The organism is Aldersonia kunmingensis, assembly GCF_001646865.1.
GTDB lineage: Bacteria > Actinomycetota > Actinomycetes > Mycobacteriales > Mycobacteriaceae > Aldersonia > Aldersonia kunmingensis.
The window spans coordinates 1-57,432 of the sequence record NZ_LRRB01000230.1 but is presented as its reverse complement, the minus strand read 5'-3'; the positions used below and the strand labels follow the sequence as shown (position 1 = coordinate 57,432).

Below are 57,432 nucleotides of genomic sequence, written 5' to 3'. Positions count from 1 at the left end.
CCTGCGCGGCAAGGCTGCCAAGATCAAGGAAAAGCGCTGATTTTGCGCTCGGGGTCGTACCACTGACCCTGGTCCGGCTGGCAAATTCGCCCGCATCGGACAACTGAAGACACAGTGAAGCCCGGCGCCTCGGCGCCGGGCTAACCTGTCTCTGTGGCAGACGAGGCACCGCCGGTGAATACATCGACAGGCAGCGAAACAACTCCCGAAACCAATCCCAAGAAGAAGCAACGGCCCTTCTGGCGAGAGCTCCCGATTCTCATCGTGGTGGCCCTGCTGTTGAGCTTCCTCTTGCAGACCTTCATCGCACGCGTCTATCTGATTCCGTCCGAATCGATGGAGCCGACTCTGCACGGCTGCGCCGGGTGCACCGGGGACCGCATCATCGTCGAGAAGCTCAGCTACGCTTTCGGTGAGCCGAAGCCCGGCGATGTTGTGGTGTTCCTCGGACCCGACTCCTGGAGCGCCGACTACAAGTCCATTCGCTCGGACAATGCCGTCATCCGCACGATGCAGAACGTCGGTTCCGTATTCGGCGTCGTGCCGCCCGACGAAAACGATCTGGTGAAGCGAGTGATTGCCACCGGCGGACAGACCGTCGAGTGCTGTGATGAGCAGGGCCGAGTGATGGTGAACGGGAAACCGCTCGACGAGCCGTACGTGAAGAGCGACTTCCCGTTCGTCCCGGGTCAACTGACCTGCACCACCGAACGCAAGTCCCCGCGCTGCTTCGGCCCCGTGACCGTGCCGGACGGCAACCTGTGGGTGATGGGCGACAACCGCAACAACTCGGCGGACTCGCGCTACCACGTCGGCGATGAATTTCAGGGCACTGTGCCGGTGGACAACGTCCGGGGCAAGGCCGTGTTCATCATCCTCCCGCCGGGCCGGATGGGCGTGATTCACTCGCCGGATATCCAGTCGAACTAGGACCGCTGCATGGGTTCGTGGCCGCCTCGTACCGTGATTCGCAAATCGGCGGGTCTGCGGACGCTCGAGTCCGCCCTGGTGCGGGGTGGGCTCGGCCCGGTCGCGGGAGTCGACGAGGCGGGTCGTGGCGCGTGTGCGGGACCGCTGGTGGTCGCGGCGTGCGTATTGTCGCCGAACCCGATGTCGTCGCTGGCGGGCCTGGACGATTCCAAGAAGCTCACCGAGAAGGCCCGTGAGGCGCTGTTCCCGGTGATCAAGCGTCGGGCTTTGGCGTGGCATGTGGTGTGCATCCCGGCGTGGGAGATCGACGAGATCGGCATCCACGTCGCCAATATCGAGGGCATGCGCCGCGCGGTTGCGGGTCTGGGCGTCGTGCCCGGCTACGTGCTGACGGACGGATTCCGGGTTCCGGGCATCCCTGTGCCGTCGCTCCCGGTGATCGGTGGTGACGCGAACGCGGCATGCATCGCGGCCGCGAGCATCCTGGCGAAGGTCACTCGGGACCGGATGATGGTTGAGCTGGACCGGCGGCTCCCTGGCTATGAATTCGCCGCGCACAAGGGCTACAACACCCCCGTACACACCGCGGCGCTGCACAGGCTCGGGCCCACCAGCGAGCACCGCCGGTCATGGCGCAATGTGCCGCAGATCCCCGCGGGTACCGACGACACGGTGATCGACCAGGGAGCGCTCGTTGACGGCTCGGTCGTCGGCGGCCGAGTTCTCAACAGCGCTGCGGAATCGGGCCTGCTGGGCGACCGGATGGCGGCGATGCCGCAGAGTGCGACATGATTGATCGATCCGCACGACGAGGAGGACACCGCATCCGATGAGCGCAGAGGATCTCGAAAAGTACGAGACCGAGATGGAGCTCTCCCTGTACCGCGAGTACAAGGACATCGTCGGGCAGTTTTCCTACGTCGTGGAGACGGAGCGGCGGTTCTACCTGGCCAACTCGGTGGAGCTGCTGCCGCGCAACGCGGACGGCGAGATCTACTTCGAGGTGCGGATGGCCGACGCCTGGGTGTGGGACATGTACCGCCCGGCGCGGTTCGTCAAGCACGTCCGGGTCATCACGTTCAAGGATGTGAACATCGAGGAACTCGACAAGCCGGAACTCCGCCTGCCGGACTGAGTCTCGGTCAGCGCTGCTCGAAAACGCCTGCGGCAAGCGTTGACTCGGGCAGTTCAGCGACGATGTCGACTTTCGCGGCGTCGAAGCTGAGGAACCCCTTGATCTGCGTCGATTCCGGCATCGGGTCCGGGTAGCTCCACGCGATATCCGGCACCACGACGTCGCCGATAACCGCGGACCAATAGGTCGCGTAGCCCTTGTAATTGCAGTAACTCGTGGTCTCCGTGCGCTGCAACAGATCCGTGCGTACCAACGCGGGATCGACATAGAGCCGCGGGACCAACGAGGTCTCGAACAGAATGATCGTGTCGGACGTGTCGACCAGCGTGGTTCCCGCAACCTCGACGCGCAGCCTGCGCTGCGTCGGGCGGCAGTCCACGCGGTGATAGGGGTTGGGCGGGTAGTGCACGAGCCGGCGGCCCTCTTCCGACCACGCATCCACCGCATCCCACGGCACCGCGACGTAACCGGGTGCGTTTGGCTCCGGTTCGCCTGGCAGGTCGCCGATTTCGTCGGACGGGAAGACATAGGAGAGCGGGCGGCCGAGGCGGTGGACCATCAGCGCGCGTTCGGTGTCGATGACGGTACGGCCGTCACGGAATGCCTGGACGCGGCGCGGATGTGGCTCGATGAACACCACGGTTTCGGGGACGGCCGGTGTGAACCATCCAGCCGGGTCGTTGCCGAACGGTCCGCGTCCCGCCACCAAACTCATCGTGGGTGCTCCTTGCTGGTTGCCGGGATCGCGGTACTCACACGCGGGCGCTGCGACGGCGCGAGCCGCCGCAGCGCCGCTGAGGGTCAGGCCGATACCTGCTGCTTGATCTTGAACAGGTCCATCATGTTGCCGCCCATGATCTTCGCCTGGTCCTCGACCGAGAGGTCGGAGATCTCGTCGACGAAGTTGCGCGGCTCCGCCATGCCCTCCGGATGCGGCCAGTCGGAGCCGAACACGACGCGGTCGGCGCCCATGGTCGCAACGACCTCGGCGAAGTTGTCCTCCCAGAACGGGGCGACGTAGACCGCACGCTTGAACGCAACGATCGGGTCCTCGAGGAACTCCTGCGGCATCTTGCGGTGTACGTCCGCGAACTGCTTGAGCAGGTGCGAAACCCACGATGCGCCGTTCTCGATGGACAGGATCCGCAGGTCCGGGTTGCGGCTCAGGGCGCCGTGCGCGACGAGGGCGGTCATGGCGTCCTCGATCGGGCGCTTGCCCATCGCGATCATCCGGAACGCGTTCGGCTTGAACGGCAGGTACTCGTCACCCGGTTCCCACACGTTGAGGAACTCGGCGTAGCCGGAGTCCGAGGCGTGCATCGACACGGGGATGCCGGCCTTGACGCACGCCTGCCAGAACGGGTCGAACTCGGGCAGGCCGAACGAGCGGCTGCCGCGGAACCCCGGTACCGGCGCGGGTCGGACCAGCACGGTCTTCGCGCCGCGCTCGAGACACCATTCGAGCTCTTCAAGCGCTCGGTCGACGATCGGCAGCGTAATCACCGGGGTGGCGAAGATGCGGTCCTGGTAGTTGAACGACCACGTCTCGTACATCCACTGGTTGAGCGCGTGCACGACATCGTGAATCGCCTCGGGATCGTCCTTGAGGCGCTCCTCGACCAGCGAGGCGAGCGTGGGGAACATCAGCGCGTAGTCGAGGCCGAGCTCGTCCATCACCTCGAGCCGCGGTCCGGGCTCACGGAATGCCGGAATCGACGGGATCGGCTTGCCCATGATTTCGCGGTAGGACTTACCGCCACTGCCGCTGCGGTAGTACTCCTCCTGCGCGCCCGGTCGGGCGACCACGTCGAAGGTCGGGTTGGGGATGTACTCGCTGATATGGCCGCGCACGACGATCTTCGTGCGACCGCGCACCTCGACGTAGTCGATAAGTCGCTTGCGGTTCTCCGGCAGGTACTTCGTCAGTGCTTCCCGGGTCTCGTACAAGTGATTGTCGGCATCGAAAACCGGGAACGGCAGCTCGCGGGGCATGACGAACCTCCACCATGGTGTGTTAGGGGAATTCTCCTAGAAAGAGCGTGACATTCTCATTCTGAGTTGTAAAGCTTCTAACCTGTCAAACATAGAAAGGATTGCGGACGATGACGGCGGATTCGCAGGACGTGGAGACGACCTATTGGTCGGCGACCAAACTGCTCGAGATGTTCGACGTGACACCGGACGGTCAGGACCGGTTCATCGGCGAGACCGGCATCGACGACGGCGAGGACCGATTGGTCGTTGAGGGCACGCAGGTGCTCGCACAGGCCGTGGTCGCAGTGGCGAAGCGATGCCCGGACAAGTCGATCCGTTCGGCACACGCGGTGTTCAGCCGGCCCATCGTCGTGGAGACGCCTGTAGCGCTGGTGCTCGACGTCATGCATGAGGGTCGCTCGACCGCCACGGTGCTGGTGTACGCGGAGCAGAATGGCAAACGGTGCGCGGTCATCACGGTGCTCGCCGATGTGCCTACCGGGGACGTCATCCGCCACCATGCGCCGCGGCCCGATGTGACGGCACCCGAAGGCGCGATCGACACGCCGATGGGCGTGACCGGCCGCGAGGTGCGTCTGGTCGATGTCCACGATGTGAACAGCCCCGATGAGGTGGGCCCGCCCGAGCTGTATGCGTGGCTGCATTACGACCCCATCCCGCAGCGCGACGATCTCGCCAAGGCGCTGCTGGCGCATTTCACCGGGCACCTGTCGATCTCGACGACCATGCGCGCTCATCCCGGAATCGGCACCAGCCAGGCGCATTACACGGTTTCCACCGCGCCCATGACCGTGACTGTGAGCTTCCACGAACCGGTGAAGTGGGACGGCTGGCTGCTGTACACCCACGACAGCACGCAGGTCGGTGCCGGCATGTCGTACGTGCGCGGGCAGGTGCACACACAGGCAGGGGAGCTGATCGCCTCGTTCGTGCAGGAGGGATTGATCCGCCCGATGCGCACAACAGATACCGCGATCGACGTGCGGGCGCGGTTGTAGCGGAAGCGTTTTCGCCATGAACCGGTCGTCGGCGCTGGACGGCCGGTTCTGTAATATCCGCGCGTGGTCTACATCAATACGCCGCGCGAGGCCGAGTTCAACGCGGTGGCCAGGATGCGCTCGCTGGGGTACCTCGACGCGCACGTGTGTGAGCCCGGGGCCGACGGCGGAGTCGATGCGATTTCTGAGCGGGCACTCGGTCAGGTGAAGCACAAAGGTTCCCAAGTGGGTCGGCCTGATATTCAGCGGCTGTATGGCGCGCGTGGCGACCGGACACATCTGGACCTGTTGTTCTTCAGCGCGAGCGGGTACTCGCGCCACGCGGTTGATTACGCCGACGAGGCGGGAATCATGCTCTTCACCTATGACCTGAGTGGTGAGCTCGAGCCGGCCAACGACGCTGCGTACGCGCTTGCAGAGAGCGGCTACGACGGTTTCGAGTACTCCGACGACGAATACGTCGAAAACGAAGCGCCCCGGCCACTCGACATCACCGATCGTGGGCCGGCGGGCCACAGCGGACGGCTGTACAACCAAATCGGCGTGTGTTCAGCGGTCTTGGGAACCGTTGGGCTGGTGGCTGCCGAACGATGGTCGACCGCGATTGGTCTACTGCTGTGGACTTTCGCGTTGTTCTGCTGGATTGTCGGGTGGTCCGTTGGGCGGAGTAGCAGGTAGCGCCTCGCTCGAGGCGGTTATCCACAGTCGCCAATTCGCTAACAAGGCAACCTATTTCGCCAGGTCACGCCTCCTGGGTGGGGTCGCCGTTGCGCAATGCTCGATCGCGTGGGAAACAACAAGGCACTGGGTGCTCGGGGTGAGGATCTCGCCGCCGAGTTTCTCGAGGAGTGCGGGTTGCGGATCGTGTGCCGCAACTGGCGGTGTCGCTACGGCGAGTTGGACCTGATCGCACGAGACGGTCCCGTGGTGGCGTTCGTCGAAGTGAAGACTCGCTCCGGAACTGGCTTCGGGTCGCCGGCCGAGGCGGTGACGTTCAGCAAACAGGCGCGGATCCGCCGCTTGGCGGGGCTGTGGCTGACCGAGCAATCCGGCTGGGTGGACGTCCGGTTCGACGTGGTGTCAGTGCTTTTGGGGAAGGGCGCTGACCCGGTTATCGAGCATCTGCGGGCGGTGTTCTGATGGCGCTCGGACGTGCGCACTCGGTGGCGGTATCCGGGGTGGACGGGCACATCGTCGAGATCGAGGCGGACATCGGGCGCGGCCTGCCCGGTGTGCACCTGGTAGGTCTGCCCGATACCGCGCTGCAGGAATCGCGCGACCGCGTACGCGCCGCGGTCATCAACTCCGGGGAGGAATGGCCGGAACGGCGCGTGATTCTCGCGCTGTCGCCGGCAACGCTGCCGAAAGTGGGGTCGGTCTACGACGTGGCACTTGCGGCGGCAGTACTCGACGCGGCGGACTCGTTGCCGCCCACGCCTTTGGACAAGACAGTGCTGCTCGGCGAACTCGCCCTCGACGGCCGGATCCGGCCCGTGCGCGGGGTGCTTTCGGCGGTGCTCGCGGCGCGACAGGCAGGGTGGTCGTGTGTAGTGGTGCCCTCGTCGGCGCTTGGCGAGGCCAGTCTGGTGGAGGGCGTCACCGTGCTCGGTGCGGATCACCTTCGCGGCGTGCTTGATTGGCTGCGCGGTAAGGGAGATCTGGCCGCGCCGACTGCACGCAGCGATGACGGCGCACCGGTCCGCGCCGACCTCAGCGAGATTGTCGGCCAGGAGGAAGGCCGCTGGGCGCTCGAGGTTGCTGCAGCGGGCGCGCATCACCTCATGCTCACCGGCCCGCCCGGGGTCGGGAAAACGATGCTCGCGCAACGGTTACCCGGTCTCCTGCCGCCGCTGACCGAACAGGAAGCGCTGGAGGTCACCGCGATTCATTCGCTCGCCGGGCTGCTACCCGGTGACAACCCGCTCATCATCATGCCGCCGTTCATCGCGCCGCACCACAGCACATCGGTGAGCGCGATGGTGGGCGGTGGCTCGGGCATGGCGCGGCCCGGCGCGGTGAGCCGCGCGCATCGGGGCGTGCTCTTCCTCGACGAATGTGCGGAGATCGGCACGAAGGTGCTCGAATCGCTGCGCACCCCACTTGAAGACGGCGAGGTCCGGATCGCCCGCCGTGATGGGGTGGCGCGCTATCCGGCGCGATTTCAATTGGTTCTCGCTGCGAATCCCTGCCCATGCGCGCCCGCTCGGGAAATCGACTGCGTGTGCCCGCCGACGGCGCGACGCCGGTACCTCGGCAAATTGTCCGGACCGCTGATGGACCGGGTCGATATCCGGGTGACGCTGGCGCCGCTTGCGACCGGGTCGTACTCCGGCGAGATAGCGGAAGGTAGCGCGGTGGTGCGTGAACGAGTCGCGCAGGCGCGCTCCGCCGCGGCACAGCGATGGCGGGAGCATGGCTGGCGGACGAATGCGGAAGTGCCGGGGCATGCACTGCGCCAGCGATATCGATTGCCGCGCAAGGCACTGTACGCAGTCGAGGACGCCCTGCGCCGCGGGAGTCTGACCGCGCGCGGTGCGGATCGGGCGATCCGAGTGGCGTGGTCGCTTGCGGATTTGCGCGGTGCGGTGATTCCGGAGGCCGGCGATGTCGCGGCGGCCTTGAACTTCAAGGAAAGGCGGGACCGATGAGCATGCTCGAGCGACGCCGCACTGCATGGGCGTACCTGTCCCGGGTGGCGGAAGGGCCGTGCGCGCCGCTGCTGCAGTTGATCGAATCGGTTGGTGTCCTGGAAGCGGCTCGGGCCGTGCGCGGTTGGGACTTGCCCGAGGTCCTGCGGCGCCGCACCGCCGCACGCAGGCACCTCGACACCGCAGAGCGCGACCTCGAACTCGTGGGCCGAATGGGTGGCCGGCTGGTGACACCGGAGGACAACGACTGGCCGGCGTGGCGGATGTTGGCTTTCGGAAGGGCCCGCGCCGAAGGGCGGCCGGAACGGGGAGACGGCAGCCCTCGAGACCGCGAGTTCGCTGCGCCACTGGCGTTGTGGACGCTCGGCTCAGCACCGCTGTCCGAACTCACCGAACGTGCGGTGGCCGTGGTTGGCACCCGCGCACCGAGTCCATATGGCGAGCACGCGGCCGGCGAGATTGTGGGGGGTCTCGCCGGCCGCGGCTGGACCATCGTGTCGGGGGCCGCGCTCGGGGTTGACGGCGCGGCGCATCGCGCAGCGCTCGCGTCCGGTGGCCGGACCATCGCGGTGCTCGCGTGTGGAATCGACCAGGCGTACCCGGCGCAGCACGCGCGGTTGTTGTCGGATATCGCGCGCGAGGGTCTCGTGGTGAGCGAGTACCCGCCGGGCGTCACACCAGCCCGCCATCGATTTCTCACTCGAAATCGTTTGGTGGCAGCGTTATCGGACGCGGTGGTTGTGGTCGAGGCCGGTCGTCGCAGCGGTGCCCGCAACACGGCCGGCTGGGCACGCCGGCTCTCGAGGCCCTCGCTGGCCGTGCCGGGGTCGATCGCATCGGTCACGTCGGTGGGGTGTCACAGGATGATTCGCGACGGGGAGGCGCGTTTGGTCACGTCCGCAGATGACGTCATCGCCGAGGCCGGGCCTTTGACACTGCCGGTAACCGCCGAACTGGCCATTGCCCGTCCCACCGATGAGCTGCGTGGCGACTCGCTGGCCGTCTATGACGCGTTGCCTGCGGTCGGATCACGAGGTCCGCGGGAGCTGTCCGAGGCATCCGGCGTGGCGCTCGTCGACGTGCGGTCTGTTCTGCCGCAATTGGAGACAGCGGGATTCGTGGGCCGGGACGAAGTGGGGTGGTTCCGCATGCTGTCGCACTGAGTCGCGATGCCCGTGCTGCGCACGGCGATCGGCCCGGTTCTCGGAGGCGTTTCGACTCGCAGGGCGACCAACCGTTTGACACCCCTGTTGCGGCGCAGAAAGGATCGCGTTCATGCGCACCCATGGCTGGGGCGGATCCACGCCGGCGAGTGACGAAGAGGCCATCGACCGAATCCTCGATGCGGCCGATGACGCGATCGTGGAGCGCGGCGGTGACCTGCGGGTTGCGGATGTGGCGCGGGCGCTCGGAATATCCCGGCAGACGGTCTACAACTACTTTCCCGGTCCCAACGCGCTGCTCGAAGCAGCGGCGACCCGATCGGGGTTGCGGTTCATCGAACGACTCATCGAGCACCTGGTCGGCATCACGGATCCGGTCGACGCGATGGTCGAAAGCCTTGTGTACACGGTGGAATGGATCCCGAGCGACAAGGCAGTGCAGTTGATGCTGGCGCACGAGTTCGGCAAGGCGTCTGCGGGCGTCACGTCGAGCCGGGCGAGGGAATTCGGCCGCGGCATCCTCGCCGGCATGGACGTGAATTGGGCGGCCCTCGGATTCGACGATCCCGCGATAGACGACCTCGTCGAGTACATGCTGCGCATGCTCCAGTCGTTCATCGTCGATCCCGATGAGCCCGGCCGTCGCGACGTACGCGACCTACTGCGGCGTTGGGTCGCGCCCGTCGTGAAGTCGGAAATCGACGCGCGGAGCCCATAGTCCGCCGCAAGTAGCAAAACCGGCGATAGCTGGGGCACTCAGCTGCGGCGCCGATTGTCGCGCGACTCCATGGCTTGACACTATTGACGATCCGTCAAGCCGGACTCTAGCCTGATCGGGACGTTGGCAACTCGTCGCCGAGTGATCCGAATGCGGGATCGGGAGAGTCGAGCGAACATGACCGCAGTGACGTTCCGTCGAATGCGCTTCGACGTCGATTCGGACGTGCCGTTCCAGTGGAATCCGGCGAATCCCGGTTCCGGGCTGATGGCCAATATGATTTCCTTCATCGCCGTCGGATTCGAGCGCTACCTCGTACTCGCAGTGAAGGACGCGCTGCGGACAATGACGGACGAAGACTTGCGTGCCGAGGCAGAAGTCTTCCTCGCCCAGGAGTCGCAGCATTCGGCTGCTCACCGTCGGCACGTGAATGGCCTGATCGCGCAATACCCCGGACTCGGTCCCGTACTCGACCGTGTCGTCAGTGGCTACGAGGAGCTCTTCGCGGCGCAGCCGCTGAAGTTCCACCTCGCCTACATCGCCAGCCTCGAGGCAACCTTTCCACCGCTGTTCACCTTCATGATCGAGAACCGCGACCGCCTGTACAACGGCGATACGCGAGTGGCATCGCTCTTCCTGTGGCACTACGTGGAGGAGATCGAGCACCGCAGTTCCGCGCAAATCGTCTTCGACGGAGTGGTCGCCAGTCGGTGGTACCAGATGCGCATGCTGCCGCGGTCGATGTCGCACATCCTCGCCGTCTCCCGAGAGCTTGCCGATGGGTTCCGCGAGGCGGTGCCCGAAGAGGACATGGGCGTCGACCCGCGGGTGGCGACCGGTGAGATCTGGCGCACCGAGACTCTCACCCGGCTGCCGGTGGTGAACCGGTTCTTCACGGCGCCGTATCGCACGACATTCGAGGGCATTCCGTCGAGGCAACTGCTTCGACTCGTAGCGGGCCTCGTGCGCTCGCAATCGCCGACGCATCATCCCGGCGATGTGGTCGCCCCGGACTGGTTCCACACCTGGATGGACAGTTACGCGGCCGGCGAGGATATGGCGCACTTCTACGGCGTCGGAAGCGCGCCCGCGGCGCGCGGCTGAGTCGTCCCGACTGATCGATGACTCGTGAACGGCGGGTCGATCTTCGCTGCCTTCGGCGCATTGGCCCGCTGCCTATTTCGCTGCTATGAACAGGATAAACACTTGTGTATCAGTCGGTTTCCCCAACCTTTGCGGGAAATTCGGATCAGGCCAATTGGTTTGGCAAGGGAATGTCCCGGGTAGGGGGTAGGGAGTCCGATTTGGACTGAGTCACATCCACCGAGTGAAGGGGGTAACACATGAAGGTGCGCAAGGTGATGAGTTCGATCGGTGCTGGCGCGCTCGCGGGCTCCGCACTGATGGCCGGCGCATCCACCGCATCGGCGAGCCCGGAGATTCCGCTGCCGATCTGCGGTTCACAACCGTCCGTGCCCGCGTTGCCGCAGGGCTGGGACCCAATCGATGGCACGGTGCCGGCGCAGTACGTTGCCGGACCCGACGGCGCGACCGGTGCGGGTTCATTGCAGCTGAAGGTAACCACGCCCGCCGAGAAGGCGGACTATTACCACGCGGCGAACGTCAAGCTCAGCGAGGTTGGGGCGCTTGGCTACCGGCAGCACACCGAAGGCGCCGTGCAGGCGAGCTATCAGCTGAAGATCCTGGACGCCAAGCGCGACGATGGCGACACGACCGGGTTCACCACGCTGGTCTACGAGCCGTACCTCAATGGCGAGCCGCTCGGCAGCACCAATGGCTTTGTGAACGAATCGAATATCCAGAACGGCAAGTGGTGGAGCACCCGCCCAATCGCCGGCGCGAGTGGTCAGTCGGACAGCGACACGTTGTCGGACATCATCGCGCAGAACCCGGACGCTCGCGTCACCGCTTATGGCGTCAACCTGGGCCGGAACAACGCGGTCTCGACGTCGCACGTCGATGACGTCCAGTTCGGCTGCACCACCTGGAACTTCGACCCCAACCCGAACATCGGCGGCAGCTTGCCGTGATCCGCTTCGCAGCACCGACCAGGGCGGTGTGAGTGAAGCAGGGTCGCCGGCCGAATATTTCGGCCGGCGACCCACTCGGTTCAGCCGCGCGGGGCGTACATGATGATCGCGACACCGACGAGGCATATCGCCGAGCCGATGATGTCCCACCGGTCGGGGCGGAAACCGTCGAAGGCCATGCCCCACAACAGTGATCCGACGACGAACACGCCGCCGTAAGCGGCCAGGATCCGCCCGAAATGCGCATCGGGCTGCATCGTCGCGATGAATCCGTATGCGCCCAGCGCAATCAGCCCCAGACCGATCCACCAGCCGCCGCGATGCTCGCGGACGCCCTGCCACACCAGCCAGGCGCCGCCGATCTCTGCGACCGCGGCAAGCGCGAACAGCAGAAGCGACTTCGCGACCGTCACTGCGCAGCGTTGTCCGTATCAGCGACGATGGAGGCGAGGGCCTCGGTAATGGCGGCCTCCACGGCGGCCGCGTCGAGATTCAGATCGGCGAAAACCACCGGCGCGCCCGGGTTCTCGGCCAGCAGGGCTAGCAGCATGTGCTCGGTGCCCACGTAGTTGTGTCCTAGTCGGACCGCCTCGCGCACGCTCAGTTCGATCACCTTCTTCGCCGCGCCCGAGTAGGGGATCAGCACCGGCGGTTCGGGCGCGTCCTCGGGCCCGGCCACCTGCGGCGCGAGGGCGGCACGCAGCGCCTCCGGGGTGACGCCCTGGGCTGCGAGCACGTGCAGCGCGAGGCTGTCCGGCACGTCGGCCAGCGCGACGGCGATATGCGCGGGCTCGATCTCGGAGCGGTTGTTCGAGCGCGTGAGCTCCATCGAGCGGACCAGCACTGTGCGCGCCTTGTCGGTGAACCGGGAGAACATCTCCTGGCTCGCCTTGGGCGTGAAACGTTGCTGCGCAGCCTGTTTCGTTACGCCCAGGCTCTCGCCGATCTCGGACCACGACGCGCCGCTGTGCCGCGCGCGGTCCACGAAGTGACCGATCAAGTGATCGGCGATGTCCTCGAAATGTTGCGCGGCCAGGACCGCGGAGGTCAGTTGGTCGAGCGGCCGATCCGGGTGGGCCGTCCGGATGCCGTCGATGAGGTCGTCGAGCCGCACTGTCGTCATGCGTCAAGGCTAGGTTGACGATTTCAATCCGTCAATACGAGATTGACGCGGTTGGGCGGTGGGCGTGGCCGCCCCCGGCGGGTAGATTCGCCGCGGCGAGCACACGTGCAACCACGGCGGAAGGACGCGCGGCAATGAGTTACCCGTATTCGAACGATCCGGGGGAGTACGAGAACCGCGGTGCCCGGGCATATTCGAATGAACCGGAGGAGTACCCGACTCGCGTCGGCCGGCCGGCACACGGGCCGCCGCAACAGCGTCCGCGCCCGCAACCGACCTTCGACAGCAAGCCGTTCTTCGCCGGCGTCGCGGCAACCGCGCTGACGACCTTCCTGGCCGGAACCATCGCGGCCGCGATTGTGCAGGCGATCTATCGGCGCATGGACACCCCCGTGGTGTGGATGTACGGCAATGACGCGCCGTGGGTAGCCGGTGTCTGCGGTGCGATCGCGGCGCTCCTTGCCGGTGGTGTCCTGCTGCTGCTGTTCCAGGGTGTCCCGTCGCCCGGCACGTTCTTCAGCTGGATCTCCGCGCTCGTCGTCATCGCGGTCATCGTGCTGCCGTTCCTGGCTGCGACCAGCCTGGCCTCCGCGCTCGGCGCCGCGATCGTGAACGGTCTCATGGGCATCGTCATTGCGACATTGCTGGCCACCACACGAGCGAGAACCTTCCGCGGCCGCGCGCACTAGCCGCCGCGACCACGGCCGCGCTCACACGAGCCCGCCACATCGGCCCTGCGCAGTCGTTCCGGCGGATCTCGACCCCCGCGGCGCGTCCGCTTGCATGGTGCAGTGACGGCGGCGACCGTGGTCGCATGACCGAGTTGCCCGACCGATTTGCCAGGGATGTCGAGGCGTTCGGCGAGCACCTGCGCCTTGAACGGGGGCGCTCGCCGCACACGGTGCGGGCATATCTCGCCGATGTGCGTTCGCTGCTCGGTCATGTGCTCGCGCAGAACCCGGGTGCCGGTCTGGGCGATATCGACCTGCACGAGCTGCGGTCCTGGTTGGCCGCACAGCAGGCCACCGGTGCAGCCCGGACAACGATGTCGCGGCGAACCTCGTCGGTGCGAACGTTCACCGCCTGGCTCGCGCACACCGGGCGGATACCGTCCGACCCCGGAATCAGACTCGCTGCCGCCAAGGCCCATCGCACCCTGCCGACCGTGTTGCGCAGCAATCAGGCCGCCGAGGTCATGCGCGCCACCGAAGCCGGCGCCGCGCAGCACGACCCGCTGGCACTTCGTGACGCGCTCATCGTGGAGCTGCTGTACGCCACGGGGATCCGTGTGGGGGAGCTGTGCGGACTCGATATCGGCGACATCGATCACGAGCGAATGCTGGTGCGCGTCATCGGTAAGGGCGATAAGCAGCGCAGCGCGCCCTTCGGAAAGCCGGCCGCAGTCGCGCTGCGTGCCTGGCTCGATGTCGGCCGGCCGGCGCTGGTCATCGAGGCATCCGGGTCGGCGCTGTTCCTCGGGCGCCGGGGGCGGCGCCTCGATCAGCGGCAGGCCCGTGCGGTGGTGCATGACGTGGTGTCCGCCGTACCGGGCGCTCCCGATATCGGGCCACACGGATTGCGGCACTCCGCTGCGACCCATCTCCTCGAAGGCGGAGCGGACCTGCGTGTCGTGCAGGAGTTGCTCGGTCACGCCAGCATGGCGACCACCCAGCTCTACACGCACGTGTCGGTGGAACGACTGCGCAAGGTGCACGACCAGGCGCATCCGCGAGCGTAGAAATCCTGGCCACACATCAACGAACCCGCAAAGGATTTCGCCGATGGAAGCAGGAGTCGAATTGCGCGACCGGATGCGTGCGGCCCTTCGCGCCGCGATGCGCGTACGGGACAAACCCGCGGCCAGGGCGCTGCGGTCCGCGCTCGCCGCAATCGACAATGCCGAGTCTGCTGGTATCACCGACGATCGTCCGGCCGGTACGATCGAGGATGCCGCCGGGCTCGGTGCGGCGGAGGTGTCGCGCCGCCATCTCGATACCGCCCAGATCGAAGCGATCGTCCGAACCGAGATCACCGAACGCCATACCACGGCACAGGAATACGAGCGGATCGGTCGGCCCGAGCGGGCCGCGGAACTGCGGCACGAGGCCGGTGTGCTCGCCGAGCAGCTCGACGGCCCGGTCACCGGGACCCCACCGGCTTGAGCCGGATCGGCGCGAGGTGCAACAGGCCCAGCGGGTCGAGGTACTCGCGGGCACGACGCACACCCCAATGCAGGCACGCAGGTCGGAGGCAGCCGGGATGGCCCGGCGCGAGTGTCCCGATTGGTGTTCCGCGCCCGACGCGGCGGCCGAGTGTCGTTGTTGCCTCGACCGGTTCGTAGGTTGTGCGCAAGCCGCCGGCGTGATCGACCGAGACCACAGGCTTTCCCGCGACCTCGCCCGCGAACGCGACGAAGCCATCGCCCGCCGCGAGCACGGCCTGACCGGGCGCGCCGGCCAGGTCGACACCGCGATGACCCGGCAGCCAGTCGTGCTCGGGTTTGTCGAACGTGCGCACAACGGCTGGTCGTGGCCGCAACGGCCAGTCGAACTCACCCGGGGGCGCACCTGCGGCTGGTGCCGCGCCAACGAAAAATGCGAGAAGGGTCAAGAGGAGCAAGTGGGCTGAGCGCATGCATCAATGGTGTGCCCCCGAGGGGCATGCGAACCGGCGAGAGTGCTTGTTGGGGATAACTTTTCGGCTATCCACAGATCGCCGAAATGTGGCCGATCGCGCCGATGGGCGGGCTATGCTGCCGCGACCATCGCGACCAATTCGGTGAGCCCAAGCAGCGCGACCGCGAGTGCCAGCACCGCATGCGTCCGCCCGCCGCGGGACCGGGCTCGCGCCCGCGGACCGGCGTCGTGGCGATAGCGACGTTCGCTTTCCACCAGCACCCAAATGCACAGGGGGACGGTCACCGCCAGTCCGAGCAAGGCGAACACGCCGAGCTGATCGAGCGTCAGTCGCGTGACGATCGCGGATCCGGCAAGCACGGACAGCGCCATCCGCTGCCACGCGAGCGCAGTGCGTTCGTTCTGCAGGCCAGGCGAGGTCACCGGGTCACACCAGTACCGCGAGCAGTGCGGCTGCGATGACGATCACCGCGGCGACGAGGACCGTGCCGAATCCGAATGCGGGCAACCGACCGCCCACCCGCATGGCGCGTTCGCTTCGAGCCCACCGCACCCAGGACGCGACCGCGCCGAGCAGGCCGAGCACGACGAGCGCGGCGGCGAGGATCACCTGCAACGTGTGCGGAATGTCCAACTCGACCGCATCGAGGGCGACTCCGCCGGCCAGCAACGCGAGCGAGGTTCGCAGCCAGGCCAGAAATGTCCGCTCGTTGGCGAAGCTGAAGCGGTAGTCCGGATCCTCGCCCTGTTCGTATACATATCCGGGCCAGCGCTGGTCGTCGGTCACCGCTCTCCCTTCGTCCCAGAGCGACGGTACCGTGGTGAGGTAAACCTAAGACGGAGGACGCGCGTGGCGAAGGCAAGGACGACCCTGACGGTCACCGGAAGCGAATGGCTCAACCCCCACATGGTGCGGTTGCGGTTTGGGGGCCCCGGTTTCGACGAATTCGTTCCCAGCGAGTTCACCGACGCCTACGTCAAGATCGTCTTCGATCAGGACGGCGCCGAGGTTGTGCGCAGCTACACCGTCCGCGCCGTCGATCCGGTGGCGAAGGAAATCGTCATCGACTTCGTCGTGCACGGCGACGAGGGCCTCGCCGGGCCGTGGGCCGCTGCTGCGGCCCCGGGCACCCAGATCGACATGCTCGGCCCCGGCGGTGCCTATGCGCCCAACCACACCGCGGACTGGCATCTGTTCGCCGGTGACGAGGCCGCGATTCCGGCCATTGCCGCGGCGCTCGAGGCGTTGCCTGCCGATGCGATTGGCGACGCCTTCATCGAAGTCGACGGCCACGAGTACGAGTTCGACCTGCGCAAGCCTGCGGGAGTGCAGGTCACCTGGTTGCATCGCGACGGCTCCGGGTCCCCGCTGCCCGCCGCGGTTCGTTCGATGCCGTGGCGTGCCGGGCAGGTGCATGTCTTCATCCACGGCGAGGCCGAGACAGTGATGCATGACCTGCGCCGATACGTCCGTCGCGACCGCGAGGTTCCGGCCGGTTGGGCCTCGATTTCCGGCTATTGGCGCCGCGGGATGGCGGACGAGAGCTTCCGCGCGTGGAAGAAGGAACTGGCCGCGGCCGAGCAGACCGGATAACCCTCTTCGGGACGGTTATGACCACGGGGTGTCCACCCCGTATGCTGTTTGAGCGGTCTGTGCTTGCACAGGCCGACTTCGCGCGCCCGAATCTCGGAGGTCATCTTCCGAGCAGGCCGTCTGCTGGTCCCGCTTGCGGGTTCGGACGGTCCGCGGGCGCCAGGGCAGGCGTCGCACGACGCGCTGCAGCAACCGGCAATGAAAGAGAGATACACAGCCATGGCTGTCGTAACCATGAAGCAGCTGCTTGACAGCGGCGCGCACTTCGGTCACCAGACCCGTCGTTGGAACCCGAAGATGAAGCGATTCATCTTCACCGACCGCAACGGCATCTACATCATCGACCTGCAGCAGACGCTGACCTACATCGACCGGGCTTACGAGTTCGTCAAGGAGACGGTCGCCCACGGCGGCACCGTGCTCTTCGTCGGCACCAAGAAGCAGGCTCAGGAATCGATCGCAGCCGAGGCCACCCGCGTCGGCATGCCGTACGTGAACCAGCGCTGGCTCGGCGGCATGCTCACCAACTTCTCGACCGTCCACAAGCGCCTGCAGCGCCTGAAGGAGCTCGAGGCCATGGAGCAGACCGGTGGCTTCGAGGGTCGCACCAAGAAGGAAATCCTCATGCTCACGCGTGAGATGACCAAGCTGGACCGCACCCTGGGCGGCATCCGCGACATGGCCAAGGTTCCCTCGGCCATCTGGGTTGTCGACACCAACAAGGAGCACATCGCCGTCGGCGAGGCTCGCAAGCTGAACATCCCGGTCATCGCGATCCTGGACACCAACTGCGACCCGGACCTCGTCGACTACCCGATCCCGGGCAACGACGACGCGATCCGCTCGGCCGCACTGCTGACCAAGGTCGTCGCGTCTGCCGTCGCCGAGGGCGTTCAGGCCCGTGCCGGCCAGAGCGCGTCGGATGACAAGCCCGAGGTTGCCGCCGGCGAGCCCCTCGCCGAGTGGGAGCTCGAGCAGCTCGCGCAGGCTTCCCCGGCTGCTGAGGCCGTCACCGAAGCCGCCGCCGAGGCGCCCGTTGAGGCCGCCACCGAGGCGCCGGCCGAGACGCCCGCCGCGGACGCCTGATTCTCCAGACAAATACTCGTTAAGGAGGCTCGCCAATAATGGCGAACTACACCGCTGCTGATGTGAAGCGGCTCCGCGAGCTCACCGGCTCCGGAATGATGGACTGCAAGAACGCGCTCGCCGAGACCGATGGCGACTTCGACAAGGCAGTCGAGATCCTGCGCATCAAGGGCGCCAAGGACGTGGGCAAGCGCGCCGAGCGCACCACGGCCGAGGGCCTGGTCGTCGCGAAGGGCGGCGTGCTGATCGAGCTCAACGCCGAGACGGACTTCGTCGCGAAGAACGCGGAGTTCCAGGGTCTCGCCGACAAGATCGTTGCGGTCGCCGCGGAAGGCCGTCCGGCCGACCTCGACGCCCTGAACGCGCTGGCGCTCGACGGTCAGACCGTCGACGCCGCCGTGCAGGCCCTGTCGGCGAAGATCGGCGAGAAGCTCGAACTGCGCCGGGTCGCCGTGCTCAACGAGCCGGTCGCGGCCTACCTGCACAAGCGTGCTTCGGACCTGCCGCCGAGCGTCGGCGTGCTCGTCGAGTACGAGGGCTCGGGCGACGCGGCTGCTGACGCAGCCCGTGCCGCTGCCATGCAGATCGCCGCGCTCAAGGCGCGCTACGTCACCCGTGACGAAGTGCCCGCCGAGATCGTCGACGCCGAGCGTCGCATCGCCGAGGAGACCGCGAAGGAGGAGGGCAAGCCGGAGGCCGCCCTGCCGAAGATCGTGGAAGGCCGTGTCAACGGCTTCTTCAAGGACGTCGTTCTGCTGGAACAGTCGTCTGTGACCGACTCGAAGAAGACCGTCAAGGCTCTTCTCGAAGAGGCCGGCGTCACCGTGAAGCGCTTCGTGCGTTTCGAGGTCGGCTCCAACTAAGCAACACCTGAACGGCCCCGCGTCCTGTCGGACGCGGGGCCGTTCGCATGCCTGCGTCCGCGCGGCGCTGCGCAATCGCGCACAACCGAACCAACCAACCCCGGCCTTTCCGACCGCCTCCATGAGGCAGGATGGAAGCCGCCTGCACCTGGGTACGACGAAGGAGACCGATGTCCGATCCGGCAACCGACCGACAGGGCTACAAGCGCGTGCTGCTGAAGCTCGGTGGCGAGATGTTCGGCGGTGGCAAGGTCGGCCTCGACCCAGACGTGGTTACCACGGTCGCGCAGCAGATCGCCGAGGTGGTGAGCTCGGGTGTCCAGGTGGCGGTGGTTATCGGCGGCGGCAACTTCTTCCGCGGTGCCGAATTGCAGCAGCGTGGCCTCGAGCGGGCCCGGTCGGACTACATGGGCATGCTCGGCACGGTGATGAACAGCCTTGCGCTGCAGGACTTCCTGGAGAAGCAGGGCGTCCAGACCCGGGTGCAGACCGCGATCACGATGGGTCAGGTCGCCGAGCCGTACCTGCCGCTGCGCGCGCGCCGGCATCTTGAGAAGGGTCGGGTCGTCATCTTCGGCGCCGGCATGGGCATGCCGTATTTCTCCACCGACACCACTGCTGCGCAGCGCGCACTGGAGATCGGTGCCGAGGTCGTGCTGATGGCGAAGGCCGTTGACGGCGTGTACACCGCCGATCCGCTTACCGACCCGACGGCAACCATGTTCAATGAGATCACCCATCGCGAGGTCATCGAACGGAACCTGAAGGTGGCCGACGCGACCGCGTTCAGCCTGTGCATGGACAACCAGATGCCCATGTTGGTGTTCAATCTCCTGACGAAGGGCAATATTGCCCGGGCGGTGTCTGGTGAGAAGATCGGAACATTGGTCAGGTCCTGACCGGCGCGCCCGCGGCGCCCGGAGGTGTTCCCGGGGCCTGGGCGAGCGAACCAAGACGATGTGCGCAAAGACGATGGAGGAACGGCCGTGATTGATGAAGCGCTCTTCGACGCCGAGGAGAAGATGGAGAAAGCCGTCTCGGTGACGAAGGACGATCTGGGCGGAATCCGGACCGGTCGCGCCAACCCGGGCATGTTTTCCAGGATCGTCGTCGAGTACTACGGCGCCATCACTCCGATCACGCAGATCTCGAGCATTCAGGTGCCCGAGGCGCGGCTGGTCGTGATCAAGCCCTACGAGCCGTCCCAGCTCGGTCCGATCGAGACCGCGATCCGCAACTCCGATCTCGGCGTCAATCCGACCAACGACGGCAACCTGATCCGGATCGCGATCCCGCAGCTCACCGAGGAGCGGCGACGCGAGATGGTCAAGCAGTGCAAGGCCAAGGGCGAGGACGGCAAGATCTCGGTCCGCAACGTGCGGCGTAAGGCCATGGAAGAGCTGAACCGGATCCAGAAGGACGGCGAGGCCGGTGAGGACGATGTCGTTCGCGCCGAGAAGGAGCTCGAGCAGACCACGGCCAAGTACGTCCACCAGATCGACGAGCTGGTCAAGCACAAGGAAGCAGAGCTGCTCGAGGTCTAAATCCCCGGTCGACGGGGATTGCAGGTGCGGTGGGGAACAGGACGGGCGAAGAGATCGTGATCGGGAGTGTGATTGTGCCGAGCAAGGAGGGGACGCCGAAGGACGCCGTTCCCGACATCGCCGGTCCGGATGAGGTGAATCCGGCATCGGGGGGTGGCGATTCGGCAACAACGACTGGGGCATCTGGCGACAAGCCGGCCCCCACCCCACAGGACGAGCCGTCCAAGGCCTCTCGTGCGGGACGAAATCTCCCGGCCGCGCTGGCCGTCGGATTCGGGCTCGGTATCGGCGTCATCCTCCTCCTGCTGTTCGCTGAGAAGGTCTTCATCGGTGTGCTCGCCGTGGCAATGGCGATCGCCACCTGGGAAGTCATCAAGCGACTCTCCGAGGCCGACGTCGACGTGCCGCGTATCCCGTTGCTTCTCGGCGGGCAGGCGGTCATCTGGTTGGCCTGGCCGTACGAAACCGAGGGCGTGGTCGGCGCGTTCGCGGTGACTGTGGCCGTTGTGATGGTGTGGCGGCTGTTCCAGCACGGCACGGCTACGGCACCGCGCAACTTCCTGCGCGACACCTCGATCGGCATCTTCGTACTCGCGTGGATTCCGCTATTCGCCGCCATGGCGATCCTCACGCTCTTCGCCGATGACGGAAACCTGCGGATTCTCGTGTTCATGATCGGCGTGGTGTGCTCCGATGTCGGTGGCTATGTCGCCGGCGTGCTGTTCGGCAAGCATCCGATGGTGCCGACGGTCAGCCCGAAGAAGTCCTGGGAGGGCTTCGGCGGCTCACTACTGTTCTGCATTGTCGGCAGCGTGCTCGCCGCGACCCTGCTGCTCGACGCGGACATCGCCGTGGGGATCGTGCTCGGTGTGGCCCTCGTCCTCGCCGCGACCCTCGGCGACCTGATCGAGTCGCAGGTCAAACGCGAACTGCAGATCAAGGACATGGGCACGCTGCTGCCCGGGCACGGCGGCATCATGGACCGGCTCGATTCGATGCTGCCCGCCGCAGTGGTGTCGTGGTTGGTATTCACCGTCCTGCTGTGAGGCGTTCGCCGATCCGGCCGAGCCCGAATATCTGGCACTGGCCGAAGGTCTACGAGCTCGAGAACCGAGCCCAGGATCCCGACGGCGCGGTGTTCGAGACCATGCGCGAACTGTTTGACTGGATCGGCCGCGACGTGGTCGATATCGGTTGCGGTTCGGGATTTCATCTGCCGGATTTCGCGCGTACGGCGCGATCGGTAGCGGGCGTCGAGCCGCACCCACCACTCGTCGCGGCGGCCGGCCAACGGGTCCGTGACCTGGCCAACGTGCGGGTGCTGGAAGGCTCCGCGCAGCACCTGCCGCTACCCGATGCGTCGATCGATCTGGTGCACGCCCGGACCGCCTACTTCTTCGGTCCCGGCTGCGAGCCGGGGATCGCGGAGACGCTTCGCGTCCTGCGCCCGGGTGGCGTTCTCATGGTGGTCGATCTGGATGCGACAGCGGAACCCTATGGCCGCTGGATGTGCGCGGATCTCCCGCATTACGACCCGGCGCGCGTCGAGCAGTTCTTCGACCGGGCGGGTTTCGCGCTGCGGCGTGTCGACACTCGCTGGGTCTTTGGTGACCGGGACGCGTTACGTGCCGTGCTCGGCATCGAGTTCGGCCCAGCCGTGGCCGAACGTGCCTTCGCCGAGACACCCGGCGTGGAACTCGGTGTGCGCTACCGGGTACACACCCTGGTCAAGCCTTCCGGCGTGGCGCCGGTGGCTGCTTGGCGACCTTCCTGATCTGCAGGATCCGCACCCCGCCGACGATCGCCATGATCACCGCACCCATGATCGCGGCGAGCAGCACGGCGACGCCGAGCGGCAGGCTGAACTCCCAGAACAGGATGTTGATCGGCACGCTGTCGAGGTTCTGCAGGATGAAGATCAGCAGCATGACCAGCACGACGAGGCCGACAATCAGTGCCATCCACGCGGAGCTGACGCGCGTGCGCTTGATCTTGCGGATGGGCGGAGTCGGCGGGGGAGCCTGACTCTGGTCGGCGGGTCGCGGCGAAGCGTCCGGCTCGGAACCGGACTGTGTCGGGGGATCGGGGTTGCTCGCCATAGTCGATGCATACCCTGTGGGCAGTCCCACTGCACCCGGATCGGCCGCAAATTCGCATGTCGCAGGCGTCGGATGGGACACTGGAGTAACTATGGCTGTCTCCCTCCCGCTTGTTTTCGATGCTCCACGCCGGGGCATGCCCCCTCGCCATCTCGCCGATCTGGACGCTGATGGCCGTCGCGCGGCGGTCGAGGAGTTGGGCCTGCCGAAATTCCGCGCCGATCAGCTTGCCCGTCACTACTACGGGCGGCTCGAGGCCGATCCGGAGAAGATGACGGATTTGCCGGCCGGCGTACGTGCGACGGTCGCCGAGGCGCTTTTCCCGCCGCTGCTGACGCCGCTGCGTCATGTGGCCTGCGATTACGGCTCCACTCGCAAGACGCTGTGGAAGGCCGGTGACGGGACTCTGCTCGAGAGCGTCCTCATGCGCTACCCGGACCGCGCCACGCTATGCATTTCCAGCCAGGCCGGCTGCGGCATGGCCTGCCCGTTCTGCGCCACCGGGCAGGGCGGGCTGCAGCGCAACCTGTCCACCGCGGAGATCGTCGACCAGGTTCGGTCGGCCGCCGCGGCGATGCGGGACGGCGAGGTGCCTGGCGTTCCCGGCAGCAACGCCGACTCGGGACGGCTGTCGAACATCGTCTTCATGGGCATGGGGGAGCCGCTGGCGAACTACAAGCGCGTAGTGGACGCGGTTCGCCGCATCACCTCACCCGCGCCGAACGGGCTAGGCATTTCGCAGCGCTCCGTGGTGGTGTCGACGGTCGGGCTGGCGCCCGCGATCCGGAAGCTGGCCGACGAGGGACTGTCCGTGACGCTCGCGGTCTCGCTACATACCCCCGATGACGAGCTGCGCGACACATTGGTGCCCGTCAACAATCGCTGGTCCGTCGCCGAGGTGCTTGATGCGGCTCGCTACTACGCCGATAAGACCGGTCGCCGAGTCTCGATCGAATACGCACTGATCCGCGACGTGAACGATCAGCCGTGGCGGGCGGACATGCTCGGCAAGAAACTGAAAAAGGCGCTCGGTCCGCTGGTGCATGTGAACCTCATCCCGCTCAACCCGACGCCGGGCAGCGAATGGGATGCCAGCCCCAAGCCAGCCGAGCGCGAATTCGTCCGGCGGGTAATTGCCCAGGGCGTGACCTGCACCGTGCGCGACACCCGCGGCCGCGAGATCGCCGCTGCGTGCGGTCAGCTCGCGGCGGAGGAGAGTTAGCACCTATTCCCACTCCGTCCGGGCCAGTGCGGCGAGTGCGCGAGTTGTCTTGGCGCAGTAGGTTTCTCGGTCCGATCGGCCGCCGGTCATCGCCCGCACCACCGTGGACGCGACGAGTAGGTCGAACACCGCGTCGGCGCGCTCGTTGATTTCCCCGGTGGCCAGCTGCGGCAGGTCGTTGGCGAGCATGTCGAACATGAGGGCTCGCACGTCCTGCTCGGAGTGCAGCACAAGCCGCTCGTAGATCGATTCGTCCCGGTGGTAGGCGGCCAGTAGTCCCAGCAGTGCGGCCCGGGTCACCGGCTCGGAGAGCCAGTCGAGGAACATCTCGACCCAGGCGCGCAGATCGGTCGCCAGGTCTCCTGTCGCACTGGGCACCGGCGCGGGCCGGGCGTGGCCGAAGGCCACCTCTTCCACGAGTGCTTCCTTGGTGGGCCAGCGTCGATAGATCGTGGGCGCTCCGACGTTGGCGCGCCGCGCGACGGCCACGACGGTTGTGCCTTGATAGCCCTTCTCGACCAACAGTTGCCGGGTCGCCTCGATGACGGCGGCGTCCTTTTCCGGATCGCGCGGCCGGCCGGGCTGGGTGGCGGTTGTGGTCACGTCAGGAACTTTCGCATGCCTCTGGACTTCAATTACGTTAAACACTATAACGAAATGCGAAGGGCTAATCTAACGACGGAGGCACGAGCGATGTTGACCCCGCACGACGAGCTGCTTGGCCATCAGCTGGCCACAACTTTCGACCATGTCGCCCAGAGCGATCTGCGCTGGGTCGAGCGCATCGTGATGTACGGCTTCGACAAATCCGGCGACATAAACGTGATGACCGGTCTGGCTCGTTACCCCAACCGGAACGTCACCGATGCGTACGCGATGGTCACTCGCCGCGACGGCACCACGAAGGTGGTGCGGATGTCGACCGAACTCAACCCGCAGACCGATCCGCTCGGCAGCTACTCGGTCGGTCCGTTCACGTACTCGATCGAGGAGCCGCTGCGCGCCGTGCGTGCGACATTGGCGCCCAACGTTCAGGGACTGAGTTTCGACCTGCGACTGCAGGGCCGGTTCGACGCCTACGAACAGACCCCCGCGTTCCACCGCTCGCGGGGGCGGGTCAGCGAGGACGCGCGGCGGTTCTATCAGAACGGGGAGCTTTCGGGCTGGCTCGACATCGACGGCGAGCGCATCGAGATCGATCCGGAGCGTTGGTGGTTCGGGCGCGATCACTCGTGGGGCGTGCGCAATGGGCCCGGCGGCGGCAGCCTGCCCGAAGGCACCGAAATGCAGCCGAGCGAGATCCCCGACGGAGTTCTCTACTACATGGGCATCTTCGAATTCGATGACGAGCTGGTGCATTTCGCGCAGCGCGAGACCAGTACCGGCGAGCGGTGGCAATTCGAGGGCGAGGTGCTTTATCCATTCGACTCGGGGAAGTCGGCGGGCACGATCATCGATGTCGAGCACGACCTCCGCTTCCGTGACGAGCTTCGCGTGATCAGTGGCGGCACGTTCACTGTCCTTCGCGGCGACCGCACCACCAGCAAGATCGAAGTCACCCCGCTGTGCGATTTCTGGCCGGGGCTAGCCGGCTACATGGAGTTCAATGGCTACGCGTCGGGGTATTGGCGCGGCACCGATTTCGTCGACGGATTCACCGTTGATGCAACCGATCTCGAAGTGGTCCGGCCAGTTTCGTTCCTCAGCGAAACCCTGTGCGAGGTCAGGATGGACGGCAAGGTCGGGCACGGCCTTGTCGAGATGGTCTTCATGGGCGCCTATCCCCGCTACGGGTACATGGGATGGTGAGGCGATGACTGCCGAATCTGCGCCGCGACAAGACGCGGACCCGACGCAACCCGCGCGGATCGCGCCGGAGGACCTGCCGATCGCGCTGGAGCCGATAATTCGCCGGCGTCTGGCCGGCGCTGACCAGGCGCGGATCACCGGCTGGACCCGGGCGCCGCACGGCTATTCAACGGAGACTTACCTTTTCGAGGTCACCGGGCTCGACGGCCCCGACCTCGGGCTCGTGCTGCGGCGGCCGCCGGAGTTCTCGATACTGCCCGACTTCGATTTGCGCAGGCAGTATTTGGTGATGCAGCGACTGGCCGGCTCCCCGGTCCCGGTGCCGACAATGCGTTGGATCGAGACCGACCCGACGGAGCTGGGCACGCCGTATTTCGTCATGGATCGGTTGTACGACGCGGAGACCGTCAGCGATGTTCCGCCGTATCACGAGAGCGGGATCTACGCAGAGACCGACGACGCGGGCCGGGCCGCCATGTGGAACGCCTGCGTCGATGTCATCGCCGACGTCCACGCGATCGATCCGGCGCGCTACCGGCTCGGGTTTCTGGACCTGAAGGCCTTCGGCGGAGCACCACCTGAGCGGCTGGCGAACTTCCTGCGCTACGGCATCAACTGGGCGGCCGGTGAACGCCGGATCGACCAGCGGTTATCGGGAGCACTGGATTGGCTCGACCAGCATCTCTACGTCCCCGAACGAATCGGGTTGTGCTGGGGCGATGCGCGGATGTCCAACGTGCTGTACCGCCCGGACACCACCGTGGCTGCCGCGCTTGACTGGGAAATCAGCTACCTCGGCGACCCGGCCGCGGATCTGGCGTGGATGTTCATGAGCGACTGGGTCAGCAGTCCGCTGCCCGACCGGGCGCCCGCACCCGGCACACCGAGCCGCGAGGAGACCCTCGAGCGGTACCGGGAACGGACCGGGCATCGGATCGGCGATATGCGATTCAGTGACGTCACCGCGGCGCTACTGCTCGCGGTGCCATTGATCAGGCTGACCGAGCGGCTCGGCTTGGATGTCGATCTGGGTGAGATTTGTGCTCAGCGCGTCGAGTTCGTCCTCGACGGCGACTGAGCCGCAAGGTAATTGAACAAGCCACGCCGCCCGCTGAAAGCGGGCGGCGTCAGGCATTGAACCCCGGACTAGCGAGGGTGGCGGCTCAGGTACGAGTCGCGCAGCAGGATGGCGACAATGCCGGCTGCGAAGCCGATCAGGAACAGGTCCTCGACGCGCCCGCTGTGGTTGCCGATCATCATCAGCAGCAGGATCACCGCGACGACCCAGCCGGCGATCCGGAAAGTCTTCCGCGACTCACCGCTCCAGCCCCAGGCTGCAGAGGGAACCTCGGCCGTATCCACGTGCCCGACGACAACGGGGTCGTAGTGCGCGGGGTCCAACTCCTTACCGGCCACGATCGCTCCTCATGTTCGAGAATGGGTGCTGCTGTTGGGACTTATCGTGACATACGACCGCGCGTCGTACCTCGGCAGGTCCGGTCGGGTCTGTACGCACAGATAGCAATGCTCGGCGATCGGCAAGAATGAGTCACGTGTCAGACAAAGTGCGCGTTCTGCTGCTCGGCAGCACCGGATCAATCGGCACCCAGGCGCTGGAGGTGATCGCGGCCAATTCCGACCGGTTCGAAGTGGTTGGGCTCGCGGCGGGCGGCGGCAAGGTGGATCTGCTCGCGCAGCAGATCGCGGCCACCGGAGTGCGGCACGTGGCGGTGGCAGATCCGGCCGCGGCGCAGGTGCTCAACGATCCGTCGGTGCTGTCCGGTGAGGGCGCTGTGACCGAGCTCGTCCGGCGCGTCGAAGCGGACGTGGTGCTCAACGCGCTGGTGGGTTCCCTAGGCCTCGAACCAACGCTCGCGGTTCTCGAATCGGGCACCCGGCTCGCGCTGGCCAACAAGGAGTCGCTCGTCGCCGGCGGATCGCTGGCCACCCGCGCCGCCGCTCCCGGCCAGATCGTCCCGGTCGACTCCGAGCACTCCGCGCTGGCCCAGTGCCTCCGCGGCGGACGCGCGGAGGAGGTCGCGAAGCTCGTGCTGACCGCATCGGGCGGTCCGTTCCGCGGCGCCAGCCGGGAGGCCCTCGACGACGTCACGCCGGCTCAGGCGTACGCGCACCCGACCTGGTCGATGGGACCGATGAACACACTCAACTCGGCGACCCTGGTGAACAAGGGGCTCGAGCTGATCGAAACGCACCTGCTTTTCGGCATCGACTACGAGCGCATCGAGGTGACGGTGCACCCGCAGTCGATCGTCCACTCGATGGTGACCTTCACGGACGGATCGACGCTCGCTCAGGCCAGCCCGCCGGACATGAAGCTGCCGATCGCGCTCGCCCTCGGCTGGCCGGACCGCGTTGCGGGCGCTGCGCCGGCCTGCGACTTCAGTAAGGCCGCGACGTGGGAGTTCGAGCCGCTCGACGCATCGGTGTTTCCTGCGGTCGATCTCGCCCGTGCGGCCGGTACGGCAGGCGGTTGCACGACCGCGGTGTACAACGCGGCAAACGAGGTCGCTGCGCAGGGCTTCCTCGACGGTGTGATCCGGTTCCCCGGGATCGTGGAGACAGTTGCGCGGGTGCTCGATGAATCGGACGAGTGGTCCGCCGAACCCAGTACCGTGGACGATGTACTAGCCGCCGACGGCTGGGCACGGCAGCGGGCACGGGAGCTCGTCGAGGAGGCAAGTTCTTAATGGTGTTCGTCCTGGGTGTGGTGCTGTTCGCCGTCGGCATCACCGCATCGGTCGCGTTGCACGAGTGCGGGCACATGTGGGCGGCCCAGGCGACCGGTATGAAGGTCCGCCGCTACTTCGTGGGCTTCGGTCCGAAGATCTTCTCCGTGCAGCGCGGCGAGACCGAGTACGGCCTCAAGGCGATCCCGCTCGGCGGGTTCTGCGATATCGCGGGAATGACCGCGCTCGACGAGATCGAGCCGCACGAGATCGACCGCGCGATGTACCGGCAGGCCACCTGGAAGCGGATGTTCGTGATGGTCGCCGGCATCCTGATGAACTTCCTGCTCGGCTTCCTGCTGATCGTGCTGCTGGCGGTGGGCTGGGGTCTGCCCAATCTGAACGAGCCGCCCGCCACCGCGCTAGGCAACATGAGCTGTGTCGCGCAGCAGAATCCGGACGGGACACTGTCCGACTGCAGCGGCACCGGGCCCGCTCAGCAGGCCGGTCTGCAGAAGGGTGACGTCGTCACCGAGGTGAACGGGAAACCGATCGACACGTGGGCGGAGTTCCAGCAGGCCACGCAGCAGGCGCAGGGCGCGGTCACGTACACGATCGAACGCGACGGTGAGACGCGTGACGTGGTGGTGCTCCCGCAGCAGGTTCAGCGCGTGGTGAAGGACAACGCGACCGGCGAAACCTCGGTCCGCACCGTCGGCGCGGTCGGCGTCGGGCCGGACTATTACGAGCCCGTGCAATACAACGCCGCCTCCGCGATCCCGGCGTCGCTGGCGTTCACCGGCGACATGACGGTGCGCACCGTGCAGTCGCTCGCCGAGATGCCGTCGAAGGTGGCCGACCTGTGGACCGCCGTCACCGGCGGCGAGCGTGACCCGGAAACGCCGATCAGCGTGGTCGGCGCAAGCGTGATCGGCGGGCAGGTCGCCGAGCGCGGCCTGTGGCAGGTATTCGTACTGCTCCTCGCGAGCCTCAACTTCTTCCTCGGCGCGTTCAACCTGCTGCCGCTGCTACCGCTCGACGGCGGTCACATGGCGGTGACCGGGTACGAGAAGGTGCGCAATATGGTGCGCGGGCGCCGCGGACTGCCGCCCGGCGGGCCGGTCGACTATCTGAAGCTCATGCCCGCGACGTATGTGGTGATCTTCATAGGCGGGGCATACATGCTGCTCACGCTCACGGCGGACGTGATCAACCCGATCAAGCTGTTCGGCGGTTAGTAGAATCGAAACCGCCAGCGACCAGGCGGTGCATATGCGCGCTCCGCGGGCTCCGCTCGGAGCCAAACGCTCGCTCCGCGGGCTCCACTCGAACGAGCCGGAAAGAGGGCTAGGAACACGTGACAGTCGGATTGGGTATGCCCGCGGGACCGGTGCCCGTTCTCGCGCCTCGGCGCGTGACACGGCAGCTGCAGGTCGGTCCGGTCGGTGTGGGCAGTGACCACCCGATTTCGGTGCAGTCGATGTGCACCACGAAGACGCACGACGTCAACGCGACGCTGCAGCAGATCGCCGAACTCACGGCCTCGGGCTGCGACATCGTGCGGGTCGCATGCCCGCGCCAGGAGGATGCCGACGCGCTGTCCACGATCGCCAAGAAGAGCCAGATCCCGGTGATCGCCGATATCCACTTCCAGCCGCGCTACATCTTCTCCGCGATCGATGCGGGCTGCGCCGCGGTGCGGGTGAACCCCGGCAACATCAAGGAATTCGACGGTCGCGTCAAGGAAGTCGCCAAGGCAGCCGGTGACGCGGGCATCCCAATTCGTATCGGCGTCAACGCCGGATCCCTGGATCCACGGCTGCTGCAGAAATACGGCAAGGCCACCCCGGAGGCGCTCGTCGAATCAGCGCTGTGGGAGGCGGGCCTGTTCGAGGAGCACGGCTTCGGCGACATCAAGATCTCGGTGAAGCACAACGATCCGGTGATCATGGTCGAGGCGTATCGCCAGCTCGCCGCGCAGTGCGACTACCCGCTGCACCTCGGTGTGACCGAGGCCGGTCCGGCGTTCCAGGGCACGATCAAGTCCGCTGTCGCGTTCGGCGCGCTGCTGTCCGAGGGCATCGGCGACACCATCCGCGTCTCGCTGTCGGCGCCGCCGGCCGAGGAGGTCAAGGTCGGCGGGCAGATTCTGCAGTCGCTGAACCTGCGGCCGCGCAAGCTCGAAATCGTCTCGTGCCCGTCCTGTGGCCGCGCCCAGGTGGACGTGTACACGCTGGCCAACGAGGTCACTGCGGGCCTCGAGGGGATGGAAGTCCCGCTGCGCGTCGCGGTGATGGGTTGTGTCGTCAACGGCCCGGGTGAGGCCCGCGAGGCGGACCTCGGCGTGGCGTCCGGAAATGGCAAGGGACAGATCTTCGTGAAGGGACAGGTCATCAAGACCGTGCCCGAGGCGCAGATCGTCGAAACGCTCATCGAAGAGGCCATGCGGATCGCCGAGGAGATGGAAGGCGGGGCCGGCAGTGAAGCCGGATCGCCGGTGGTCACAGTTAGCTGACCGTCGTCGCAGAGCCTTTCCCCAGGTAGGGCTTTCGTGGCAATCTAGGGACGTGCACGAAGAGCCGACAGGACAAGTCCTGTGCTGAAGCTGCTCGGTGCGCGCCAACTCGGATCCCGGGACGTCCCGGACGTGCTTCGTGCGCTCGCCGCCGACCCCGTCGCCACCTGCATGGTTGCCGCACGGGTCGAGGAGTTCGGCGTCGATCCACGCGCGTTCCAAGGGGAAATGTGGAGCCGGGGACGTGCCGCGTCCTCGCTGTGTTTCTCCGGGGCCAACCTCGTCCCGCTGCGGGGCGGCTTCGAAGACATTCGTGCATTCGCCGAGCGTGCGGCCCGCGCTCCACGGATGTGTTCGTCGGTTGTCGGCCGCAGCGAACTCGCCCTGCCGCTGTGGCAGTTGCTCGAACCCGAGTGGGGACCAGCCCGCGAGGTCCGTCCCGACCAGCCGCTGCTCGCCACCAACCGGGCTTCGGCCATCGATCCGGACCCGCACGTGCGCCAGGTTCGCCCGGACGAGCTCGAGTCGTATCTGACTGCGGCCGTGGCGATGTTCATAGAGGAGGTCGGCGTCGACCCGCGCGCGAGCGACGGCGGCCGCGGGTATCGCAGGCGCGTCGCGCATCTGATCGCTGCCGGACGGGCGTGGGCTCGATTCGAGGACGGCGAAGTGCTTTTCAAGGCCGAGGTCGGATCGATGTCGCGGGGTGTCGGCCAAATTCAAGGCGTATGGGTCAATCCCGACCGGCGTGGGGAGGGAATCGGCGCGGCCGGTACGGCCGCCGTGACCAACGCGGTGATCGCCTCGGGTCGCACCGCGAGCCTGTACGTGAACAGCTTCAACACCCCAGCGCGGCGTGCGTATGAGCGGGTGGGGTTCGAACAGGTCGCCACGTTCGCGACCGTCCTTTTGCACTGAAATCGTGCTGCGCGCAGTATGCGTCGCCCCGCCGTGCCTCCCAGGATCCCGGCTGTGTCGAATTAGGCTGAGCGCGTGCAATTTCCCCACGTGGCGGTCGGTGCAGGCAACCGGCTGCGGCTGGTCGGGGCGCTCGGCGTAGCCGCGCTCGCGCTCGCGACGATCGGATGTACCCCCAAGCCGGCGGGCCCGGTTCCGGCGGCTGAAGCCTTCATCGACGCCTTCGCCGAACGTTCCCTCGACGATGCCGCCGAGGCGACCGACCGTCCGGATGTGGCCCGCGCGGCGCTCGCGTCGGCGTGGGAAGGTTTGCAGGGCGAAACGATGACCGCCACCGCGGGCGCTGCGCGGATCAACGGCGATACCGCCCGCGTCGAATACACGTACGAGTGGCACCTGCCGAAAAACCGGGTGTGGACCTACACCGGCGAATTGCAGATGGGCCGCCGCGACGGCGAATGGACCGTGCGGTGGTCGTCGTCCGCGATCCACCCGCAATTGGGCGATACCCAGACGATGGCCTTGCGCGCGACCGCGCCGCCGCGGGCACGGGTCAATGAGCACGGTGGCTCGGATGTGCTGGTGCCCGGGGTGGTGCACCGGGTGAAGTTCGACGCGAAGGCGGCCGCCGATCCTGTGCGCGAGGCGACGGTGCTCGTCGACACGCTGCGCCCGTACGCCCGGGACCTCACGGCGCAGTCGATCGTCGAGTCTGCGACCGCCTCGGATGATCCGTATCCGGTGGCGACGCTCGTGCAGGCGGATTACGACCAGGTGGCGACGGTGCTCACGGCGTTGCCCGGGGTGGCCGTGAACGACGAAGCGGACCTGGTGTCGACCGACCCGACATTCGCCCCCGAACTCGTGAGCCAGGTCAAGAAGACCGTGATCGACGAGGTCGACGGCAAGGCCGGGTGGAGCGTGGTGACGGTCAACTCCAACGGTGTGGACACGGACGTTCTCACCGAGACCGCGCCGCAGCCCGCGCCGTCGTTCTCCATCTCGCTCGATCGGCCCATCCAGGTCGCCGCACAGCGTGCGGTCGATGCGCGCGTCGAACAGACAATGATGGTGGTGATCCAGCCGTCAACAGGCGCGATCCTGGCGATCGCACAGAACAAGGCCGCCGACAAGGACGGGCCGGTCGCGACCATGGGGCTGTATCCGCCCGGGTCGACGTTCAAGATCATCACCGCGGGCGCGGCCATCGAGACCGGCCTCGCGACGCCGGGGACATCGGTGCCCTGCCCGGGCCGCATCGTGATCGGCGAGCGGAGCATCCCCAACTACAACGAGTTCGCGCTCGGAACGGTGTCCATGGCGACCGCGTTCGCACGGTCGTGCAACACGTCGTTCGCCAAGCTCGCCAGCGAGATGGCGCCGGATGCGCTGCACGTGACGGCGGCGCGGTTGGGTATCGGGCCGGATTACAGCGTCGTCGGGGTGTCCACGAACTCGGGTTCCGTGCCGCCGGCCGAAGACCAAACGCAGCGCACCGAGGACGGCTTCGGCCAGGGCAAGGTCGTGGTCAGCCCGTTCGGGATGGCGATGGCCGCGGCGACCGTCGCGCACGGTTCCGCGCCCGTGCCGCACATGCTGGCCGGGCACGACACCACTATTGACGGCGACCGTCCGCCGATGAGTCCGGCAATGGTCGACGGCCTGCGTTCGATGATGCGGCTGGTTGTCACCAGCGGCACAGCGACCCGCATCACCGGGGAGGGCGAGGTATACGGCAAGACAGGCGAGGCCGAGGTCGACGGCGGCTCGCACGCCTGGTTCGTCGGTTACCGCAGTGACCTTGCCTTCGCCACCCTCGTCGTGCGGGGCGGGTCCTCGGACAACGCCGTCGCCGTCACCAAGGACATGTTCGACGCGCTGCCGGCGGAGTACTGACAGCTCCCAATCTGCCGTGATCACGAGCATATGGCCCCTCCGGCGGCGGATTTTGGGGCCATATGCTCGTGATCACGGCGGGGCGGCGGGTACCTCGGTCAGGCGTTCAGGATCACCTTGAGCGCGTTCGTTTCCGCGGCGCGGCCGAACACGTCGTAGGCCTCCTCGATGTTGTTCAGCTCGAAGGTGTGGCTGACGAATAGGTCCGCGGGCAGTGTGTGCTCGGCGACCATCTTCAACAGCGTCGCGGTGGTGTCGGTGTTGACCAGGCCCATCGCGATGGTGATATTCGAGATCCACAGCGTGTCCAGCGCGAGGGGTACGCCGGTGCCGTGCACGCCGACGTTGGCCACGGTCCCCGCTGGACGGACGACGTCCAGGCACATCTGGAAGGTGAGCGGGATCCCCACGGCCTCGATCGCGACATCAACGCCGAGGCCGTCGGTGAGGGCCATGACCTGGTCTTTCCAATCCTTGTCGCTGGACAGCACACCGTGCGTGGCGCCGAATCGCTTTGCCTGCTCGACTCGGTTGGCGTCGAGGTCGACGGCGATGATCTTCGACGGACCATAGAGTCGCGCGGTCATGATCGCGGCCAGGCCGACCGGACCGGCGCCGATGACGACAACGACGTCGCCCACCTTGACTTTGCCGTACCGCACGCCGATCTCGTGACCGGTGGGCAGGATGTCGGACAGCATCGCGCCTTCCTGCGGTGTGACGCCGGCCGGTAGTGGATACACCGACGTCTCGGCGAACGGGACGCGGACGTACTCGGCCTGCGTGCCGTTGATCAGGTGCCCGAATATCCAGCCGATACCGGCGGCGCCCTCGTCGGCGAGGCAGTGCGAGAACACCCGCTGTTTGCACATATCGCAATGTCCGCACGCGCTGATGCAGGACACGATGACCTGGTCGCCGACCGCGAGCGACGTGACGGCCGATCCCACCTCGGTGATCGTGCCGACGCCTTCGTGGCCGAGTATTCGTCTGTCGGTGACTGCGGGGACATCACCCTTGAGGATGTGGAGGTCGGTGCCGCAGATCGTGGTGGTGTCGATCTTCACGACGATGTCGGTGGGTTTCTCGATTTTCGCGTCGGGGACTTCTTCCCAGTTCTTCTTGCCGGGACCGTGATAGACCATTGCCTTCATATCGGTGCCTCCTCCTCGAGTGGCTTCCGTCATCAATCCAAGCACCGAGAGCCCCCACCCAGGGTGAAACCAATGCACCCTGCGGGGTGCGCCCCCCACCACTGGGGTTTCTGTTCGGCGAGTCCGGTTTCGACAAGAGTTCATGTCAACGCACACGAACCGGAGGAACCACAATGCTCACCACCGTGAAGTCGCCGATCAGCCCCTTCATCCAGCAGTCGCCCGAGCCGTTGCGGGCCGCGGTCGATGCCGATCCGAACGTCATCGCGGTCGAGTCCTCCGAGGCACAGCTGAGCTACGCAGACCTCGACGGTTGGTCGAACCGCCTGGCCCGAGTACTGATCAACATGGGTGCGGGCCCCGGCGCCAACATCGTGATGTCGATGCCGCCTGCCGTCGAATCGGTGGTCACCATGTGGGCCGCAGCGAAGGCCGGCGCCGCGCTCGCCAGCGTCGACGCCGAGGCGGCCGAAGCCGTGATCGAGGACAGTGAGGTCGTCGTTGGCGTCACCACCCGTGCCCGCCGCAAGCAGTTGCCGGATTCGATCACGTGGTTGGTCCTGGACGACGCGGCGACCCTGGTTCGCTACATGACCGTCGCCGACACCCCGCTCACAGCCGCCGGCTGACGTTGGTTAGCCACAGTATTGCCAGGCTAGGAGTTTGCGACGACAGTAATCGATACGCCGATGGGGAGATCGGCAATACCATCACCCCAAAGGTTGTCGCGGTAGTACGTCGGGGCTGCCACGGCCGGCGCAGATCCGAGGCGGGTTCGTCCCGCCTCGGATTGGTGTCGGTCGCCGCCGAGTTTGTTGCCCGAGCCGAGCCGCAGCGAGATCGAGCAAACACTCGAAGACGAGCGAGATTGGTCGATACGCTTCAGTCGGCACCGCACTTTCGAGGTCGTGAACCGTATGCAGCGATCTGAGTCATCCGCCGACGCTTCGTTCGCGTTGCCCGCGGGAGCGTTTCCGCTGTCCGCGGCGCAGCGCGGGATCTGGTTCGCCCAGCATGTCGCGGGCGGCACGCCAATATCCATCGCGCAGTACGTGGAATTGGCCGGGCCCCTCGATGTCGAGCTGTTGCAGCGGTCGGCGCAGCAGGCGGGCCGCGAATTCGGCACCGGATATCTGCGCTTGATCGAAATCGATGGCTACCCGTTCCAAATGGTGGACCCGAACCTGCACGAGGAGATCGATTACCTGGACCTGCGCGGGGAAGCGGACCCGGAATCCGCGGCACAGGCATGGATGCGCGCGGAATACAGCGCACCGCTGGATTTGCTGCGTGACCGGTTGGTCCGGCTCGCCACACTGCGTCTCGCCGATGAGCGCTACTACTGGTACGCGCGCATTCACCATCTGGTGCTGGACGGTTTTGGCGCGATGACGATGCTGCAGCGCGCTGCCGAGCTGTACAACGCCGAGATCGAGGGAGTCGAGCCGCCACGCTCGCGCGCGGACGAACTCGAGAAGATCGTCGAGGCCGATGCCGCCTACCGCAGTTCGGACAGGTTCGTCACCGACGGCGAGTACTGGCGTGAGCATTTGGCCGGCATGGCCGATCCGGTAAGCCTGTCGGGTCGCACCGCCGATGTCGAAGCGCATCCGCGGGTGTTCTCGGGTGCGTTGCCGGCCGAGACCGCGGAGCGGCTGGACGAAATCGCACACGAAATGAACTCGAGCCTTGCGCCTCTCGTGGTCGCGGCCTTCGGTGCCTATCTGGCACGGATGACCGGTGTGGACGAGGTCATGCTGAGCCTCCCGGTGTCCGCGCGCACCACGGCGTCGATGCGGCGCTCGGGTGGCATGCTCGCCAATGTGGTGCCGTTGCGGCTGCGGCTCGACGCGAGAACCACAGTGGGCGAACTGACTTTGGCCGCGCAGGGCGAGCTCACCGGCGCGCTGCGGCGGCAGCGGTACCGCCAGGAGGATATCGTCCGCGACCTCGGCTGGGCGATGGACGAGGCCGCGACGTTCGGGCCGTCGGTCAACCTGATGATGGTCGACACCCGAATTCAGCTGGGCACCATCACCGGTCGACTGCATGTCCTCACGTCGGGTTTGATCGACGACCTGTTCCTCAACCTCTATCCCGGTGTCGGTGGCGAAAGCACGCACATCGATTTTCAGGCCAATCCGGCCTTGTATTCGGACGCCGACTTGGCCGCGCACCATGCGCGTTTCCTTGCCTTCCTACATCGGTTCGTCACTGCCGGTGCGGACGCGCCGCAGGCATCGGTGGACATCCTCACCGAAGCCGAACGGGCACAATCGGTCCCGGTGGATGGCGGTGTCGGTCAGCCGCCGCAGCTGTTGCGCGAACTACTCGCCGACGGCGTCGCCCGCGATCCGGACAAGATCGCACTGATCTGGGGCGAGCAAACCCTGACATACCGCATGCTCGACGAGCAGTCGAACGCGATCGCCCGCACTCTGCTCGCCGCCGGAGTCGGACCGGAGCAGGTGGTCGCAATTTCGATTCCGCGGTCGGCTAACTCGGTGCTGGCGTTCTGGGCGGTGGCCAAGACCGGTGCGGCGTTCGTCCCGGTGGATCCGACGTATCCAGCGGACCGGATCGCTCACATGCTTGGCGACAGCGCCGCTGTCGCGGGCCTCACGGTCGAGTCGGCGCGAGAGGCCCTGCCGGACAACGTGAACTGGCTGGTCCTCGACCGCGACGAACGGATTGCGGCGGCGGCGACGGATCCCATCGCCGATGCCGAGCGCCCGAGGCGAGAGTTTATCTCCCAGGTCGCCTACGTCATCTACACCTCGGGTTCGACCGGACTCCCGAAGGGCGTCCTGGTCACCCACAGCGGGCTGGCGAGCATGGTCGACAATGCGCGCAGAGCCTTTTTCGTCGCGCCGGAATCGATTGTCGCGCATGCAGTCTCGCCAAGTTTCGATATCTCGATCGAGGAACTGTTGGTCACCTTCGGTACGGGTGCGACGCTCGCCATCGTGCCGCCGGAATCGTTTGCCGGCGAGACGCTCGCGGAGGTGCTTTGGCTGCACAAGGTGACCCACCTGAATGTCACCTCCGCGGTGGTGGCCTCGCTGGATCCCGACTCGGTGCCGGACCTGCAGACCGTCGTGGTGGGTGGCGACGCATGCCCGCCGGAACTGGTCGAGCGGTGGCGCGGCCGCCGCCTCATCAACGGTTACGGGCCGACGGAAACCACGATCACGTCGACGGTCACCGAGCCGATGCGTGCCGGCGAACCGGTGTCGATCGGCAGCGTCGTCGCCGGAACGAAGGCGCTGATCCTCGATCGCTGGCTGCGTCCGGTGCCGTCGGGCACGGCCGGTGAACTGTACTTGGCGGGACCGGCATTGGCGCGCGGTTACCACGGCCGGGCAGGACTCACGGCAGACCGTTTCGTCACCAACCCCTATGTCGGCGCCGGTGAGCGGATGTATCGCACCGGCGATCTGGTGCGCTGGTCTGTGAGCGGAGCCGGCGGAGCGACCACACACGGCGTCGAAGGTGCGGCAGTCATCCTGGAGTATTTGGGCCGCAGCGATTTTCAGGTCAAGGTGCGCGGGTTCCGGATCGAGCTGGGCGAGATCGACACCGCGCTGCAGCGCCAAGAGGACGTCGAGTTCGCGATCACACTCGGCGTCGAGGCGCCGACCGGCGGTACTGCGCTGGTCTCCTACGTACTCGGTCGCAACGGCGTCACGTTGGTCCCGGATCGGTTGAAGAATTTCGTCGGGGAGTTTCTGCCCGGCTACATGGTGCCGACCGTCATCGTCGTGCTCGATCAGATACCGCTGACGCCGGTCGGCAAGCTGGACCGCAAGGCCCTGCCTGCGCCGGAGTTCGGTGAGCGAACCGCCACCGGGCGGGAGCCTGCAACCGAGCGCGAGCGCGTGTTCGCGCGCTTGTTCGCCGATGTGCTCGGTGTGGAACGCGTGGGCGCCGACGAGAGCTTCTTCGCCCTCGGTGGCGACAGCATCGTCTCCATCCAGTTGGTGGCACGGGCGAAGGCCGCGGGCGTGGCGATAACCGCCCGGGACGTGTTCGAACGCAAGACGGTTGCCGGGCTCGCGGCAGTCGCGACCGACGTGGCCGCAACCGGTTTGGCCGAACTCCCGGGCGGTGGGGTCGGCGAGGTCGGCGTGACTCCGGTCGTGCACGCGATGCTGGACCAGCCCGGCCCGTTCGACCGGTTCGGTCAGGCCGTGCTGATCGGGCTACCGCCGGAGATCGACCGGCCCATGCTCGTCGCCGGAGTTCAGGCGCTGCTCGATCACCACGACATGCTGCGTAGTGAACTGCGGGTCGGCGACAACGGTGAATGGCACGTCGTGGTCGGGGAACCCGGAACTGTTGAAGCGGATGAGTTGCTCGAGCAGGTCACCGTCGAGTCCGCAGCCGACCTGCCGGAGGCGGCAGAGCGTGAATTGCAGCGTGCCGCCGACCTGCTCGACCCGGCCGGCGGTGCGGTTGCGAGATTCGTCCGGCTCGAAGCGCCCGACGCCGAGCCGAGGATGTGGCTGGTTCTGCATCACCTTGTCGTGGACGGCGTGTCGTGGCGAATCCTGTTGCCGGACTTCGCTACCGCATGCGCCGCGATTGCCGCTGGGAACCAGGTGACCCTGGATCCGGTCGGTACTTCGTTTCGCCGGTGGGCGAGCGGCCTGATCGAGGAGGCCAACACCGCCGCGCGGTCGGCGGAAGCGCCCATGTGGCAGGACATCTCGGCGACACCCGATCCGCCACTGGGCGAGCGCCCGCTGGATCCGGGTATCGACGTGGTCGCGACGATGTCCCAGGTGCAGACCGCGGTGCCCGCCGACGTGGCGGGAACCCTGCTCACCACCGTGCCGGACCGCTTCCACTGCGGCGCGGACGATGCGCTCCTCACGGGACTGGCCATGGCAGTGACGAGGTGGCGCGCCGGCCGTGGGGTCGACTGCACCGCAACGTTGCTTACGTTGGAAGGACATGGCCGGGAAGAAGGGGCCGTGCCCGGCGCCGATGTCGCCCGCACGGTCGGCTGGTTCACCAGTGTCTTCCCGATGGCGCTGGATCTGTCCGGTATCGATCTCGACGACGCGTTCGCGGGTGGGTCAGGCGCAGGGGCCGCGATCAAGGCCGTCAAGGAGCAGTTGCGCGGCGTCCCGGATCGCGGTGTGGGCTACGGGATGCTGCGGTATCTCAATCCGGGCGCCGCTGGGGTTCTGGGTGATGCGACCGATCCGCAGATCAGCTTCAACTATCTCGGCCGCGCGTTCACTGCCGGCGGTGGTGCGTGGTTGCCGCAGCGCCTGGCCGCGACGCACGATCCGCAGATGACCATGCCCGCTGTGCTCGACATCAACGCGATCGCGAACGAAGCCGACGGTGGCGTGATCATCGACGTCACGTGGGCATTTGCTTCGAAGGTGCTGGGCGAGAGCGATATTCGCGAGATCTCCGAACTGTGTGCAGAGGCATGGCGCGGGTTGGCGCATCACGCCAGGGGAACGTCTGCCGGTGGCCGCACTCCGTCGGATTTCAACCTCGTTCCGACGACGCAGGCGGAGATCGAAGGGTGGGAACGCCGTTACCCGAATCTCGTCGACGTCTGGCCACTGTCCCCGCTGCAGTACGGCCTGCTGTTCCACGCGCTCTACGACGTCGACACATCGGACGGTTACACGGTGCAAGCGACCCTCACCCTCGAGGGCTCGGTCGATGCAGCCCGACTGCACGCGGCCGCGCAGGCTCTTGTGGATCGTCACGACAACCTCCGGGTCGCCTTCATCGAGACGGACGAAGGGCCACGCCAGCTCGTGCTGTCCGCAGCCGAGGTCGGTTGGCAGGAAGCGGATCTCACCGCGATCAGCGACCCCGGTGTCAGGCTGGCCGAACTCGAACGGTTGGTCGCGCAGGACGCGGACAGCCGCTTCGACCTGACGGCCCCACCCTTGCTGCGTTTCACGCTGATTCGGACCGATGCCGAGTCGTACAAGTTGCTGATGACCAATCATCACATCCTGCTGGACGGTTGGTCGACGCCGCTGATCGTGCGCGAACTGCTCGCGTTCTACATCACCGGACCGGACCAGGCCGCGCTGCCGCCACCCCGGTCCTATCGGGAATTCCTCGCGTGGCTCGGCGAACAGGATCCCGTGGCGTCGAAGGCTGCGTGGGTGGAATCGCTCGCGGGAATCGACACTCCGACCAGGGCGGTGCCGTCGCTAGCAGGTATCGAGTCCACCGAGACCGGGATGATCTCGGTGGACCTGGAACCGTCGACGGTCGCCGCAATCGAGATGACCGCGCGGAGTGCGGGTTCCACCATCAACACCGCGGTGCAATCGGCGTGGGCGATGCTGCTCGCGATGCTCACCGGCAGGACCGACGTGGTCTTCGGCGGCACCGTGTCGGGCCGGCCGCCGCAACTGGCGGGCGTGGAAGAGATGGTGGGCCTGTTCATCAACACTCTTCCGGTGCGGGTGCGCCTCGACCCCGCAGAGCGGGTGCAGGAACTGCTCGCGCGCGTGCAGTCCGAGCAGGCCAAACTGCTCGATCACCAGCATGTCGGACTCGCCGAGATCCACAAGGCGGTCGGGCTTCCTGAACTGTTCGACACCTTGACGGTTTTCGAGTCCTATCCGATCGATCGCGAAGCGCTGGCGCAGACGATGGACCTGGCCGGGATGGCGATCGTCGACGTCGAGGGGACCGACGCGACGCCGTACCCGCTGAATCTCATGGTGATTCCGTTGCAGGCGGTTGAGGGCACCGACCGCGGCGGACTGCGTATCGCGCTGAAGTACCTTGCCGGAGAGCTGGATCGAGCCGAGGCCGAGCGGTTCCTGGGCCGATTCGTCCGGTTCCTGACGCAGATCGCCGAACACCCCGAGGCCAGGGTCGCCGCTCTGCAGCCCTGCGACGACCTCGAGCTGCACCGGTTGTTCCCCGTGGCGGGCCCGGCCGACGCCGGTGTGCGAAGCATGCCGGAGATCCTCTCCGCCGCTGCCGAGATCGCGCCGGACGCCGTCGCAGTCGTCTCCGGCGACACCTCGCTCACGTATCGGATGCTCGACAACTGGTCGAACCGGATGGCGCGAGTGCTGTTGCGGCACGGCGCCGGTCCCGATGTGTTCATCGCGCTCGCCCTGGCCCGTTCGGTCGAGGCCGTCGTCGCGGTATGGGCGGTGGCGAAGACCGGCGCGGCATTCGCCCCGATGGACCCGAACCACCCGCCGGACCGGATCGAGCACATGGTGTCGGACTCCAAGGCGCCGATCGGTATCACCGACACCACGTTCGGCCCGAACCTGCCCGGCACAATCGACTGGCTGCTGCTCGACGACCTGAACACGATTCGGCGGCTGATGACCGTGTCGGACGAGCCGATCACCGATGCCGATCGTGGCAGGCCGGTGCATATCGACGCCAACTCCTACCTGATCTATACCTCCGGCTCCACCGGCAAACCGAAGGCAGTGATGGTCACCCATCGCGGCCTGGCGAATGTCGTTGCAGGTATGCGGGATTCGCTGCGCCTCGGTTCCTCCTCGCGCGTCCTCCAAGTGGCTTCGCCCAGCTTCGACGCGTCGGTGTTCGTGCTGCTGATGGCGCACGCCTTCGGTGGCCGCCTCGTCGTCGCTCCGCCGGAGGTTTACGGTGGCCCGGAACTGGACCATCTCCTGGAAGAGCAGGGCGTCACGCACGCGGTCATCACTCCGTCGGCGCTCGCGTCGATGGAGCCGTCCGCCCTCACGACGTTGCACACCCTCGCAGTGGCCGGCGAGGCCGCCAGTCCGGAATTGGTGGACAAGTGGTCCGTGGACCGGGTCATGACGAACCTCTACGGGCCAACCGAATTCACCATCTGGGCCACCGGAACCGGACCGCTGGTCCCGGGCGCACCCGTGACGATCGGTGGGCCGATTCCCGGCGCCCGGGTGATGGTGCTGGATACCTGGCTGCGGCCCGTGCCGGTCGGTATATCCGGTGAGCTGTACCTTGCCGGACCGGGTGTGTCGCGCGGCTACTTCAACCGGCTCGGGATGAGCGCCTCGCGGTTCGTCGCCAACCCCTGCGGAAGTTCCGAACGCATGTATCGCACCGGCGACATGGTCAGCTGGGTGTTGACCGAGGCCGGCAATCTCGAGCTGGAGTACCAGGGCCGCAGCGACTTCCAGGTGAAGATCCGTGGTTTGCGGATCGAACTGGGCGAGATCGACGCGGTCCTGGCGCGCAATCCCGACGTCGAGTACGTGGCGACGCTCGGCCAAAAGGGCCCGTCCGGCGCGACGGTGCTGGTCTCCTACGTGCTTCCCGTCGCCGGGGTCCTGCTCGACGGCGAACAGTTGCGCAAGGAAGTCGCGTCCGTGCTGCCGGGCTACATGGTGCCGGGGGCCGTCGTGGTTCTGGACGAGCTACCCCTGACGCCGGTCGGGAAGCTGGATCGCAACGCTCTGCCCATGCCGGACTTCTCCAGGCGTCCGCGCAGCACCTATCTGGCGCCCCGCACCGCGGTGGAGGCGACTGTCGCGGAGATCTTCGGTGCGGTGCTCGGCATCGAAGACGTCGGCATCGACGAATCATTCTTCGATCTCGGCGGCGACTCGCTGGTCGCGACCAAGGTGGTCTCCCGTATCAACTCGGCATTGGGTTCGAGTGTGGCGCTGCGAGATCTGTTCGACGCGCCGACAGTGGCCCAGATCTCGACGCGGGCAAAAGTGGTGGCGGAAGGGGCCGGTGGCCGCCCGGTGCTCGGCCCGCGTGCTCGCCCCGAGCGCATCCCGTTGTCGACAGCGCAGCAGCGGATGTGGGTGCTCAACCAACTGGATCCGTCCTCGGCGGCGTACAACATCGCCATCGCGCTAAGGCTGACCGGTGCGCTCGAGACCGATGCTCTGCGGCTCGCGCTGTACGACGTCATCGAGCGGCACGAAAGTCTGCGGACCGTCTACCCGTCCGACCCGGAGGGGCCTCGCCAACTCGTACTGACGGCGGAAGCGGTCCGTCCCGACATCGGCGTCGTCGAGGTCGCCGAAGGTGCGGCGTTGCAGGCCCGAATCAGTGCACTCACCGACACCGGATTCGAGCTGTCGAGCGAACCGCCGTTGCGCGTCGGGTTGTTCCGGATCGCCGACGCCGCCGGTGACGAACCGGTGCACGTCGTGGTACTCGTCGTGCACCACATCAGCGCCGACGGCGCCTCGATGGCGCCGCTCGCAATCGATCTGATGGCGGCCTACACCGCACGTTGCTCGGGGCGGCCCGCGGACCGGCCGGCGCTCGACGTGCAGTATGCGGATTTCGCGCTGTGGCACAAGGAATTGGTCGGCACCGAATCCGACCCGGAGTCGTTGGCGGCGAGGCAGATCCGATTCTGGACCGACACGCTCTCCGGGCTTCCCGAGGTCGTGTCGTTGCCCTCTGATCGCCCACGCCCGGCAGTTCAGACCATGCGGAGCGCGGACTTCGAGTTCACTCTCGACGCGATGACGCATGCGGATCTGGCGAAGTTCGCGCAGGCCGAGAACGCCAGTACGTTCATGGTCGTGCACGCGGTGTTGGCCGTGCTGCTCGCTCGCCTCGGCGGCGGCGATGACATCACGATCGGCACCGCGGTCGCGGGGCGTGGCGAGGAGTCGCTGGACGACCTGGTCGGAATGTTCGTCAATACCCTGGCACTACGGACGATCGTGGATCCCGGCGTATCGTTCCGCGAGTTCCTGGCCGCCGTGCGATCGACCGACCTGGATTCGTTCGCCAATGCGGACGTCCCGTTCGAACGACTCGTGCAGGTCCTGGACCCACCCCGCTCGACGGCCCACCATCCGCTGTTCCAGGTAACCCTGTCGTTGCAGAACTTCGTCGACCCGGTGTTCGAATTGCCCGGCGTCCGTGTGCAGGTGGAGGACTTCGAGCGTAGCCTGTCGCAGTTCGATCTGACCCTCGCGCTGCGCGAACGCTTCGCCGACGACGGTGCACCTGGCGGCCTGGACGGGGCGCTGACATACGCCACCGACTTGTTCGACGAATCCACCGTCGCGGAGTTTGCGGTGCGGTGGCAGCGCATCCTCTCCGCGGTGGTGACGGACGCCGATGTGCGGGTAGGAGACATCGAGATCCTCGATCCGGCCGAGCGCGCCGCGCTCGTGTCGGTGCACGGGGAGCCAAGTGCCGGCACAGCAACACTGCCTTCGGTCCTCCGTGCGGTGGCGGCCGAGCACGCCGGCCGGCCGGCCGTGGTCCACAACGAAATCACGCTGAGCTACCACGACATCGACGAGAGGTCGAATCGGCTCGCTCGGCTGCTCACCGATGCCGGCGCAGGAGCCGAGACCGTGGTCGCGCTCGGCTTGACGCGATCGATCGAGATGTTTATCGGGATGTGGGCGGTCGCCAAGACCGGAGCGGCGTTCCTGCCGGTCGACCCCAAGCACCCGCTCGACCGGATCGACCACATGCTCGCCGATTCCGGTGCCGTCCTTGGCATTACCACCACAGCGCACAGCAGATTCGGTGAAGTCGACTCCGATGACGGCGATTTGCCGAGGACCACCACGTGGCTTGTGCTCGACGACCCGGAATTCGCCGATCGGTGGCAGCGCGCGAGCGCGGCCGCACTCGGTGACACCGAGATCGCACCTGTCCGGCCGGACCAAGCGGTGTGGATGATTTACACGTCGGGTTCGACAGGTACCCCCAAGGGCGTCTCGGTATCGCACCGAGGTGTTGCGGATCTGCTTGCCGCGCAACGCGAGTTGCTCGGCGTCGACGAACAGTCGCGGGTATTGCAGGTCGCGTCCCCGAGCTTCGACGCCTCGGTATTCGAAGCGCTAATGGCGTTCGGTTCCGGTGGGGCACTCGTGGTGTCGCCACCCGAGGTGTTCGGTGGCCCCGACCTTGCCGCGCTGATTGCCGCCGAGCAGGTGACCCACATGGTCATCACCCCATCCGCCTTGGCGTCGGTGGATCCGGTCGACGTGTCGAGCGTGCAGGTGCTCGCGGTGGCCGGCGAGGCAGTCGGCGAAGAGCTGGTGGAGCGGTGGTGTGGTCCCGCTGCCGGTTCCGGGCGAACAATGATCAACCTGTACGGGCCGACGGAGTTCACCATCTGGGCGACCGCGTCACCACCGCTGGCCGTCGACGTCCCGGTCACGATCGGCGGACCGGTACGGGGCGCATCGGTGTTCGTGCTCGACGAGCGGATGACTCCCGTGCCCGTGAATGTCGCCGGCGAGTTGTATCTGGCTGGTGCTGCGCTGGCCCGGGGCTATCACAACCGGCCCGGACTGACCGCAGCGCGGTTCGTGGCCAACCCCTACGGCGGGCCGGCGGAGAGGCTGTACCGCACAGGCGATCTGGTGCGATGGCGAACCGCCGACGGCACGGGACCGACGCTCGAATACGTCGGCCGCACCGACTTCCAGGTCAAGGTGCGTGGGCAGCGCATCGAACTCGGTGAAATCGACGCCGCGCTCGGGCGCGCCGACGGCGTCGACTTCGCGGTCACCCTCGGCATGGACGGCCCGGCCGGCTCGACCGTTCTCGTGGCCTACGTCGTTCGCGAGCCGGGCGTCGACCTCTCGTCGGCGCAGCTTCGCGCTGACGCGGCGGAGGTACTGCCCGCATACATGATTCCGTCGGCGTTCGTCGTCATGGACGAGATACCACTCAATGCGGTGGGCAAGTTGGACCGGAAAGCGTTGCCCGAGCCGGTTTTCGGGGAGCGCGAGTTCCGGCCGCCGGTGACTCCGGTTGAGCAGGCCGTCGCCGCCGCGTACGAGGAGGCCCTCGGTTCGGTGCAGGTCGGCCTGGACGACGACTTCTTCACCATCGGCGGAAATTCGCTCATCGCAACCCAGGTGGTGGCCCGGCTGCGCACCGAGTTCGGCGTCAACGTGTCGGTGATGTGGATGTTCGCCGATCCGACGACACTGGGGCTCTCCCGGCGCATCGCGGCATCGCTGGAAGCCGGCAGTGATCTCATTGGCGCCGAACCCCTTTCCGCCGACGCGACCCTCGCTGTGCTGCTGCCATTGCGTCCCAACGGCGACCTTCCGCCGCTTTTCTGTATCCACCCGGCGTCCGGCCTGGCCTGGTCCTACGGCCCGCTCGCGCAGACGCTCGACCCGAGGCGACCGATCTACGGACTGCAGTCACCCGAACTCACCGACTCGGGCGAGGTGCCGCGCAGCATCGAGGAGTTCGCCGAGCGCTACGTGCGCGAGATCCGGGAGATACAGCCGCACGGGCCGTATCACCTGCTCGGCTGGTCGCTCGGCGGCTTCATCGCGCAGGCGGTGGCGGCCCGGTTCCGTGCCCTCGGCGAGAGCGTCGATCTGCTCGGTTTGATGGACGCAGACCTCGCCGCACGCTTCATCGAGCTCGGGCCCGAACTCTCGGCCGGTGAGTTCGTGCACGAGTTCGGGCAGGTGATGGGTATCGAATCGCTACCGGCCGATCTCACCGCCGAGCAGGCGGCCGAGGCGATCCGCGCGGTGCTCGGGCCCGAAGCTCCGGTGGACGCCCCACATTTGGAGCGGATCACGTCCTCGTACAACCGCGCGTCGCGGATGCTCTCCGGATATCAACCGCCTGAGTTCGACGGCGACGTCGTGTTCTTCACCGCGATACGCACCGCAGCCGATCCGACTGCGGCGGCACGGAGTTGGCAAGACTATGTGACCGGCGATATTGCCGACCACGCGATCGACTCGACCCACGATGAGATGACCGCACCGGATCCGTTGCGGCACATCTCGCTGGTACTGAATTCGTATCTCGATTCCGGGACCGATGATGGTCCCCGAGAAGGTGAGTGAGCGGATGACTGGAACGGACACCGCGGTCGTTGTCGAGGGCCTGGAGAAATCCTTCGGCGAGACAAAGGCTTTGCGGGGCGTGAGCTTCGAAGTGGCCCGCGGCGAGGTACTCGGCATTCTGGGCCCCAACGGCGCCGGCAAGACGACCACCGTCAATATCCTGTCGACGCTCGTGCATCCGGACGGCGGTCGCGCCGTGGTCGCCGGCCACGACGTCGTCGCCAACCCGACGGAGGTGCGGCGGTCGATCATGCTGACCGGCCAGTACGCGGCCCTCGACGACATGCTCACCGGGCTGGAGAACCTGGTGATGTTCGGCCGGTTGCTGGGGTTGAGCAAAAAGACGGCACGGGAGCGTGGCGAGCACCTGGTGCGCGAGTTCGACCTCGTTGGCGCGGCCGACCGCAAGGTGTCGACCTACTCGGGCGGCATGCGCCGGCGCATCGACATCGCCTGCGGACTCGTGGTTCGGCCGGATGTGGTGTTCCTCGATGAACCGACCACCGGTCTGGACCCGCGTAGCCGTCAAAGCGTGTGGGACCTGGTCGCGGGCTTCAAACAACTGGGCATCACCACCCTCTTGACCACGCAGTACCTGGAGGAGGCCGACGCGCTCAGTGATCGCATCGTCGTGATCGACCACGGCAAGGTGATCGCGGAAGGCACCGCGGACGAACTGAAGGCGCGCACCGGTGGGAGTTACTGCGAGGTCGTTCCGCTGAATATGCGCGACATGCAGGCGATCATCGACGTGCTGGGACCGATGCTGCCACTGGAGTACCGCAGCGCGATCAGCGCCGATTCGGACCGGATCGCAGTGCCCGCCCCGGAGGGTGCGAAGACCCTCGCCGAGGCCTTGCGGCGGCTCGACCAGTCGAACATCGAGCTCGTCGACATCGCGTTGCGGCGGCCCTCGCTGGATGACGTCTTTCTCAGCTTGACCGGTCACGCGTCAGTGCCCACCGGGGCGGAGGCGGGATCGTGAGCGTCGCCGAGGCATTGACCGCCGGCTTACCGGCCACGCGCCCCAAGACCTCCCAGGCGCAGCAGTGGTGGGTGCTGACCTCACGGCTGATCGCGCCGACCTTCCGCTCGGGTGAAGTGCTCACGTCCATCCTGGCGCCGGCGGTTTTCACGCTGGGGTTCTATCTGCCGCTGAACACCGTGATGACGGTGTTCGGGTTCGGGCTGAGCAGCTATGCGCAGTTCCTGATGCCACTGATCGTGATGCAGTCGTTGGCGTTCACCGCGATCTCGGCGGCCTTCCGCTCCGCCACCGACGCGGTCGAGGGGATCAACCGTCGATTCGGCGCAATGCCGATCGGGATCGCCGTTCCGCTCGGCGCCCGCATGTCGGCAACGGCATTCCGCTTCGTGATCTCGATGGCCGCAGCTGTGGTGTGCGGCTACATCATCGGGTTCCGGTTCGAGGGATCGGCTTGGCACACTGTGGGCTTCTTTGCGTTCGCGGCCCTGGTCGGCGCGGCGTTGTCGGTTGGCGCCGACCTGCTGGGCACGATGTCGAGCAGCCCAGAGGCGACCACGCAGGCGCTCATGTTGCCTCAGCTCATACTCGGCATGCTGTCGGTGGGCTTCGCACCCGCCGACCAATTCCCGGAGTGGATCCAGGGTTTCGTCCGTAACCAACCGGTGTCGCAATGGGTGATCGCGCTCCGGGCATTTGCCGGAGACACCTCGGGCAACGCCGGTGAAGTTACGTGGTCACTGATGTTTCCGCCGTTGGCGTGGGCGCTCGGCATGATCGTGGTGCTCGTCCCGCTCACCGTGTGGACCAACACGAGGAGGCCGTGATGGCGACGCTGAGCAGCGCCGATTCCGCGGCACTTCCGGGCGCGGTCGAAGGTTTCCCGGACCGGGACCGCGTCGTGCGCGAGCGGTCGGTGGCGTCCTTGGCGATGGGTTCCTGGATCCAGACGCAACGCTTGCTGCGGCGGTGGACCCGGGACCCGATGACGCTCACTCAGGCACTGTTCTTCCCCGCGTTGCTGCTGGTCATGTTGAACACCGTGCTGGGCCGCCAGATCTCGTCGTTCGCCGGTTACGACGCGCTGTACGGCACGGTTCCGATGACCGCGCTCGTGGGCGTGATGTCCGGCTCGATCGCCGGCGCGGTAACGATGGGTCGCGAACGCGATGACGGTCTGCTGGCACGCATGTGGGTGCTGCCGATCCACCGGGCGTCCGGTCTGGTTTCGAGGATTCTTGCCGAGGGTGTCCGCATCGTGGCGACCACCGCGGTGATCGTGGCCGTGGGATACGTGCTGGGTTTCCGATTCACCCAGGGGATACCGGCCGCGATCGGCTTCGTCGCTGTGCCACTGCTTTTCGGCCTGGCGTTCGCGACCATGGTGACCGCGATTGCATTGTTCACCGCGAAAGCGACACTGGTGGAGGCTATTTCGCTCGGTAGTTCGCTGCTGATGTTCTTCAGCACCGGCTTCGTGCCGCTCGACGCCTACCCGGAGTGGATCCAGCCGTTCGTCGAGAACCAGCCACTCACGTGCGCGATCGACGCGATGAAGGGACTGTCGCTGGGTGGGCCGGTGCAGGCGCCGCTGATCAAGACAGTGCTGTGGTCCGCCGGCGCGATCGTGGTCTTCGCGATCCCCGCCGCGATCGGCTACCGCCGCGCGAGCCGGAAGTAGCACCACCGCGCACCATTTCCGGTGGCCGCGCATGTCCAGGCGTGCGCGGCGGCTCGAGGAAGTGCGCGGCCATGCCGCGCACACCTAGGTGTTGAATCCCGCACCCTCGGGGTCGGACTGTCAGCACTGGGGGCGCTGTCGGATTGCCCTGGTGAAGAGCAGATTTAGTACACATGACCGACAACAGGTACGCCGTCCGCGTCGAGGACGTGCACAAGTCCTTCGGTGCGACACAGGCGTTGCGCGGAGTCACGTTCGAGGCCAGTCCCGGCGAGGTGCTGGGCATCCTCGGTCCCAACGGCGCAGGCAAGACCACGATGGTCAACGTCCTGTCCACACTGGTTCGCCCGGATGCCGGGTACGCGGAGGTCGCCGGCTACGACGTCGTCACCGAGGCGGCGGGTGTGCGGTCCTCGATCATGCTGACCGGCCAGTACGCCGCGCTCGACGAGGCGTTGACCGGGTTCGAGAACCTGATGATGTTCGGCAGGCTCATGGGCCTGCGCAAATCTGCGGCCAAAGCGCGGGCCACCGAGTTGATCGGTGAGTTCGACCTCGAGCACGCCGCCGCACGCAAGGTGTCGACCTATTCGGGAGGCATGCGCCGGCGCATTGACATCGCCTGCGGCCTCGTAGTGCGCCCCGAGGTGGTCTTCCTAGACGAACCGACCACCGGGCTCGATCCGCGCAGCCGCCAGGGCGTCTGGGATCTGGTGGCGAATCTGCAGAGCATGGGCATCACCACCCTGCTCACCACCCAGTACCTCGAAGAGGCCGACGCGCTCAGTGACCGCATCATCGTCATCGACCACGGTGAGGTGATTGCGGAGGGCACCGCAGACGAGCTCAAGTCGCGCACGGGCGGCAGCTACTGCGAGGTCGTGCCGCTGGATCTCAAGCGCCTGCCTGACGTTGTCGAGGCGCTGGGTCCACTGCTGCCACCGAGGTTCGACCCCGCCTCGATCGTCGGTGCGGACCGTATTGCGGTGCCCGCGCCGGACGGCGCGAGGACCCTGGCCGAAGCGTTGCGCCGACTAGATGTCGCCGGTGTCGAACTCGTCGATATCGCGCTGCGCCGGCCGTCTCTCGATGACGTGTTCCTGTCACTGACCGGGCATATTTCCGACCCCGAGAGCGATGCGGATTCCGGTATGGCGGTGGCGTCGTGACCGCAATCCTCGACCGGAGCGTGGCGGCGCCACAGCGGCACGTGGTGCGGCATGCGCCACGGCAGCGGCCGAATCCGCTGGTGCAGTGGTGGGTGCTGACGCGCCGCCTGCTCGCGCCGACCCTGCGCAACGGCGAGATTCTGACTTCGCTTCTTGCGCCGGCGGTCTTCACGGTGGGCTTCTATATCCCGCTGGACACGGTGATGACGATCTTCGGCCCCGGGCTGAGCAGCTACGCGCAGTTCCTGATGCCGATGATCGTGTTGCAGGCGCTTGCGTTCGCCGCGATCAGCTCGGCGTTTCGCGCGGCCACCGACGCGGTAGAGGGCATCAACCGACGATTCGGGGCGATGCCCATGCCTTCGGCAGTACCGTTTGCGGCGCGTATGTCCGCCAACATGATCCGGTGCAGCATCTCGCTCGCCGCGGCGGTGGTGTGTGGCTACCTGATCGGATTCCGGTTCTTCGGCCCGCCGGCTCACACCGTTGGATTCATCGCCTTCGCGCTCGCGATCGGGCTGGGGCTGTGCCTGTTCGGTGACGTGCTCGGCACGTGGTCGCGCAATCCCGAGGCCACCACGCAGGCGTTGATGCTGCCGCAGCTGATCCTCGGCATGCTCTCGGTGGGCTTCGCGCCGGCCGATCAGTTCCCGGAGTGGGTGCAGGGATTCGTTCGAAATCAACCGATTTCGCAGTTCACGTACGGACTGCGCGCCCTCGCCGGTGATTCGACGGCCGCCGCAGGGGCGGTCACCTGGTCGGTGATGGCCGTGCCGTTGGCCTGGGTTGTCGGGCTGATCGTGGTGTTCGCCCCGCTCGCCGTGTACATGACCTCGAGGAGGCCGTAATGACGACCACCCTGGAAAGGACTGTCGCCCAAAGGGTCCACCCGGCGGAATCGTTCCCCCGACCGACCCGACGTGGCGGTGAGCGCTCTCTGCGCGTGCTGCCCGCGCATACCGCCATCCAGACTCAGCGGCTGCTGATCCGCTGGTCGCGCGACCCGATGACGGTGGTGCAGTCGCTCGTGTTTCCGGCGCTGCTGCTGATCATGCTGAACACTGTGCTCGGCAGACAGATCACGTCGTTCTCCGGCTATGACGCGCTGTATGGATCGGTGCCCATGACCGCGCTGGTCGGAGTGATGTCGGGCGCGGTCGCAGGTGCGGTCACGCTCGGCCGTGAGCGCAACGGCGGTCTGCTCGCTCGGTTCTGGGTGCTGCCCGTGCATCGAGCGTCCGGTGTCATGTCGCGCCTCACCGCCGAGGCCGTGCGCATCCTCATCACCACCATCGTGATTCTGGTTGTCGGTGTCGCACTTGGCTTCCGGTTCGAGCAGGGCTTCCTGGCCGCCATCGCACTGCTCGGCGTGCCGCTGATGTTTGGGCTCGCGTTCGCCACCGCGGTCACCGCGGTCGCGGTGTGGTCTTCGAAACAGGCTCTGGTGGAGACGATTTCGCTGGGCAGTTCGCTGCTGATGTTCTTCTCCACCGGCTTCGTGCCGCTTGCGGCTTACCCTGAGTGGGTGCAGCCGATCGTCCAGCATCAGCCGATGTCGTATGCGATCGACGCAATGCGCGGCCTCTCGCTCGGCGGCCCGGTTGCCCAGCCGCTGATCGCCACTGCCCTGTGGTCGCTGGGTCTGATGGTTGTCTTCGCGGTACCCGCCGCGATCGGGTACCGACGGGCCAGCCGCGGTTAGTAGGCGGCCCATCGCTGTGCTGATTGGCGGCTCGCCGCCGGTGTTCGAATCGTGCTCCCGCCTGTCGGTGAGAGCGCCTAGGCTCGACGCCGGACGATGCTCGACAAACCCAGTGCTCGACAACCCGAGGAGCAGGCATGGCGTCGCGTCTCAACCCCTACTTGAGCTTCCGTGACAACGCCCGGCAGGCGATGGAGTTCTATCAGAGCGTGTTCGGCGGGGAATTGGCTGTGAATACGTTCGGCGAATACGGCGGCGAGGGCGCCCAGGCCAATCTGATCATGCACTCGCAGCTCGAAACCCCCAGCGGGTACACGATCATGGGCGCGGACACCCCGGAAGGGATGTCGCACAACCCCGGAGACAACATCACGGTCAGCCTCAGCGGCGACGACGCAGATGAGCTGCGTGGCTACTTTGCCAAACTTTCCGAGGGCGGCGTCGTCGGCGTGCCACTCGAAAAGCAGATGTGGGGCGACGAATTCGGTCAGGTGACCGACAAGTTCGGCATCCCGTGGATGGTGAACGTCTCCAGCGCGAGCTGACGCTATTCAGGAGCTAGCGCGGCGGATCGGCCTCGCCGACGCCGTGTCGATCGGCCTCGGCGCCATGCTCGGGGCCGGCATCTTCGCCGCGCTCGCGCCTGCGGCGCAGGCCGCGGGCTCGGGACTTCTGATCGCACTGGCTGTGGCCGCGGTCGTGGCCTACTGCAATGCCACCGCCTCGGCCCGGTTGGCTGCGCGGTACCCCCAGTCCGGCGGCACTTACGTCTACGGGCGCGAACGCCTCGGCGAACTGTGGGGTTACCTCGCGGGATGGGCGTTCGTGGTGGGCAAGACTGCCTCGTGCGCCGCGATGGCGTTGACGGTCGGGAGTTATCTCTGGCCGAGTTGCGAGCACGCTGTCGCAGCCGGTGCGGTGGTCGCGGTGACGGTGGCGAACTACCGCGGCGTGCAGAAGTCGATGCTGCTCACGCGCGGGATCGTCGCCGTCGTCCTCGGTGTGCTGGCCGCCGTTGTCGTTGCCGCGGCGGGAGCGGACTCGGCCGATTTCGCCCACCTGGGTGTCGGCGAGGGTGTGCGTCCCGGCGGCGTGCTCGAGGCCGCCGGGCTGCTGTTTTTCGCCTTCGCCGGGTACGCGCGCGTCGCGACGCTGGGAGAGGAGGTCCGCGAGCCTGCCCGCACGATTCCGCGGGCGGTGGCGCTCTCGCTGACGATCACGCTTGTCGTCTACGCCGCAGTGGCCGTCGCCGCGTTGTCGGTGCTCGGGCCGGACGGACTTGCTGCGGCCACCGCGCCTCTCGTGGACGTTGTGAACGCGGCGGGTGCATCGTGGCTCGCGCCTGTCGTGCGAATCGGTGCTGGGATCGCCGCGCTCGGTTCGCTGCTGGCGTTGCTGCTCGGTGTGTCGCGCACAGTGCTGGCGATGGCGCGAGACCGGCACCTGCCGCACGGGCTGGCCGCAGTCCATCCACGCTTCCTGGTGCCTCACCGCGCCGAATTGGCAGTCGGTGCAATCGTTTTGGTGGTCGCTCTCACCGTGGACGTGCGTGGCGCGATCGGGTTCTCGTCGTTTGCGGTGCTGGTGTACTACGCGATCGCGAATGCCTCAGCGTGGACGCTCAGGCCCGAGGAAGGTCGGCCAAGTCGGGTTGTGCCCATATTCGGAATGCTCGGCTGCCTGACCCTGGCGTTCGCGTTGCCGCTCAGCTCGGTTGTCGCCGGGGTCGTTGTCATTGCGGTCGGGCTCGGCGCCTACGCAGTAACGCGCAACCGGCGGATTACGCGTTGATCCGCTACGGAAGCAAGCCGGCGTGCCGCGCGAGCACTACGGCCTCGTGCCGGGTGCGTGCGCCGAGCTTGCCCATCGCCGAGCGAAGGTAGCTCTTCACCGTCTCGGGTCGCACCGCGAGCCGTGCGGCGGCCTCGGCGTTGGTGGCGCCGAGCGCGATCTGCGCAAGCACATCGAGTTCGCGAGGAGACAGACCGATGTCTCCGGCTGTGTCCACCATCGACTCGGGCGAGGTCAACGCAGCCAGCCGGGCGGTGATGTCTTGTAGTCGACCGCGTTCGGGCTGCGGGAGACCGGTCGCAATCGCGCGCAGCTCGCCGTGGATCGCGCGCAACTCCTCGGCGCCGGGCCTGCTTGTGCGTTGGGCGACCGAGTGGGCGGTCTGCATCCGCAACCGGCGGTCGACCTCGTCGCGGATGGCGATCTCGGTGGAGAGCCGGCGACTCGCTTGCACCATGAGGTCCGCGGCGCGATCGCCGATCGGGCCGGATCTGCGATCGGCGGCGTAGATCACGGCCCGCGCCGACCCCTCGACGATCACGGGCACCGCCAGGACGGCCCGGATTCCTTCGCCGGTGACGGGCCGGTCGTAGTGGTGGGTGATCGACCGGGCGCCGGCGTAATCGCTGACCGCGAACGGGCGACGCGAGGCCACGGCCTGGCCGCCAAGTCCGGAATCGGGCGCCACGAGGAGCCCGCGTAATCCGCTGGTCCGGGTGCCGAAGAACTCCGAGAGCATGAGCATGTCGGTGGCGCGGACCTCGCCACCGAAGAGCACAGGTGCCGCCCCCGTGTCCGCGAGCCGGCGCAGTTCGGCGCGCACGGCGTCGCTGTCGCGGGGGCGGAGCAGGTCTGCTGCGGAACTCATGACCAGTGCAAACATCTTTCCGGGCGGGTGCGCACATCGTAAACGACGCCCCCATGCGGGGAATCCTTTCGTTTTGGCACTCGATGACATAACTTGAGACCGAGATCACAAGCTCCACGGCACGCGATGTTCGACAGGGGAGTCCGGCGTATGGGTCAGCTCGACGGCAAGGTTGCCTTCATTACTGGTGCGGCGCGGGGGCAGGGCAGAAGCCACGCAATCCGGCTCGCCCAGGAGGGCGCCGACATCATCGCGGTGGACATCTGCAAGCAAATCGACTCGGTGGCCTATCCGCTCGCAACCCCGGACGACCTTGCCGAAACTGTCGAACTCGTCGAGTCGTTCGGGCGGAAGATCGTCGCCCAGGAGGCCGATGTTCGTGACACCGCGGCGATAAATGCGGCCGTCGACGAGGGCGTCGCGCGCTTGGGTCGGCTCGACATCGTCTGCGCCAACGCCGGCATCGCGACCTTCGGCCCGGTGGCCGAGATGTCCGACGACATGTGGGACGACATGATCGACGTCAACCTGTCTGGCGTCTTCAAGACTGTGCGCGCCTCGGTGCCGCACCTGAAGCGCAACGAACGCGGCGGCGCAATCGTCGTGACCAGTTCTGCGGCCGGGCTCAGGGCCGCGCAGAACCTCGGTCACTACGCAGCAGCGAAGCACGGGCTCACCGGTCTGGTGAAGACGCTGGCAATCGAGTTGGCGCCGTTCCATATCCGCGTCAACGCGGTCAACCCGACCAGCGTGAACACCGACATGATCCACAACCAGCACACCTACGACATGTTCCGGCCCGACCTGCCCGAGGGCACCGCTACCACCGAGGACGTGGGCGCCGGCTTCCAGCGGTCGAACCTCATCCCCGTGAAATGGGTGGAGGCCGCCGACATCAGCAACGCGATTCTCTGGCTGGTCAGCGATGCGGCCCGCTATGTCACCGGCGTGCAGCTGCCGGTCGATGCCGGGGCGGGTGTCAAATGACGCGCAACGGGACACACGAGGGACTCACATTGATCGACAACACCGGCGCGGCAGATGCGCCCCGCGCAATCGGTGAGAGCGGTGCGGCCGTACGCGATATGCGGGCACGGGTCGCGGCCGCGGTCGTCGGGCGCGAACACGAACTCGACATGCTGCTCGCGGCGGTCGCTGCCGGTCGTGACGTGCTGCTCGAAGGTCCACCGGGGACATCGAAGACCACACTGCTGCATGCGATTACCGACGCCTGGGGCATTGGGCTGCAGTTCGTCGAAGGCAATGCCGACCTCACTCCGAGCCGGCTGATCGGCCACCACAACCCAGCCAAGGTGCTGCGCGAGGACTATTCGCCGGACAATTTCGTCGCCGGGCCGCTCATCGAAGCCATGCGCACCGGCGGCTTCCTCTATGTGGAGGAGTTCAACCGCACTCCCGAGGACACGGTCAACACGCTCCTCACGGCGATGGCCGAGCGCCGGATCTCGGTGCCGCGGGTCGGGACCGTCACCGCACTCCCGACCTTTCGGATGGTGGCCTCGATGAACCCGTACGACAACGTCGGCACCACACGGCTTTCCACGTCGGTGTACGACAGGCTGTGCCGGATTGCCATCTCCTACCAAGACGACGCGGCCGAGCGCAGCATTGTCGAGCGCCGCACCGGGGTGGACTCGTTC

The 57,432-nt window shown here is 66.7% G+C and carries 54 protein-coding genes (1 of these 54 only partly in view); 42 read left to right on the top strand and 12 right to left on the bottom strand.

Going from position 1 to position 57,432, the window contains the following annotated elements:
• The 4 genes from rplS to A8G08_RS18055 form a co-directional block, all read left to right on the top strand.
• On the top strand, window positions 1–40 hold the end of the coding sequence (rplS, locus tag A8G08_RS18070; protein ID WP_068277196.1) for a 50S ribosomal protein L19. The gene continues 302 nt to the left of window position 1, outside the view; the window shows 40 of its 342 coding nt (coding positions 303–342); its start codon lies beyond the left edge, outside the window; it ends in the stop codon at window positions 38–40.
• 134 nt (window positions 41–174) lie between these two features.
• A complete protein-coding gene (gene lepB / locus A8G08_RS18065) occupies window positions 175–930 on the top strand; it encodes a signal peptidase I (RefSeq protein WP_068277193.1) in 756 nt (251 codons plus the stop codon).
• A 9-nt stretch (window positions 931–939) separates the two neighbouring features.
• Window positions 940–1,722, top strand: coding sequence for a ribonuclease HII (locus tag A8G08_RS18060; protein ID WP_084436455.1), 783 nt, complete (start codon window positions 940–942; stop codon window positions 1,720–1,722).
• 37 nt (window positions 1,723–1,759) lie between these two features.
• Window positions 1,760–2,065, top strand: coding sequence for a DUF2469 domain-containing protein (locus A8G08_RS18055; protein WP_068277133.1), 306 nt, complete (start codon window positions 1,760–1,762; stop codon window positions 2,063–2,065).
• Window positions 2,066–2,072: 7 nt separating this feature from the next.
• Here A8G08_RS18055 and A8G08_RS18050 read toward each other — a convergent pair whose 3' ends face one another.
• Complete coding sequence (locus tag A8G08_RS18050; RefSeq protein ID WP_068277132.1) at window positions 2,073–2,780, bottom strand: DUF427 domain-containing protein; 708 nt, start codon at window positions 2,778–2,780, stop codon at window positions 2,073–2,075.
• 86 nt (window positions 2,781–2,866) lie between these two features.
• A complete protein-coding gene (locus A8G08_RS18045) occupies window positions 2,867–4,057 on the bottom strand; it encodes an amidohydrolase family protein (protein WP_068277131.1) in 1,191 nt (396 codons plus the stop codon).
• Between the two features lie 110 nt (window positions 4,058–4,167).
• On the opposite strand from A8G08_RS18045, the gene A8G08_RS18040 reads away from it, so the two are divergent.
• From A8G08_RS18040 to A8G08_RS18005, 8 genes are all read left to right on the top strand, one after another.
• Window positions 4,168–5,058: an acyl-CoA thioesterase gene (locus A8G08_RS18040; protein ID WP_068277130.1), complete on the top strand. Its 891-nt coding sequence runs from the start codon at window positions 4,168–4,170 to the stop codon at window positions 5,056–5,058.
• 63 nt (window positions 5,059–5,121) lie between these two features.
• On the top strand, window positions 5,122–5,736 hold the full coding sequence (locus tag A8G08_RS18035; RefSeq protein WP_068277129.1) for a restriction endonuclease: 615 nt from the start codon (window positions 5,122–5,124) through the stop codon (window positions 5,734–5,736).
• Between the two features lie 108 nt (window positions 5,737–5,844).
• Complete coding sequence (locus A8G08_RS18030) at window positions 5,845–6,198, top strand: YraN family protein (RefSeq protein ID WP_245672882.1); 354 nt, start codon at window positions 5,845–5,847, stop codon at window positions 6,196–6,198.
• Complete coding sequence (locus tag A8G08_RS18025; protein WP_068277126.1) at window positions 6,198–7,706, top strand: YifB family Mg chelatase-like AAA ATPase; 1,509 nt, start codon at window positions 6,198–6,200, stop codon at window positions 7,704–7,706. The genes A8G08_RS18030 and A8G08_RS18025 overlap by 1 nt, the downstream gene beginning before the upstream one ends.
• Window positions 7,703–8,869, top strand: coding sequence for a DNA-processing protein DprA (gene dprA / locus A8G08_RS18020; RefSeq protein ID WP_068277125.1), 1,167 nt, complete (start codon window positions 7,703–7,705; stop codon window positions 8,867–8,869). The genes A8G08_RS18025 and dprA overlap by 4 nt, the downstream gene beginning before the upstream one ends.
• A gap of 112 nt (window positions 8,870–8,981) precedes the next feature.
• On the top strand, window positions 8,982–9,587 hold the full coding sequence (locus A8G08_RS18015; RefSeq protein WP_068277122.1) for a TetR/AcrR family transcriptional regulator: 606 nt from the start codon (window positions 8,982–8,984) through the stop codon (window positions 9,585–9,587).
• 177 nt (window positions 9,588–9,764) lie between these two features.
• Window positions 9,765–10,691: a metal-dependent hydrolase gene (locus A8G08_RS18010; protein WP_068277119.1), complete on the top strand. Its 927-nt coding sequence runs from the start codon at window positions 9,765–9,767 to the stop codon at window positions 10,689–10,691.
• Window positions 10,692–10,930: 239 nt separating this feature from the next.
• Window positions 10,931–11,638, top strand: coding sequence for a hypothetical protein (locus tag A8G08_RS18005; RefSeq protein WP_068277116.1), 708 nt, complete (start codon window positions 10,931–10,933; stop codon window positions 11,636–11,638).
• Window positions 11,639–11,718: 80 nt separating this feature from the next.
• Here A8G08_RS18005 and A8G08_RS18000 read toward each other — a convergent pair whose 3' ends face one another.
• Together A8G08_RS18000 and A8G08_RS17995 are read right to left on the bottom strand one after the other, a co-directional pair.
• Window positions 11,719–12,051, bottom strand: coding sequence for a YnfA family protein (locus tag A8G08_RS18000; protein WP_068277113.1), 333 nt, complete (start codon window positions 12,049–12,051; stop codon window positions 11,719–11,721).
• Complete coding sequence (locus A8G08_RS17995; RefSeq protein ID WP_068277111.1) at window positions 12,048–12,761, bottom strand: Clp protease N-terminal domain-containing protein; 714 nt, start codon at window positions 12,759–12,761, stop codon at window positions 12,048–12,050. Before A8G08_RS17995 ends, A8G08_RS18000 begins: the two co-directional genes overlap by 4 nt.
• A 134-nt stretch (window positions 12,762–12,895) precedes the next feature.
• Here A8G08_RS17995 and A8G08_RS17990 point away from each other — a divergent pair, with 134 nt between their 5' ends.
• The 3 genes from A8G08_RS17990 to A8G08_RS17980 all read left to right on the top strand — a co-directional run bounded on the left by A8G08_RS17990 (window position 12,896) and on the right by A8G08_RS17980 (window position 14,923).
• Window positions 12,896–13,450, top strand: coding sequence for a hypothetical protein (locus A8G08_RS17990; RefSeq protein WP_068277110.1), 555 nt, complete (start codon window positions 12,896–12,898; stop codon window positions 13,448–13,450).
• Between the two features lie 125 nt (window positions 13,451–13,575).
• Entirely contained in the window at window positions 13,576–14,499 is a 924-nt protein-coding gene (locus tag A8G08_RS17985) for a tyrosine recombinase XerC (RefSeq protein ID WP_068277108.1), read from the top strand.
• Between the two features lie 43 nt (window positions 14,500–14,542).
• Window positions 14,543–14,923, top strand: a complete 381-nt coding sequence (locus tag A8G08_RS17980; protein ID WP_068277105.1) for a GatB/YqeY domain-containing protein — start codon at window positions 14,543–14,545, stop codon at window positions 14,921–14,923.
• On the opposite strand, the gene A8G08_RS17975 is transcribed toward A8G08_RS17980, so the two are convergent.
• The 3 genes from A8G08_RS17975 to A8G08_RS17965 form a co-directional block, all read right to left on the bottom strand.
• Window positions 14,901–15,395 carry a M23 family metallopeptidase gene (locus A8G08_RS17975; protein WP_068277098.1) on the bottom strand — a complete coding sequence of 165 codons (495 nt, stop codon included), beginning with the start codon at window positions 15,393–15,395 and terminating at the stop codon, window positions 14,901–14,903. The genes A8G08_RS17980 and A8G08_RS17975 overlap by 23 nt on opposite strands.
• Before the next feature lie 113 nt (window positions 15,396–15,508).
• A complete protein-coding gene (locus A8G08_RS17970; protein ID WP_068277096.1) occupies window positions 15,509–15,820 on the bottom strand; it encodes a DUF202 domain-containing protein in 312 nt (103 codons plus the stop codon).
• 4 nt (window positions 15,821–15,824) lie between these two features.
• Window positions 15,825–16,184, bottom strand: coding sequence for a YidH family protein (locus tag A8G08_RS17965; RefSeq protein WP_068277093.1), 360 nt, complete (start codon window positions 16,182–16,184; stop codon window positions 15,825–15,827).
• 63 nt (window positions 16,185–16,247) lie between these two features.
• Between A8G08_RS17965 and A8G08_RS17960 the strand changes: the two genes are divergently transcribed.
• The 7 genes from A8G08_RS17960 to A8G08_RS17930 all read left to right on the top strand — a co-directional run bounded on the left by A8G08_RS17960 (window position 16,248) and on the right by A8G08_RS17930 (window position 22,258).
• The gene (locus tag A8G08_RS17960; RefSeq protein WP_068277089.1) at window positions 16,248–16,991 is read left to right on the top strand and encodes a siderophore-interacting protein; all 744 of its coding nucleotides are present in this window, start codon (window positions 16,248–16,250) and stop codon (window positions 16,989–16,991) included.
• 219 nt (window positions 16,992–17,210) lie between these two features.
• A complete protein-coding gene (gene rpsB, locus A8G08_RS17955) occupies window positions 17,211–18,077 on the top strand; it encodes a 30S ribosomal protein S2 (protein WP_068277085.1) in 867 nt (288 codons plus the stop codon).
• A 38-nt stretch (window positions 18,078–18,115) separates the two neighbouring features.
• The gene (gene tsf, locus A8G08_RS17950; protein ID WP_068277081.1) at window positions 18,116–18,940 is read left to right on the top strand and encodes a translation elongation factor Ts; all 825 of its coding nucleotides are present in this window, start codon (window positions 18,116–18,118) and stop codon (window positions 18,938–18,940) included.
• A 170-nt stretch (window positions 18,941–19,110) separates the two neighbouring features.
• Entirely contained in the window at window positions 19,111–19,839 is a 729-nt protein-coding gene (pyrH, locus tag A8G08_RS17945) for a UMP kinase (RefSeq protein ID WP_068277079.1), read from the top strand.
• Window positions 19,840–19,926: 87 nt separating this feature from the next.
• On the top strand, window positions 19,927–20,484 hold the full coding sequence (frr, locus tag A8G08_RS17940; protein WP_068277077.1) for a ribosome recycling factor: 558 nt from the start codon (window positions 19,927–19,929) through the stop codon (window positions 20,482–20,484).
• A gap of 68 nt (window positions 20,485–20,552) precedes the next feature.
• Window positions 20,553–21,530, top strand: a complete 978-nt coding sequence (locus tag A8G08_RS17935) for a phosphatidate cytidylyltransferase (RefSeq protein ID WP_425394578.1) — start codon at window positions 20,553–20,555, stop codon at window positions 21,528–21,530.
• A complete protein-coding gene (locus A8G08_RS17930; protein ID WP_425394575.1) occupies window positions 21,527–22,258 on the top strand; it encodes a class I SAM-dependent methyltransferase in 732 nt (243 codons plus the stop codon). Before A8G08_RS17935 ends, A8G08_RS17930 begins: the two co-directional genes overlap by 4 nt.
• Here A8G08_RS17930 and A8G08_RS17925 read toward each other — a convergent pair.
• Window positions 22,212–22,583, bottom strand: a complete 372-nt coding sequence (locus A8G08_RS17925) for a LapA family protein (RefSeq protein WP_068277074.1) — start codon at window positions 22,581–22,583, stop codon at window positions 22,212–22,214. The two genes, A8G08_RS17930 and A8G08_RS17925, sit on opposite strands and share 47 nt — an antisense overlap.
• 91 nt (window positions 22,584–22,674) lie before the next feature.
• Here A8G08_RS17925 and rlmN point away from each other — a divergent pair, with 91 nt between their 5' ends.
• Complete coding sequence (gene rlmN / locus A8G08_RS17920; protein ID WP_068277063.1) at window positions 22,675–23,805, top strand: dual-specificity RNA methyltransferase RlmN; 1,131 nt, start codon at window positions 22,675–22,677, stop codon at window positions 23,803–23,805.
• A gap of 3 nt (window positions 23,806–23,808) precedes the next feature.
• On the opposite strand, the gene A8G08_RS17915 is transcribed toward rlmN, so the two are convergent.
• Entirely contained in the window at window positions 23,809–24,408 is a 600-nt protein-coding gene (locus A8G08_RS17915) for a TetR/AcrR family transcriptional regulator (RefSeq protein ID WP_068277057.1), read from the bottom strand.
• Window positions 24,409–24,498: 90 nt separating this feature from the next.
• On the opposite strand from A8G08_RS17915, the gene A8G08_RS17910 reads away from it, so the two are divergent.
• Window positions 24,499–25,614: an Rv3169 family protein gene (locus tag A8G08_RS17910; protein WP_068277054.1), complete on the top strand. Its 1,116-nt coding sequence runs from the start codon at window positions 24,499–24,501 to the stop codon at window positions 25,612–25,614.
• Between the two features lie 4 nt (window positions 25,615–25,618).
• The gene (locus A8G08_RS17905) at window positions 25,619–26,692 is read left to right on the top strand and encodes a phosphotransferase family protein (RefSeq protein ID WP_068277049.1); all 1,074 of its coding nucleotides are present in this window, start codon (window positions 25,619–25,621) and stop codon (window positions 26,690–26,692) included.
• 68 nt (window positions 26,693–26,760) lie between these two features.
• Here A8G08_RS17905 and A8G08_RS17900 read toward each other — a convergent pair whose 3' ends face one another.
• On the bottom strand, window positions 26,761–27,030 hold the full coding sequence (locus A8G08_RS17900; protein WP_068277048.1) for a DUF2631 domain-containing protein: 270 nt from the start codon (window positions 27,028–27,030) through the stop codon (window positions 26,761–26,763).
• 128 nt (window positions 27,031–27,158) lie between these two features.
• Between A8G08_RS17900 and dxr the strand changes: the two genes are divergently transcribed.
• From dxr to A8G08_RS17875, 5 genes are all read left to right on the top strand, one after another.
• Window positions 27,159–28,322: a 1-deoxy-D-xylulose-5-phosphate reductoisomerase gene (dxr, locus tag A8G08_RS17895; RefSeq protein WP_068277045.1), complete on the top strand. Its 1,164-nt coding sequence runs from the start codon at window positions 27,159–27,161 to the stop codon at window positions 28,320–28,322.
• Window positions 28,322–29,539: a M50 family metallopeptidase gene (locus A8G08_RS17890; protein WP_068277041.1), complete on the top strand. Its 1,218-nt coding sequence runs from the start codon at window positions 28,322–28,324 to the stop codon at window positions 29,537–29,539. The genes dxr and A8G08_RS17890 overlap by 1 nt, the downstream gene beginning before the upstream one ends.
• A gap of 137 nt (window positions 29,540–29,676) precedes the next feature.
• Window positions 29,677–30,816, top strand: coding sequence for a flavodoxin-dependent (E)-4-hydroxy-3-methylbut-2-enyl-diphosphate synthase (gene ispG, locus A8G08_RS17885; RefSeq protein ID WP_425394577.1), 1,140 nt, complete (start codon window positions 29,677–29,679; stop codon window positions 30,814–30,816).
• Between the two features lie 81 nt (window positions 30,817–30,897).
• Window positions 30,898–31,734 (top strand): GNAT family N-acetyltransferase, encoded by an 837-nt coding sequence (locus A8G08_RS17880; protein ID WP_068277033.1) that lies wholly within the window; start codon window positions 30,898–30,900, stop codon window positions 31,732–31,734.
• A 75-nt stretch (window positions 31,735–31,809) separates the two neighbouring features.
• Window positions 31,810–33,630, top strand: coding sequence for a penicillin-binding transpeptidase domain-containing protein (locus A8G08_RS17875; RefSeq protein WP_425394574.1), 1,821 nt, complete (start codon window positions 31,810–31,812; stop codon window positions 33,628–33,630).
• A gap of 98 nt (window positions 33,631–33,728) precedes the next feature.
• Here A8G08_RS17875 and A8G08_RS17870 read toward each other — a convergent pair whose 3' ends face one another.
• Window positions 33,729–34,784: a zinc-dependent alcohol dehydrogenase family protein gene (locus tag A8G08_RS17870; protein ID WP_068277030.1), complete on the bottom strand. Its 1,056-nt coding sequence runs from the start codon at window positions 34,782–34,784 to the stop codon at window positions 33,729–33,731.
• Between the two features lie 173 nt (window positions 34,785–34,957).
• On the opposite strand from A8G08_RS17870, the gene A8G08_RS17865 reads away from it, so the two are divergent.
• From A8G08_RS17865 to A8G08_RS17820, 10 genes are all read left to right on the top strand, one after another.
• Window positions 34,958–35,413: an AMP-binding protein gene (locus tag A8G08_RS17865; RefSeq protein WP_068277028.1), complete on the top strand. Its 456-nt coding sequence runs from the start codon at window positions 34,958–34,960 to the stop codon at window positions 35,411–35,413.
• Between the two features lie 288 nt (window positions 35,414–35,701).
• Complete coding sequence (locus tag A8G08_RS17860) at window positions 35,702–47,575, top strand: amino acid adenylation domain-containing protein (RefSeq protein WP_068277177.1); 11,874 nt, start codon at window positions 35,702–35,704, stop codon at window positions 47,573–47,575.
• A 4-nt stretch (window positions 47,576–47,579) separates the two neighbouring features.
• Window positions 47,580–48,560 carry a daunorubicin/doxorubicin resistance ABC transporter ATP-binding protein DrrA gene (locus A8G08_RS17855; protein WP_068277171.1) on the top strand — a complete coding sequence of 327 codons (981 nt, stop codon included), beginning with the start codon at window positions 47,580–47,582 and terminating at the stop codon, window positions 48,558–48,560.
• On the top strand, window positions 48,557–49,387 hold the full coding sequence (locus tag A8G08_RS17850; protein ID WP_245672879.1) for an ABC-2 transporter permease: 831 nt from the start codon (window positions 48,557–48,559) through the stop codon (window positions 49,385–49,387). Before A8G08_RS17855 ends, A8G08_RS17850 begins: the two co-directional genes overlap by 4 nt.
• Window positions 49,387–50,241 carry an ABC transporter permease gene (locus A8G08_RS17845; protein ID WP_084436470.1) on the top strand — a complete coding sequence of 285 codons (855 nt, stop codon included), beginning with the start codon at window positions 49,387–49,389 and terminating at the stop codon, window positions 50,239–50,241. The genes A8G08_RS17850 and A8G08_RS17845 overlap by 1 nt, the downstream gene beginning before the upstream one ends.
• A 173-nt stretch (window positions 50,242–50,414) precedes the next feature.
• Window positions 50,415–51,410 carry a daunorubicin/doxorubicin resistance ABC transporter ATP-binding protein DrrA gene (locus A8G08_RS17840; protein WP_068277026.1) on the top strand — a complete coding sequence of 332 codons (996 nt, stop codon included), beginning with the start codon at window positions 50,415–50,417 and terminating at the stop codon, window positions 51,408–51,410.
• Between the two features lie 5 nt (window positions 51,411–51,415).
• The gene (locus tag A8G08_RS17835) at window positions 51,416–52,258 is read left to right on the top strand and encodes an ABC transporter permease (RefSeq protein ID WP_425394576.1); all 843 of its coding nucleotides are present in this window, start codon (window positions 51,416–51,418) and stop codon (window positions 52,256–52,258) included.
• On the top strand, window positions 52,258–53,112 hold the full coding sequence (locus A8G08_RS17830; protein WP_084436448.1) for an ABC transporter permease: 855 nt from the start codon (window positions 52,258–52,260) through the stop codon (window positions 53,110–53,112). Before A8G08_RS17835 ends, A8G08_RS17830 begins: the two co-directional genes overlap by 1 nt.
• Window positions 53,113–53,249: 137 nt before the next feature.
• Window positions 53,250–53,657: a VOC family protein gene (locus tag A8G08_RS17825; RefSeq protein ID WP_068277020.1), complete on the top strand. Its 408-nt coding sequence runs from the start codon at window positions 53,250–53,252 to the stop codon at window positions 53,655–53,657.
• Window positions 53,658–53,661: 4 nt separating this feature from the next.
• Window positions 53,662–54,903: an APC family permease gene (locus A8G08_RS17820; RefSeq protein ID WP_068277014.1), complete on the top strand. Its 1,242-nt coding sequence runs from the start codon at window positions 53,662–53,664 to the stop codon at window positions 54,901–54,903.
• A gap of 4 nt (window positions 54,904–54,907) precedes the next feature.
• Here A8G08_RS17820 and A8G08_RS17815 read toward each other — a convergent pair whose 3' ends face one another.
• Window positions 54,908–55,771 carry a LuxR C-terminal-related transcriptional regulator gene (locus A8G08_RS17815; protein ID WP_068277160.1) on the bottom strand — a complete coding sequence of 288 codons (864 nt, stop codon included), beginning with the start codon at window positions 55,769–55,771 and terminating at the stop codon, window positions 54,908–54,910.
• Between the two features lie 150 nt (window positions 55,772–55,921).
• Between A8G08_RS17815 and A8G08_RS17810 the strand changes: the two genes are divergently transcribed.
• A complete protein-coding gene (locus tag A8G08_RS17810) occupies window positions 55,922–56,758 on the top strand; it encodes a mycofactocin-coupled SDR family oxidoreductase (protein ID WP_068277008.1) in 837 nt (278 codons plus the stop codon).
• A 98-nt stretch (window positions 56,759–56,856) separates the two neighbouring features.
• Window positions 56,857–57,432 (top strand): AAA family ATPase (locus A8G08_RS17805; protein WP_157108635.1); only part of this gene is annotated, 576 nt, incomplete at its 3' end.

Bases quoted from the DNA above. Each gene is read 5' to 3' on its own strand.
- A8G08_RS18060 (WP_084436455.1), top strand. From the start codon at position 940: ATGGGTTCGTGGCCGCCTCGTACCGTGATTCGCAAATCGGCGGGTCTG.
- A8G08_RS18055 (WP_068277133.1), top strand. From the start codon at position 1,760: ATGAGCGCAGAGGATCTCGAAAAGTACGAGACCGAGATGGAGCTCTCC.
- A8G08_RS18050 (WP_068277132.1), bottom strand. From the start codon at position 2,780: ATGAGTTTGGTGGCGGGACGCGGACCGTTCGGCAACGACCCGGCTGGA.
- A8G08_RS18045 (WP_068277131.1), bottom strand. From the start codon at position 4,057: ATGCCCCGCGAGCTGCCGTTCCCGGTTTTCGATGCCGACAATCACTTG.
- A8G08_RS18040 (WP_068277130.1), top strand. From the start codon at position 4,168: ATGACGGCGGATTCGCAGGACGTGGAGACGACCTATTGGTCGGCGACC.
- A8G08_RS18025 (WP_068277126.1), top strand. From the start codon at position 6,198: ATGGCGCTCGGACGTGCGCACTCGGTGGCGGTATCCGGGGTGGACGGG.
- dprA (WP_068277125.1), top strand. From the start codon at position 7,703: ATGAGCATGCTCGAGCGACGCCGCACTGCATGGGCGTACCTGTCCCGG.
- A8G08_RS18015 (WP_068277122.1), top strand. From the start codon at position 8,982: ATGCGCACCCATGGCTGGGGCGGATCCACGCCGGCGAGTGACGAAGAG.
- A8G08_RS18010 (WP_068277119.1), top strand. From the start codon at position 9,765: ATGACCGCAGTGACGTTCCGTCGAATGCGCTTCGACGTCGATTCGGAC.
- A8G08_RS18005 (WP_068277116.1), top strand. From the start codon at position 10,931: ATGAAGGTGCGCAAGGTGATGAGTTCGATCGGTGCTGGCGCGCTCGCG.
- A8G08_RS17995 (WP_068277111.1), bottom strand. From the start codon at position 12,761: ATGACGACAGTGCGGCTCGACGACCTCATCGACGGCATCCGGACGGCC.
- A8G08_RS17990 (WP_068277110.1), top strand. From the start codon at position 12,896: ATGAGTTACCCGTATTCGAACGATCCGGGGGAGTACGAGAACCGCGGT.
- A8G08_RS17985 (WP_068277108.1), top strand. From the start codon at position 13,576: ATGACCGAGTTGCCCGACCGATTTGCCAGGGATGTCGAGGCGTTCGGC.
- A8G08_RS17980 (WP_068277105.1), top strand. From the start codon at position 14,543: ATGGAAGCAGGAGTCGAATTGCGCGACCGGATGCGTGCGGCCCTTCGC.
- A8G08_RS17975 (WP_068277098.1), bottom strand. From the start codon at position 15,395: ATGCGCTCAGCCCACTTGCTCCTCTTGACCCTTCTCGCATTTTTCGTT.
- rpsB (WP_068277085.1), top strand. From the start codon at position 17,211: ATGGCTGTCGTAACCATGAAGCAGCTGCTTGACAGCGGCGCGCACTTC.
- tsf (WP_068277081.1), top strand. From the start codon at position 18,116: ATGGCGAACTACACCGCTGCTGATGTGAAGCGGCTCCGCGAGCTCACC.
- pyrH (WP_068277079.1), top strand. From the start codon at position 19,111: ATGTCCGATCCGGCAACCGACCGACAGGGCTACAAGCGCGTGCTGCTG.
- A8G08_RS17925 (WP_068277074.1), bottom strand. From the start codon at position 22,583: ATGGCGAGCAACCCCGATCCCCCGACACAGTCCGGTTCCGAGCCGGAC.
- rlmN (WP_068277063.1), top strand. From the start codon at position 22,675: ATGGCTGTCTCCCTCCCGCTTGTTTTCGATGCTCCACGCCGGGGCATG.
- A8G08_RS17910 (WP_068277054.1), top strand. From the start codon at position 24,499: ATGTTGACCCCGCACGACGAGCTGCTTGGCCATCAGCTGGCCACAACT.
- A8G08_RS17905 (WP_068277049.1), top strand. From the start codon at position 25,619: ATGACTGCCGAATCTGCGCCGCGACAAGACGCGGACCCGACGCAACCC.
- dxr (WP_068277045.1), top strand. From the start codon at position 27,159: ATGAGTCACGTGTCAGACAAAGTGCGCGTTCTGCTGCTCGGCAGCACC.
- A8G08_RS17890 (WP_068277041.1), top strand. From the start codon at position 28,322: ATGGTGTTCGTCCTGGGTGTGGTGCTGTTCGCCGTCGGCATCACCGCA.
- ispG (WP_425394577.1), top strand. From the start codon at position 29,677: ATGCCCGCGGGACCGGTGCCCGTTCTCGCGCCTCGGCGCGTGACACGG.
- A8G08_RS17870 (WP_068277030.1), bottom strand. From the start codon at position 34,784: ATGAAGGCAATGGTCTATCACGGTCCCGGCAAGAAGAACTGGGAAGAA.
- A8G08_RS17865 (WP_068277028.1), top strand. From the start codon at position 34,958: ATGCTCACCACCGTGAAGTCGCCGATCAGCCCCTTCATCCAGCAGTCG.
- A8G08_RS17860 (WP_068277177.1), top strand. From the start codon at position 35,702: ATGCAGCGATCTGAGTCATCCGCCGACGCTTCGTTCGCGTTGCCCGCG.
- A8G08_RS17855 (WP_068277171.1), top strand. From the start codon at position 47,580: ATGACTGGAACGGACACCGCGGTCGTTGTCGAGGGCCTGGAGAAATCC.
- A8G08_RS17845 (WP_084436470.1), top strand. From the start codon at position 49,387: ATGGCGACGCTGAGCAGCGCCGATTCCGCGGCACTTCCGGGCGCGGTC.
- A8G08_RS17840 (WP_068277026.1), top strand. From the start codon at position 50,415: ATGACCGACAACAGGTACGCCGTCCGCGTCGAGGACGTGCACAAGTCC.
- A8G08_RS17830 (WP_084436448.1), top strand. From the start codon at position 52,258: ATGACGACCACCCTGGAAAGGACTGTCGCCCAAAGGGTCCACCCGGCG.
- A8G08_RS17825 (WP_068277020.1), top strand. From the start codon at position 53,250: ATGGCGTCGCGTCTCAACCCCTACTTGAGCTTCCGTGACAACGCCCGG.
- A8G08_RS17815 (WP_068277160.1), bottom strand. From the start codon at position 55,771: ATGAGTTCCGCAGCAGACCTGCTCCGCCCCCGCGACAGCGACGCCGTG.
- A8G08_RS17810 (WP_068277008.1), top strand. From the start codon at position 55,922: ATGGGTCAGCTCGACGGCAAGGTTGCCTTCATTACTGGTGCGGCGCGG.